The 57,671-nt window shown below is 40.8% G+C and carries 59 protein-coding genes and 1 riboswitch (2 of these 60 cut by a window edge); of the genes, 25 read left to right on the top strand and 34 right to left on the bottom strand.

Features of this window, described 5'->3' with window-relative positions; all coding sequences use genetic code 11:
* The 11 genes from BGO42_RS13670 to BGO42_RS13620 form a co-directional block, all read right to left on the bottom strand.
* A protein-coding gene (locus BGO42_RS13670; RefSeq protein ID WP_273244825.1) for a TolC family protein crosses the window boundary here: on the bottom strand, window positions 1–557 show its 5' portion. 766 nt of this gene lie to the left of the window's left edge; the window shows 557 of its 1,323 coding nt (coding positions 1–557); it begins with the start codon at window positions 555–557; its stop codon lies off the left edge, out of view.
* On the bottom strand, window positions 547–1,173 hold the full coding sequence (locus BGO42_RS13665; protein ID WP_317168370.1) for a TetR/AcrR family transcriptional regulator: 627 nt from the start codon (window positions 1,171–1,173) through the stop codon (window positions 547–549). Before BGO42_RS13665 ends, BGO42_RS13670 begins: the two co-directional genes overlap by 11 nt.
* A 382-nt stretch (window positions 1,174–1,555) precedes the next feature.
* Entirely contained in the window at window positions 1,556–2,317 is a 762-nt protein-coding gene (gene trpA, locus BGO42_RS13660) for a tryptophan synthase subunit alpha (protein WP_273244827.1), read from the bottom strand.
* A 216-nt stretch (window positions 2,318–2,533) separates the two neighbouring features.
* Window positions 2,534–2,893, bottom strand: coding sequence for a four helix bundle protein (locus BGO42_RS13655; RefSeq protein WP_273244829.1), 360 nt, complete (start codon window positions 2,891–2,893; stop codon window positions 2,534–2,536).
* A gap of 207 nt (window positions 2,894–3,100) precedes the next feature.
* On the bottom strand, window positions 3,101–4,288 hold the full coding sequence (trpB, locus tag BGO42_RS13650; RefSeq protein WP_273244831.1) for a tryptophan synthase subunit beta: 1,188 nt from the start codon (window positions 4,286–4,288) through the stop codon (window positions 3,101–3,103).
* Window positions 4,285–4,923 (bottom strand): phosphoribosylanthranilate isomerase, encoded by a 639-nt coding sequence (locus BGO42_RS13645; protein WP_273244833.1) that lies wholly within the window; start codon window positions 4,921–4,923, stop codon window positions 4,285–4,287. Before BGO42_RS13645 ends, trpB begins: the two co-directional genes overlap by 4 nt.
* Window positions 4,920–5,711, bottom strand: a complete 792-nt coding sequence (gene trpC / locus BGO42_RS13640; RefSeq protein WP_273244834.1) for an indole-3-glycerol phosphate synthase TrpC — start codon at window positions 5,709–5,711, stop codon at window positions 4,920–4,922. Before trpC ends, BGO42_RS13645 begins: the two co-directional genes overlap by 4 nt.
* A gap of 7 nt (window positions 5,712–5,718) precedes the next feature.
* A complete protein-coding gene (gene trpD, locus BGO42_RS13635; protein ID WP_273244836.1) occupies window positions 5,719–6,714 on the bottom strand; it encodes an anthranilate phosphoribosyltransferase in 996 nt (331 codons plus the stop codon).
* A gap of 82 nt (window positions 6,715–6,796) precedes the next feature.
* Window positions 6,797–7,366: an anthranilate synthase component II gene (locus BGO42_RS13630; RefSeq protein ID WP_273244837.1), complete on the bottom strand. Its 570-nt coding sequence runs from the start codon at window positions 7,364–7,366 to the stop codon at window positions 6,797–6,799.
* Window positions 7,367–7,419: 53 nt separating this feature from the next.
* Window positions 7,420–8,820: an anthranilate synthase component I family protein gene (locus tag BGO42_RS13625; RefSeq protein WP_273244839.1), complete on the bottom strand. Its 1,401-nt coding sequence runs from the start codon at window positions 8,818–8,820 to the stop codon at window positions 7,420–7,422.
* Window positions 8,821–9,078: 258 nt separating this feature from the next.
* Entirely contained in the window at window positions 9,079–10,374 is a 1,296-nt protein-coding gene (locus tag BGO42_RS13620) for a voltage-gated chloride channel family protein (RefSeq protein WP_273244841.1), read from the bottom strand.
* 37 nt (window positions 10,375–10,411) lie between these two features.
* A riboswitch (Fluoride riboswitch) is annotated at window positions 10,412–10,474 on the bottom strand.
* 39 nt (window positions 10,475–10,513) lie between these two features.
* On the opposite strand from BGO42_RS13620, the gene BGO42_RS13615 reads away from it, so the two are divergent.
* From BGO42_RS13615 to BGO42_RS13565, 11 genes are all read left to right on the top strand, one after another.
* On the top strand, window positions 10,514–10,825 hold the full coding sequence (locus BGO42_RS13615; RefSeq protein WP_273244842.1) for a hypothetical protein: 312 nt from the start codon (window positions 10,514–10,516) through the stop codon (window positions 10,823–10,825).
* Between the two features lie 551 nt (window positions 10,826–11,376).
* Window positions 11,377–12,072 (top strand): phosphoadenylyl-sulfate reductase, encoded by a 696-nt coding sequence (locus tag BGO42_RS13610; RefSeq protein WP_273244844.1) that lies wholly within the window; start codon window positions 11,377–11,379, stop codon window positions 12,070–12,072.
* Window positions 12,073–12,098: 26 nt separating this feature from the next.
* A complete protein-coding gene (cysD, locus tag BGO42_RS13605) occupies window positions 12,099–13,004 on the top strand; it encodes a sulfate adenylyltransferase subunit CysD (RefSeq protein ID WP_273244846.1) in 906 nt (301 codons plus the stop codon).
* A gap of 70 nt (window positions 13,005–13,074) precedes the next feature.
* Window positions 13,075–14,310, top strand: a complete 1,236-nt coding sequence (locus BGO42_RS13600; protein WP_273244847.1) for a sulfate adenylyltransferase subunit 1 — start codon at window positions 13,075–13,077, stop codon at window positions 14,308–14,310.
* A 3-nt stretch (window positions 14,311–14,313) separates the two neighbouring features.
* On the top strand, window positions 14,314–15,126 hold the full coding sequence (epsC, locus tag BGO42_RS13595) for a serine O-acetyltransferase EpsC (RefSeq protein WP_273244849.1): 813 nt from the start codon (window positions 14,314–14,316) through the stop codon (window positions 15,124–15,126).
* Window positions 15,127–15,163: 37 nt separating this feature from the next.
* The gene (gene cysK / locus BGO42_RS13590; protein WP_273244851.1) at window positions 15,164–16,075 is read left to right on the top strand and encodes a cysteine synthase A; all 912 of its coding nucleotides are present in this window, start codon (window positions 15,164–15,166) and stop codon (window positions 16,073–16,075) included.
* Between the two features lie 22 nt (window positions 16,076–16,097).
* The gene (gene cobA, locus BGO42_RS13585) at window positions 16,098–16,913 is read left to right on the top strand and encodes a uroporphyrinogen-III C-methyltransferase (protein WP_273244853.1); all 816 of its coding nucleotides are present in this window, start codon (window positions 16,098–16,100) and stop codon (window positions 16,911–16,913) included.
* Window positions 16,903–18,561: a diflavin oxidoreductase gene (locus BGO42_RS13580; RefSeq protein WP_273244854.1), complete on the top strand. Its 1,659-nt coding sequence runs from the start codon at window positions 16,903–16,905 to the stop codon at window positions 18,559–18,561. Before cobA ends, BGO42_RS13580 begins: the two co-directional genes overlap by 11 nt.
* A 21-nt stretch (window positions 18,562–18,582) precedes the next feature.
* The gene (locus BGO42_RS13575; protein WP_273244856.1) at window positions 18,583–20,232 is read left to right on the top strand and encodes an NADPH-dependent assimilatory sulfite reductase hemoprotein subunit; all 1,650 of its coding nucleotides are present in this window, start codon (window positions 18,583–18,585) and stop codon (window positions 20,230–20,232) included.
* On the top strand, window positions 20,183–20,971 hold the full coding sequence (locus tag BGO42_RS13570) for a DUF2490 domain-containing protein (protein ID WP_273244858.1): 789 nt from the start codon (window positions 20,183–20,185) through the stop codon (window positions 20,969–20,971). The genes BGO42_RS13575 and BGO42_RS13570 overlap by 50 nt, the downstream gene beginning before the upstream one ends.
* Window positions 20,972–20,973: 2 nt before the next feature.
* Complete coding sequence (locus tag BGO42_RS13565) at window positions 20,974–22,428, top strand: TSUP family transporter (protein ID WP_273244860.1); 1,455 nt, start codon at window positions 20,974–20,976, stop codon at window positions 22,426–22,428.
* A 79-nt stretch (window positions 22,429–22,507) separates the two neighbouring features.
* Here the strand turns inward: BGO42_RS13565 and BGO42_RS13560 are convergent, their stop codons facing one another.
* From BGO42_RS13560 to BGO42_RS13550, 3 genes are read right to left on the bottom strand one after another with little or no spacing between them, the layout of a single operon-like run.
* Entirely contained in the window at window positions 22,508–23,074 is a 567-nt protein-coding gene (locus tag BGO42_RS13560; RefSeq protein WP_177734084.1) for a YceI family protein, read from the bottom strand.
* A 29-nt stretch (window positions 23,075–23,103) separates the two neighbouring features.
* Window positions 23,104–23,736 (bottom strand): NAD(P)H-dependent oxidoreductase, encoded by a 633-nt coding sequence (locus BGO42_RS13555; RefSeq protein WP_273244863.1) that lies wholly within the window; start codon window positions 23,734–23,736, stop codon window positions 23,104–23,106.
* An 11-nt stretch (window positions 23,737–23,747) separates the two neighbouring features.
* The gene (locus tag BGO42_RS13550; protein ID WP_177734088.1) at window positions 23,748–24,209 is read right to left on the bottom strand and encodes a MarR family winged helix-turn-helix transcriptional regulator; all 462 of its coding nucleotides are present in this window, start codon (window positions 24,207–24,209) and stop codon (window positions 23,748–23,750) included.
* A gap of 135 nt (window positions 24,210–24,344) precedes the next feature.
* Here BGO42_RS13550 and BGO42_RS13545 point away from each other — a divergent pair, with 135 nt between their 5' ends.
* The 3 genes from BGO42_RS13545 to BGO42_RS13535 all read left to right on the top strand — a co-directional run bounded on the left by BGO42_RS13545 (window position 24,345) and on the right by BGO42_RS13535 (window position 25,933).
* The gene (locus BGO42_RS13545) at window positions 24,345–24,911 is read left to right on the top strand and encodes a TlpA family protein disulfide reductase (protein ID WP_273244865.1); all 567 of its coding nucleotides are present in this window, start codon (window positions 24,345–24,347) and stop codon (window positions 24,909–24,911) included.
* A gap of 22 nt (window positions 24,912–24,933) precedes the next feature.
* A complete protein-coding gene (locus tag BGO42_RS13540; protein WP_177734092.1) occupies window positions 24,934–25,545 on the top strand; it encodes a thioredoxin family protein in 612 nt (203 codons plus the stop codon).
* A 70-nt stretch (window positions 25,546–25,615) separates the two neighbouring features.
* Window positions 25,616–25,933 (top strand): rhodanese-like domain-containing protein, encoded by a 318-nt coding sequence (locus BGO42_RS13535; protein WP_177734094.1) that lies wholly within the window; start codon window positions 25,616–25,618, stop codon window positions 25,931–25,933.
* Between the two features lie 57 nt (window positions 25,934–25,990).
* Here BGO42_RS13535 and BGO42_RS13530 read toward each other — a convergent pair whose 3' ends face one another.
* The 11 genes from BGO42_RS13530 to BGO42_RS13480 all read right to left on the bottom strand — a co-directional run bounded on the left by BGO42_RS13530 (window position 25,991) and on the right by BGO42_RS13480 (window position 37,677).
* Window positions 25,991–26,713 (bottom strand): LOG family protein, encoded by a 723-nt coding sequence (locus tag BGO42_RS13530; RefSeq protein ID WP_394353044.1) that lies wholly within the window; start codon window positions 26,711–26,713, stop codon window positions 25,991–25,993.
* 432 nt (window positions 26,714–27,145) lie between these two features.
* Entirely contained in the window at window positions 27,146–27,535 is a 390-nt protein-coding gene (locus BGO42_RS13525) for a nuclear transport factor 2 family protein (protein WP_273244869.1), read from the bottom strand.
* Between the two features lie 68 nt (window positions 27,536–27,603).
* Window positions 27,604–28,023, bottom strand: coding sequence for a MoaF-related domain-containing protein (locus BGO42_RS13520; protein WP_273244871.1), 420 nt, complete (start codon window positions 28,021–28,023; stop codon window positions 27,604–27,606).
* Between the two features lie 23 nt (window positions 28,024–28,046).
* The gene (locus BGO42_RS13515; RefSeq protein WP_273244873.1) at window positions 28,047–28,886 is read right to left on the bottom strand and encodes an MBL fold metallo-hydrolase; all 840 of its coding nucleotides are present in this window, start codon (window positions 28,884–28,886) and stop codon (window positions 28,047–28,049) included.
* Window positions 28,887–29,029: 143 nt separating this feature from the next.
* Entirely contained in the window at window positions 29,030–29,608 is a 579-nt protein-coding gene (locus BGO42_RS13510; RefSeq protein ID WP_273244875.1) for a Crp/Fnr family transcriptional regulator, read from the bottom strand.
* A gap of 43 nt (window positions 29,609–29,651) precedes the next feature.
* Window positions 29,652–30,413 (bottom strand): DUF2185 domain-containing protein, encoded by a 762-nt coding sequence (locus BGO42_RS13505; protein ID WP_273244877.1) that lies wholly within the window; start codon window positions 30,411–30,413, stop codon window positions 29,652–29,654.
* A gap of 116 nt (window positions 30,414–30,529) precedes the next feature.
* A complete protein-coding gene (uvrA, locus tag BGO42_RS13500; protein ID WP_177734105.1) occupies window positions 30,530–33,364 on the bottom strand; it encodes an excinuclease ABC subunit UvrA in 2,835 nt (944 codons plus the stop codon).
* 148 nt (window positions 33,365–33,512) lie between these two features.
* Window positions 33,513–34,466, bottom strand: coding sequence for a Fic family protein (locus BGO42_RS13495; RefSeq protein WP_273244879.1), 954 nt, complete (start codon window positions 34,464–34,466; stop codon window positions 33,513–33,515).
* A 55-nt stretch (window positions 34,467–34,521) separates the two neighbouring features.
* A complete protein-coding gene (locus BGO42_RS13490; protein WP_273244880.1) occupies window positions 34,522–36,342 on the bottom strand; it encodes a chloride channel protein in 1,821 nt (606 codons plus the stop codon).
* 83 nt (window positions 36,343–36,425) lie between these two features.
* Window positions 36,426–37,091 (bottom strand): DNA alkylation repair protein, encoded by a 666-nt coding sequence (locus BGO42_RS13485; RefSeq protein ID WP_218618717.1) that lies wholly within the window; start codon window positions 37,089–37,091, stop codon window positions 36,426–36,428.
* Entirely contained in the window at window positions 37,075–37,677 is a 603-nt protein-coding gene (locus BGO42_RS13480; protein WP_273244882.1) for an acyl carrier protein phosphodiesterase, read from the bottom strand. Before BGO42_RS13480 ends, BGO42_RS13485 begins: the two co-directional genes overlap by 17 nt.
* 54 nt (window positions 37,678–37,731) lie before the next feature.
* On the opposite strand from BGO42_RS13480, the gene BGO42_RS13475 reads away from it, so the two are divergent.
* Together BGO42_RS13475 and glmM are read left to right on the top strand one after the other, a co-directional pair.
* Window positions 37,732–38,799 carry an acyltransferase family protein gene (locus BGO42_RS13475; RefSeq protein WP_273244884.1) on the top strand — a complete coding sequence of 356 codons (1,068 nt, stop codon included), beginning with the start codon at window positions 37,732–37,734 and terminating at the stop codon, window positions 38,797–38,799.
* 87 nt (window positions 38,800–38,886) lie between these two features.
* Complete coding sequence (glmM, locus tag BGO42_RS13470) at window positions 38,887–40,275, top strand: phosphoglucosamine mutase (protein ID WP_177734126.1); 1,389 nt, start codon at window positions 38,887–38,889, stop codon at window positions 40,273–40,275.
* 56 nt (window positions 40,276–40,331) lie between these two features.
* Here the strand turns inward: glmM and BGO42_RS13465 are convergent, their stop codons facing one another.
* The 8 genes from BGO42_RS13465 to BGO42_RS13430 form a co-directional block, all read right to left on the bottom strand.
* Entirely contained in the window at window positions 40,332–41,459 is a 1,128-nt protein-coding gene (locus tag BGO42_RS13465) for a hypothetical protein (RefSeq protein ID WP_273244887.1), read from the bottom strand.
* A 22-nt stretch (window positions 41,460–41,481) separates the two neighbouring features.
* Window positions 41,482–42,009 carry a GNAT family N-acetyltransferase gene (locus tag BGO42_RS13460; RefSeq protein ID WP_273244889.1) on the bottom strand — a complete coding sequence of 176 codons (528 nt, stop codon included), beginning with the start codon at window positions 42,007–42,009 and terminating at the stop codon, window positions 41,482–41,484.
* Window positions 42,010–42,105: 96 nt separating this feature from the next.
* Window positions 42,106–42,864 (bottom strand): SDR family NAD(P)-dependent oxidoreductase, encoded by a 759-nt coding sequence (locus tag BGO42_RS13455; protein ID WP_273244891.1) that lies wholly within the window; start codon window positions 42,862–42,864, stop codon window positions 42,106–42,108.
* 97 nt (window positions 42,865–42,961) lie between these two features.
* Window positions 42,962–43,480 carry a 5' nucleotidase, NT5C type gene (locus tag BGO42_RS13450; RefSeq protein WP_177734134.1) on the bottom strand — a complete coding sequence of 173 codons (519 nt, stop codon included), beginning with the start codon at window positions 43,478–43,480 and terminating at the stop codon, window positions 42,962–42,964.
* On the bottom strand, window positions 43,477–43,908 hold the full coding sequence (locus tag BGO42_RS13445) for a GNAT family N-acetyltransferase (RefSeq protein WP_273244893.1): 432 nt from the start codon (window positions 43,906–43,908) through the stop codon (window positions 43,477–43,479). The genes BGO42_RS13450 and BGO42_RS13445 overlap by 4 nt, the downstream gene beginning before the upstream one ends.
* Window positions 43,909–44,091: 183 nt before the next feature.
* Complete coding sequence (locus BGO42_RS13440) at window positions 44,092–45,342, bottom strand: agmatine deiminase family protein (RefSeq protein WP_273244895.1); 1,251 nt, start codon at window positions 45,340–45,342, stop codon at window positions 44,092–44,094.
* Between the two features lie 45 nt (window positions 45,343–45,387).
* Window positions 45,388–45,768 carry a VOC family protein gene (locus BGO42_RS13435; protein ID WP_177734140.1) on the bottom strand — a complete coding sequence of 127 codons (381 nt, stop codon included), beginning with the start codon at window positions 45,766–45,768 and terminating at the stop codon, window positions 45,388–45,390.
* Between the two features lie 76 nt (window positions 45,769–45,844).
* Complete coding sequence (locus tag BGO42_RS13430) at window positions 45,845–46,648, bottom strand: AraC family transcriptional regulator (protein ID WP_337955182.1); 804 nt, start codon at window positions 46,646–46,648, stop codon at window positions 45,845–45,847.
* 90 nt (window positions 46,649–46,738) lie between these two features.
* Between BGO42_RS13430 and def the strand changes: the two genes are divergently transcribed.
* The 7 genes from def to BGO42_RS13395 all read left to right on the top strand — a co-directional run bounded on the left by def (window position 46,739) and on the right by BGO42_RS13395 (window position 55,425).
* Window positions 46,739–47,389, top strand: coding sequence for a peptide deformylase (gene def, locus BGO42_RS13425; protein WP_273244897.1), 651 nt, complete (start codon window positions 46,739–46,741; stop codon window positions 47,387–47,389).
* 439 nt (window positions 47,390–47,828) lie between these two features.
* Window positions 47,829–48,923, top strand: coding sequence for a porin (locus tag BGO42_RS13420; RefSeq protein ID WP_246297061.1), 1,095 nt, complete (start codon window positions 47,829–47,831; stop codon window positions 48,921–48,923).
* A gap of 26 nt (window positions 48,924–48,949) precedes the next feature.
* Entirely contained in the window at window positions 48,950–50,380 is a 1,431-nt protein-coding gene (locus BGO42_RS13415) for an anion permease (protein WP_273244899.1), read from the top strand.
* A 16-nt stretch (window positions 50,381–50,396) separates the two neighbouring features.
* A complete protein-coding gene (locus BGO42_RS13410) occupies window positions 50,397–51,053 on the top strand; it encodes a succinate dehydrogenase cytochrome b subunit (RefSeq protein ID WP_273244901.1) in 657 nt (218 codons plus the stop codon).
* A gap of 37 nt (window positions 51,054–51,090) precedes the next feature.
* Window positions 51,091–53,007 carry a fumarate reductase/succinate dehydrogenase flavoprotein subunit gene (locus BGO42_RS13405; RefSeq protein ID WP_177734152.1) on the top strand — a complete coding sequence of 639 codons (1,917 nt, stop codon included), beginning with the start codon at window positions 51,091–51,093 and terminating at the stop codon, window positions 53,005–53,007.
* A 16-nt stretch (window positions 53,008–53,023) separates the two neighbouring features.
* Window positions 53,024–53,770, top strand: a complete 747-nt coding sequence (locus BGO42_RS13400; protein WP_177734154.1) for a succinate dehydrogenase/fumarate reductase iron-sulfur subunit — start codon at window positions 53,024–53,026, stop codon at window positions 53,768–53,770.
* Between the two features lie 158 nt (window positions 53,771–53,928).
* On the top strand, window positions 53,929–55,425 hold the full coding sequence (locus BGO42_RS13395; RefSeq protein WP_273244903.1) for an aminotransferase class V-fold PLP-dependent enzyme: 1,497 nt from the start codon (window positions 53,929–53,931) through the stop codon (window positions 55,423–55,425).
* A gap of 16 nt (window positions 55,426–55,441) precedes the next feature.
* Here the strand turns inward: BGO42_RS13395 and BGO42_RS13390 are convergent, their stop codons facing one another.
* Window positions 55,442–56,353, bottom strand: a complete 912-nt coding sequence (locus BGO42_RS13390) for a lysophospholipid acyltransferase family protein (RefSeq protein WP_177734158.1) — start codon at window positions 56,351–56,353, stop codon at window positions 55,442–55,444.
* A gap of 105 nt (window positions 56,354–56,458) precedes the next feature.
* Between BGO42_RS13390 and BGO42_RS13385 the strand changes: the two genes are divergently transcribed.
* Window positions 56,459–57,097, top strand: a complete 639-nt coding sequence (locus BGO42_RS13385) for a rhomboid family intramembrane serine protease (RefSeq protein ID WP_177734160.1) — start codon at window positions 56,459–56,461, stop codon at window positions 57,095–57,097.
* Between the two features lie 49 nt (window positions 57,098–57,146).
* On the top strand, window positions 57,147–57,671 hold the 5' portion of the coding sequence (locus tag BGO42_RS13380; RefSeq protein ID WP_177734162.1) for an SIMPL domain-containing protein. Its footprint extends 162 nt past the window's final position; 525 of the gene's 687 nt are visible here — the first part of the coding sequence; it begins with the start codon at window positions 57,147–57,149; its stop codon lies beyond the right edge, outside the window.

Here is a 57,671-nt window from a genome sequence, read left to right as displayed (position 1 = left end):
CCGTTTTGCTCCATTGCTGTAAAATCTTTTACACGTTGCTCGGCACTTTTAATGTTTTCGGCAATTAAAGATGTGCTTTCCTGCGCTTTAAAAAGGTTTACATACAATTTTACAACATCCAGTGCCAGCTGCTCTTTTGTATTCTTAGCGGTATATTGCTCCGCCTGATAAAGGTTTTCTGCAGCTTTGATGTTGTTCTGGATTTTAAATCCGGCAAAAAGGGGTAGGGAAGCACTAGCTTGTCCTAACATTAACTGATTCACTTTTGGTGCAGCTCCCGATTCTTCTCCGCTTCCTCCAAGTTTTAGCTTGACGTCGGCGTTCGTTAATCGTTGGTATTGACCGCTGATTTTTAAATCAGGGTACTGACGATTTTTGACCGTTTGCATTTCAAATTCCTTTGTAGCGACTTTAGTGTCGGCTAATTTTGCTTCGGTACTTTGTGTCATAGCCAGTTGTATCGCTTCATCCAATGACATTTTCTTTTTCTCCTGAGCTTCAGAAGTGAAAACGCCAAAAAGGAAGAAGGCTCCCAACCAGATGGAACTATTCTTCATAGGTTAAAAGTGCTTTAATTGTTTTCTGAATGTGTTTTGTTAAATCATTTTTGATGTAGTGGTCGTATTTATCATCGGTGTCAAGACCTAATAGTTCGGCATAAAAAGTTTTATTCATCTGGAAATGAAAATAGGCACCCATGATGGTTGGAGGAATCAGGGTAACATTAATATCCTTTTTAAACTGTCCTAAATCCTGACCTTCTCTGATAATGTCTTTTAGCGCTTCAAGATTGTATCGTTTAACCTCATTAAAGGATTCGCAGTTAATTTCCCGTTTCTTCGAGCTGATCTCAAAGTGAATGATCTGATACATCCCCTTATTTTTATTGATGCGGGTAATGTATAGCTCGATTAGCTTGTCAATCTTTTCAAAAGGGGTAAGTGCTTCTTTATACAGGTTTTCGATTTGCAGACGCAGGCCTGCTATTCTTCCAATGATTAAAGCTTCCAGTAGTTTTTCTTTGGAGCCAAAATAGTAAGATATCATGGCAACGTTAATGTTCGCTTCTTTGGCAATGTCTCTGACGGAAGTGCCGTCAAAACCATGTTCGGAAAACAACCGTTCTGCTACCGACAGAATCTCCTGTTGTTTATCGTTAAAATCAGACATCATTTACATTGTTAAAATGAGACTGCAAAATTAAACACTTGTTTAAATTAAACGTTTGTTTAGTTTTAATTTAACGTTATTTTAACTAAATTAAAAAGAGGCTGATGCTACGCTATTCCTATGATTGTAGAAAGAAATTACAGGCTATAGCCTTGAAAATAAAACAAAAAGGGCAGGACAGAATAACAGAAATAATTTGTTTTAAGTGCTGCACATATTCCAACTTTTTTATACTTTTACCCACCGCAACTGCGCTAAAAGCAAGAACAGCTTTTCAAACGAAAAACTGCTCTTTTACAACCGGATAAAAGATTATCCGGAATCATAAATAAAATCGATAGCTATTCGCTAATTTATTTTAATTCAGTATTTTGTACTGCATTAGTTAAATGATACTTTTAATAAAACTTTCAATGCCGTCTATTTTGTTGTGCTTAAGGTAATTGACGAAAGCACTGCCTATAATGGCACCTTTTTGATGCCTGACAGCCTCCGAAAACGTTTCGGAATTACTGATTCCGAAACCGACAATCTGCGGATTTTTCAACTTCATTCTGGCAATCCTTTCAAAGTAATCTTTTTGTTCCGTGCCAAAAGCATTCTGGCTTCCGGTTACACTGGCACTGCTCACCATATAAATAAATCCGTTTGAAATACTGTCGATGTATTCGATGCGCTCAACCGATGTTTGAGGTGTTATTAAAAAGATATTGATCAGTCCGTTTTTCTCGAAAATGGCTTTGTAATCCTGATCAAAAACGGTCACCGGAAGATCCGGAATGATCAAACCGTCAATGCCGATTTCGGCACATTTTTCACAGAATTTTTCAACGCCATATTGCAGAATAGGATTGAAATAGCCCATAATCAATAACGGAATTTGTACTGTTTTCCGAATGTCTTTTAGCTGTTCAAACAGTAAATTGGTTGTCATGCCGTTTTCCAGTGCCTGTGTGGAACTGGCTTGAATTGTTGGCCCGTCGGCTAAGGGATCACTAAAAGGCAATCCGATTTCAATCATGTCAACACCGCTTTTTTCCAGATTTTCAATAATGGAAACAGTGTCGTTGCGATTCGGATAACCCGCTGTAAAGTATATAGACAATATTTTTTTGTCTTCCTGAAGTTTTATATTGATGCGATTCATTGTTAGATACGGTTTTTGATTTTTGAGGTTTGAAGTTAGATATACGATGTTTGATTTTTGAGGTTTGATATGGGATATATGAGGTTTGATATATGAAGTTTGATGTGCGATATTAGAAGTGAGAAGTTTGATGTTGGATACCCCACACTTCTAAAATCATATATCTACCTCATACTTCTAATATCATATATCTAAAATCCTACTTCTAACCTAATCTCAAATGTTTTTTATTTTTTTAATGGATGCAACCATAATGGCTACAATTTCATCGGATTCCTGTATTAATGGTGTTATTTCGGCAGTGATGTTTATTTTTTGATGAATAGTAATATCCGATAATAGCTCTAAAAAATAGTGGCTTTCATCGGCTTCTTCTTCAACTATTTTTAATTTATAAATAAAATCAGCTGTAGATTTAGCTCTTTGTGATGCCCTGTAGTTAGCTCCAACCGAACTGGAGCACCGTATTAGTTGATTTACATAAGCATTGTACTCTCTGGTTTTTGGCAGCTTACTACAAAGCATCCAGCAGTCAATTGCAAATTTCTTTGTCCGTTTGATCATTATTTCTTTCATGGCGTATAAGGTTAGTAACTACAAGATAAGACAAATTTTGAGGTTAGAGGTTAGATTTTTGAGGTTAGATATATGAGGTAAGAGGTTTGATATGTGAAGTAAGAGGTTAGATATTTCTCTGTAAATCGAATTTCATACTTCTAATATCACATATCTAAAATCACACTTCTAATATCGTATATCTAAAATCCTACCTCTAAATATTCTCTAATATCCAAAATATCCTATATAGGTGTTTAAGTCCTTATCGCCGCGACCGGACAGGTTAATCACAACGATATCGTCTTCTTTAAATTGTTGCTGTTCCAAAACGGCAAGGGCGTGGGCACTTTCAATTGCCGGAATAATACCTTCCGTTTTACACAAATTCAATCCGGATTGCATGGCTTCATCATCGGTTACCGCGACAAATGCTGCGCGGCCGCTTTTAAACAAATGGGCATGCAACGGACCGACGCCGGGATAATCCAACCCGGCTGAAATAGAATAGGGTTCCGTGATTTGTCCGTCTTCAGATTGCATCAGTAACGTTTTGCTGCCGTGTATAATACCGGTTTTACCTAAAGCGGAAGTTGCAGCACTTTCTCCGGAGTTGATCCCTTTTCCGGCCGCTTCCACAGCAATTAACGTAACCTTTTCATCGGCTAAAAAGTGATAAAAAGCACCGGCTGCGTTACTGCCGCCGCCAACGCAGGCAACTACATAATCCGGGTTTTCCGTGTCTTCTTTTTCGAATAACTGCTTTTTGATTTCCTCCGAAATAATGCTCTGAAAACGGGCAACCATGTCCGGATACGGATGTGGCCCCACAACCGAACCGATGATATAATAGGTATCAACAGGATTATTGATCCAGTCACGGATCGCTTCATTAGTAGCATCTTTAAGGGTCCTGGAACCGGATTTTGCCGGACGTACTTCGGCACCGAGCATTTTCATTCGTGCCACATTCGGAGCCTGGCGTTCAATGTCGATTTCTCCCATATAAACAATACATTCCAGTCCCATTAAAGCACAAACGGTAGCGGTGGCAACACCATGCTGTCCGGCTCCGGTTTCGGCTATGATCCTGGTTTTGCCCAATCGTTTGGCTAATAAAATCTGCCCGATCGTATTGTTTATTTTATGTGCACCGGTATGGCATAAATCCTCTCTTTTCAAATATACCTTTGTTTTGTATTGCTGTGATAACCGTTCGGCAAAATACAAAGGCGTAGGACGGCCTACATAGTCACTCAGTAATTGCTGTAATTCTTCGCGAAAAGAAGATTCCTGAATAATCGACAGGTATTTTTCCCGTAATTCGGCTACATTCGGGTATAGCATTTCCGGTATGAAAGCTCCGCCAAATTCACCATAATAACCCTGTTCGTCTGCCTGATATGTTGTTTTCATGTGGTAATGTTGTTAATCGTTAAAATTGCTTCTTCACAAAGCGTTTCGTTTTTTAGTCCGGGTGCTGTTTCTAATTTACTGTTGAGATCTATCGCATAAACCGGTAATCCGGTTTCCAGTAAAAGGGAGATGTTTTCCCAATCCGCTACGCCTATACCGCCGCTAAGGAAGAATGGTTTTGAAGACGGATACTGTTGCAGGATGTTCCAGTCAAAAGCAAAGCCGTTTCCGCCGGGTAATTTTCCTTTGGTATCAAATAAATAGTAATCGCATGCCATATCATAAGCTTCGAGTATCTTGAAATCAAAAGAAGGATCCATTGAAAATGTTTTGATGATTTCAATACCCGGAAGTGCTTTTAGTGCCAGACAGAAGTCGGCGGATTCTTCCCCGTGCAATTGTACCGCCTGTAAATCATATTGCTTCACTTTTGCCGTTATTACGGCTATTGATGCATTTACAAATACACCGGTTTTTTTAACTGTACCAGCAATTTCCGGAACAACGGCATCGAAATAACGCGCTGATTTTTCATAGAAAATAAAGCCCAGATAGTCCGGTTGTAACGCTGCAATTGCCTGTATGTTTTCGGAATATTTCATGCCGCAGATCTTTACCTGAATCCTGTTTTTCATACCGTTACATTTATTTGATTTATAAAATCTTTGCAGGCTTTACCTGAATCATTACTTTTCATAAAGTTTTCACCAATCAGATAGCCTTTATAACCATACGGTTGCAGGGCGTGAACGGCTTGAACGGTACTGATCCCGCTTTCGGAAACTTTTACAAAATCATCCGGAATGAAGGCTGCCAGCTGCCTGCTGTAATCCAGGCTCACCTCAAATGTTTTCAGGTTACGGTTGTTCACCCCAATCATGTTCAGGCTCGGCATCACTGCTTTTTTCAATTCTTCCCGGTTGTGTACTTCCAGCAGTACTTCCAATCCTAAACACTGGGCAAATTCGGAGAGCTTTTTGATTTCGGCTCTGGACAAAACAGCAGCGATCAATAAAATAAGATCGGCGCCATAAGCTTTCGCTTCCAGTATCTGATATTCGTCAATAATAAACTCTTTTCGCAATAAAGGAAGGTTTACCGAAGCCCTTGCCAGTAGCAGATCCTCCAAAGAACCGCCAAAATATTTCCCGTCTGTCAAAACGGAAATACCACAGGCACCGGCATTTTCATAACCTTTAACGACTTCTTCAACACTAAAGCTGTTATTGATAACCGACTTTGAAGGCGACCGCCGCTTGTGTTCGGCAATTATCCCTGAAGTACTGTTTTTTAAATTATGGCTCAAAGAAAGGGGCGTGCGTTCAAACAAGGCGGCAGCTTCCAGTTGGGAAACCGGGATTATTGTTTTCTTTAAGGCCACTTCGCGGCGTTTGTAGCTGATAATAGCATCTAAAATGTTCATCTTTCTTTTAATTATTGCTGATACGTTGTAATTTTTTCAGGCTATCCAATGCCTTTCTGCTGTTTAAGCTTTCCTTAGCCAGTTCATAACCATCCTGTAGTGTAAGATTGTTAACCGTTGCGATGGCCAGACCGGCATTGGCGCAGACCACATTGTTCTGGGCCTCGGTTCCTTTTCCGGAAATAATATCCATAAACAGCTGAGCCGATGCTGCAATAGTCGTTCCGCCTTTAATGTCGGCAGCCTTTAACGGCTGTAAGCGGAAATCTTCCGGTTTTAAAATCTGCTCCCGCTGTTTGGAAATCACTTTGGTATTACCGGTTAACGATATTTCATCATAGCCGTCGAGGCTGTTCAGGATGGTAAAATTGATCGTGGTATTCTGGTATAAATAGGCATACATACGGGCTAATTCTAAGTTAAAAACACCAACCAGCTGATTCTTTGGAAAAGAAGGATTAACCATTGGTCCCAGCATATTAAAAAATGTTTTTACGGCCAGTTCCTTGCGAATGGGGGCTACGTTTTTCATAGCCGGATGAAACAGCGGCGCATGCAGGATGCTGATATTGGCTTCTTCCATGCAGTGCTGTAAAAAGCCGGTATCGTTACTAAAACGGATGCCAAGGCTTTCCATGACATTGCTGGAACCGGAAATGGAAGAAACCCCATAGTTTCCGTGTTTGGCGACTTTTATTCCCGTTCCGGCTACAATAAAAGAAGCCAGGGTGGAAATATTAAAAGTATCTTTTCCGTCACCGCCGGTTCCGCACAGATCAATAGTGTTGTATGCGGAGAAATCTACCGGGATGCAAAGCTCCAATAAAGCTTCCCGAAATCCGGCCAGCTCGTCAATACTGATGTTGCGCATCATATAGACCGTTAAAAAACCGGCAATCTGGCTCGGGTTGTATAAACCGTTTGAGATATTGACCAGTACGTTTTTTGCTTCTTCTTTCGAAAGCAGCTCCTGATTAATTAATCTGTTTAATATTTGTTTCATGATTTTTAGGTATAAGTTGTGCCGGGCTTCAAATTTTTCAATTTAAAACCAAATCGTTTTTGATGTAGTATGTGTTTGTTATTTAGTTATTTACCCAGTTTTTAAGGATGGTTTTTCCTTCCGGGGTAAGAACGCTTTCCGGATGGTATTGCACACCCCGGACATCGAATGTTTTATGGCGCAGCGACATGATCTGACCGCTATCGTCCACAGAGGTGATTTCCAGTACTTCCGGGAAATCATCCGGGTTAACAACCCAGGAGTGGTAACGGCCCACTTCAATATTTTCCGGTAAACCGTTAAACAGGGATTCGTCGCCAACCGTTATCGTCACCGGTGTTGCCACACCGTGATACACTTTTTCCAGGTTTATCAGACTTCCGCCAAAGACTTCTCCGATAGCCTGCTGACCGAGGCAGACACCCAAAATACTTTTGGTAGGCGCATAGGTGCGGATCACTTCTTTTAACAGTCCTGCTTCATCGGGAATTCCGGGACCGGGAGAAAGTAAGATCTTGTCAAAGTTTTTGATCTCCTCAATATGAAACGCATCGTTGCGATAAACCGTTACTTCACAGTCTAAATCTTCCAGATAATGTACCAGATTGTAGGTAAAACTATCGTAATTGTCTATAACTAATATCTTTTTCATGAGGTTGTCTTTTGATAAATGTTGCTGTTTGCCTTTTTCTATTGCTTTTTTAATTAAATCGTTTCCGCTACATCGAGCGCCTTGTTGAGTGCTCCCAGTTTGTTGTACACTTCCTGCATCTCATTTTCTGCAACGGAACCGGATACAATTCCGGCGCCGGCCTGGTAGTGTAATGTATGATTTTTGCTTAAAAAAGTACGGATCATAATTGCGTGATTAAAATTACCGTCAAAATCCATAAAACCAATAGCCCCGCCATAGAAATTTCTGGATATATTTTCAATTTCTTCAACCAGCTGCATGGCTTTGTGCTTTGGAGCGCCGCTTAACGTTCCGGCAGGAAAAGTATCGGCAACCGTTTGCATCGTTGTGGCATTGTCCTGCAGGCTGCCGGTTACTTTGGAAACCAGGTGTATCACATGGGAAAAGAACTGAATCTCTTTATATTTTTCCACTTTAACGCTGTGTCCGTTCCGGCTCAGATCGTTTCGGGCAAGATCAACCAGCATTACGTGCTCACTGTTTTCTTTCGGATCTTCCGATAATTGCTTGGCGAGCAACGCATCATGTTCGTCATTTCCGCTCCGTTTAAAGGTTCCGGCAATGGGATGAATCTCTGCCTTTCTGTTTTTAACAACCAGCTGCGCTTCCGGTGACGAACCCATGATTTTGAAATCGCCATAGTCAAAAAAGAAAAGATAAGGCGAAGGATTGATGTTTCGCAAAGCTCTGTATACATTAAATTCATCACCTTTGAAGGACTGTGAAAACCGTCGGGACAATACCAGCTGGAACACATCGCCGCGATAACAGTGTTTTTTGGCAATGGCAACGTTTTGTTGGAATGCTTCGTCGGTAAGATTGGAAATGGTTTCTCCTTCTTTGGCAAAAGAATAACTGGCAAAATTTTTAGCCTGCAACAGTTGTTCTATTTCGGGTATGTTGTTCTGGTTTTCAGTGCTGTGGCAAAAAATATAGGCTTCATTGTTAAAGTGATTGATCGCAATGATGTTCTGATATATCGCATAATAAATGTCCGGAATCTGTAAATCACCTTGCTTTTTGGTGATGTCCACGGCTTCAAAATAACGAACGGCATCATAGGCTATATAGCCAAACAAACCGTTGTTGATAAACTTAAAGGCATTTTTTTCTGTTTGAAACTGTGCGGCAAAAGCTTGAATAACTTCCGGTATACTGGTTTCTTTCTGAATGGCTTCCGTTGTAAGGCTTCCGTCCGGATAGGATTTGACAATGTTTTCCTGCTGAATTTTAATACTTGCAACAGGATTACAGCAGATATAGGAAAAACTGTTGTTATTAGCATGATAGTCACTGCTTTCCAGCAGCAGGCTGTTGGGAAACTTATCGCGTATTTTCAGGTAAACGCTCACCGGAGTTATCGTATCGGCAAGGATTTGTTTGTATGAAGTATGTAGTTTATATTTTTTCATGATTTTTGAATAAGAAATATTAGAAAACAAAAAAGGCTTGTCGTGATGACAAGCCTTATATCTATTTTGGTTTTAAAAATACAGATAGGAGGTTTCGCTCACGATATTCGACGTAAGTTACTCCACCACCAAGTATTGTTTAAAATTGTGTTCATGTTTTTTATTTGTGCTACAAAGGTATAAAAATGATTTTCATTTATGCAAGAGAATTTTAAATAAAATAACAAAAATACTGCTTAGAGTGTGTTTTATAACATTTTAAAGCTTATCCTTGACGTCAGACAAAGGTTTTCCTTTTAGCTTTTGATAGTACAAATGTTTGGGGCTGCCAATAATCTGGGAAGTGTAAATACCGGTATGACCCGAGAAAAAATAGGCCACCACACAGGCAATGGCAATATAGATACCGCTGTCAACACCAAAAAGCTCTATGCCCATGATGGTACAGGCAATAGGCGTATTGGTTGCTCCGGAAAACACTGCAACAAATCCCATTCCGGCCAATAACGCAACAGGAAGCGGTACAAACCAAAAGAGCGCATTGCCCAAAGCAGCACCGATAAAGAACAATGGCGTGACTTCACCGCCTTTAAACCCGGCACCTAATGTAAAAGAAGTAAACAGTATTTTTAATAAAAAATCATAGGAATCCAGCTGCTGGTCAAATGCGTCAACGATAGTCGGAATACCCAAACCAATGTATTTTGTGGTTCCCATGCCGTAAACTGCCAAAGCAATAACAAGACCGCCAATCAGCGGACGTAACGGCGGGAAAGGGATATTCTTTTTAAAAATTGTACCCCAAAAATGAGTAGCTTTTGAAAAAAACATTGCGGTCAGTCCGAACAAGATTCCGGCGAATAACGACCATAACAGGTTTAAAGCGGTCATTTCCGGTATGCTGGGAATACTGTAATGCGTATGATTCACATGCCATGCCATGCAGCTGTAATGTGCAATGACTGCCACCAATACACTTGGTAAAATCGCTTCATAGCGGATGCGTCCCAGAACCATTACTTCCAAAGCAAAAACAGCCCCGGCAAGCGGTGTCCCGAAAACGGAGGCAAATCCGGCACTGATCCCCATAATGAGGATGATTTTCCGGTCATCGTTATTCAGTGAAAACCAACGGGAAAACTGGTCGGCAATGGCACCGCCCATTTGTACAGCTGTTCCTTCACGGCCGGCAGAACCGCCAAAAAGATGGGTCATTAAAGTGCCGAACAAAACCAAAGGCGCCATCCGGAACGGGATGATCTTTTTAGGGGAATGAAACTCTTCCAATAGCAGGTTATTGCCCTTAACAACACTTTCACCCAGATAATGATAACTCAGCCCGATAAGCAATCCGGCTACGGGCAGCAAACAAATGATCCAGACATGATTTTCGCGGTAATTGGTAACCCGGTCTAATGAAAGCAGGAAAAAAGCCGAGACGGAACCGATGATCGTACCGATAATCGCCGCAAGCAAAAGCCAGCGAAATAAAAAAGCCAGTAAAGGAAGTTGCGGAAAATTGGCAAAGTGTCGGTTAAAAGAGTGTTTATCCATAATTGTCTTGATTACATGCATCTATAGTGGCATAAGCCATTCAATAGACGTCATCAGCTTTTTAAGGCGGTTCAAGGCAGACATCATTGCCGTATTTGTACTACAAATGTAAAAATAAAAACAAGAATGGTATTTTTTTATGGTCTGTTTTTTTATCCTGAGCAAAGGAATTCGGTATATATCCCAAAATTTTAGCCTAAGTCCAAAACGAACTACCGTTATACAAAGAAAAGATGAACATTATTGCGGTTCAGCTTTATGCCGGAAAGATGAACATTTACATGCATGCAATGACACAGCCGGAGTACTCACCGTTTATCCTTTTGCGCTCAAAAAGGATAAAGTTCAGGGTAAAATAATCGTTTCGAAACAGCCGGCTGTATTGGAAATCGATCCGGATGTAAAGAATATTGATACTTTTAATGAAGACAACCGGAAAGAAATCGATTAAAATTTTGTTAAAGGAAAATTTATGGAAATAGACGCTAAAAGCTGATTTTTATACGTTTTTCAAATGAAAAAGACTATTTTTGAGATTCCTTTTGAGAAAAATTTATTTCAAAAAATATTTTTTATTTGGAGCGTAATTAAAAAATGTTATAAGTTTGCAGTGTTCAAAACAGAATAAAAAAATGAAAAATCAGGTTTTATGTATGGCGATGTGTATGTGCTGCTCAGTTTATGAGGAGGTACCTGCTATTCGTTAATGTCAATAAAACATTTCCAATATCAGTAAAACTCCTCAGGCAATTGAGGAGTTTTTTTTTACGCTTAATTTTTCTAAAAACACAAAATAAAATAAAGATGAACACGACAACGGCTATAACAACATTACGAACAGCATCTGCAGCTTGTATGATGATGATGTGTTGTATGCGAAATTTCGCAAGAGGCCGTCTGTCATACTATTTGCTGTAAAAAATAGTATCCCGTAATAGAAGCCTCTTGAATTCAAGAGGCTTTTTTTATACCCATTTATCACGATTGCAAACAAAACAAACAATGAACGAAACGATAATTAATACGCTAAAACAAGGAAAGGATATTGCCGAAAGCCTGAAATTCCTGTCTGAAAACATCATGGGAAAGATTGTTTTTTCTACCAGTTTCGGTATTGAAGACCAGCTAATCACCGATGCTATCTTTTCACAGCAATTGCCCAACATAACGGTTTTCACGCTGGATACGGGCAGACTGTTTCAGGAAACCTATGCCACCTGGGATAAGACAATATTACAATACGGTAAAAAAATAAAAACCTATTACCCGGATGCTGCCAACCTGGAAACATTTGTAACCGAAAAAGGGATCAACCCTTTTTATGAAAGTATCGAACTCCGGAAGCAATGCTGCCACATCCGGAAAGTGGAACCCTTAAAAAGAGCCTTGAAAGATGCGGAAGTCTGGATCACCGGATTGAGAGCCGAACATTCCCCAAACCGGAACAGCCTGGAAATAGTACAGTGGGACGAACAATACCAGTTGTATAAATTCAATCCGTTACTGCACTGGACCACGGAAGAAGTAAAGGAATATGTCACCAAAAACGCCATCCCGTATAATGTGCTACACGACAAAGGATTTGTAAGCATTGGTTGCGCTCCCTGTACCAGAGCGATTAAAGAAGGAGACGATTTCAGAGCCGGAAGATGGTGGTGGGAAGATACTTCTAAAAAAGAATGCGGATTACACAGTTAAAATAAAACAGATAAAACAAATTGAATATGAGTAACTCAAAAGAATATTTAAACCAATTAGAAGACGAAGCCATTTACATTCTTCGTGAAACAGCGGCACAGTTTGAAAAACCGGCTTTATTGTTTTCCGGCGGAAAAGACTCAATCGTTTTGGTTCATTTGGCTCTGAAAGCCTTCCGTCCGGGGAAATTTCCGTTTCCGTTAGTCCATATCGATACCGGGCATAATTTTCCGGAAGCCATTGCTTTCAGAGATTATCTGGTGAATCAGATTGGTGAAAAACTGATTGTAGGCTCGGTTGAAGACAGTATCAAAAAATACAATCTGAAAGAAACTCAGGGACGTTTTCCTTCCCGGAATGCTTTACAAACCTATGCTTTGCTGGATACCATTCAGGAAAATGAATTTGATGCCTGCATTGGCGGTGCACGGCGTGATGAAGAAAAAGCCAGAGCGAAAGAGCGTATTTTTTCCGTTCGGGACGATTTCGGACAATGGGATCCCAAACTGCAGCGCCCCGAATTATGGGATATTCTCAACGGAAAAGTAGCCAAAGGACATAATGTCCGCGTGTTCCCGATTAGTAACTGGACAGAACTGGATGTCTGGAACTACATCCAGAAATACAACATCGAACTGCCGGAGCTGTATTTTGCGCATGACAGGGAATGTATCGTTCACCTAGATAAACTGGTCGCTACTTCAGCCTTTATTCAGCCGTTGCCAACGGATACCGTGGTGGTCGAAAAAGTGCGCTACAGAACGGTAGGCGACATGACCTGTACCGCAGCGGTTCCTTCTGAAGCCGCCACAGTACAGGATATTATTGAAGACATTATTCAGACAAGGATCAGCGAACGCGGGCAAACCCGACTGGACGACCAGCTTTCGGAAGCCGCGATGGAGGACCGTAAAAAACAAGGCTATTTCTAAAATGGTCTTGCAGCTAACGAACTAAAATATAAGCAATAAGGATTTGTAAATCCGCAAAAAAAGAAACAGCATGAACACCTTAAAATTTATAACAGCAGGAAATGTAGACGACGGTAAAAGTACCTTGATAGGCCGGTTGCTTTATGATTCCGACAGTATACATACCGACCAGCTGGGAGTATTGCAGCAACAGACAAAACAGGAGGGAGTCACTATCGATTTGTCGTTAATCACCGACGGACTGCGTGCCGAAAGAGAACAGGGAATCACGATAGACGTAGCCTATAAATACTTTTCCACCAGAAAAAGGAAATTCATTATAGCCGATGCGCCCGGCCACGAGCAATATACCCGGAACATGATTACCGGAGCTTCAAACTCCGATTTGATTATTATTCTGGTCGATGCCCGCAAGGGAATTACGACCCAAACCAAACGTCATGCCAGTGTGGGATCCTTAATGGGCATTAAAAAAGCTATTATTGCCATCAACAAAATTGACCTGGTGGATTATTCCGAAACGGTTTTCAATACGATTAAAGCCGGTTTCGAAAGCATAAAAGGAAACCTGAACTATGATGAAGTGGCCTATATTCCGGTTAGCGCTTTGGTTGGGGATAATATCGTCGCAAAATCGGCGAAAACCCCATGGTTTGAAGGCGATACTTTATTGAGTACGCTGGAACATATCGAAATACCGTCCAAAGAAAATTTAGCGACCCGTTTTCAGGTACAATGGGTTATTCGTCCCAAAGACGAAGAAAATCACGACTACAGAGGATATGCCGGGCAGATATTAAGCGGAAGCTACACAACCGGAGATACGGTAAAAGTACTGCCATCCGGAATTGAAACGACTATCGTAAAGATTGAAAAACACCAGCAAAGCATTGACAGCGCTAAGGCGGGTGACAATGTGGTTTTGCACCTGGCAGACAATATAGACATCAGCCGCGGGGACAGTATTGTCAAAACAACCGAATTGCCAACAACTTCCAACGAACTTAAAACCTGGGTATGCTGGCTGGATAATACGCCGCTGCAAATTGGAAAAACCTATTTGCTGCAGCATCGTTTCAGAACCGTTCGGGTAAAAATTCAGGCTGTAGACCGGAAATGGAATGTTAACGAATGGCAGTTTAACGACACAGCAGAAGTGAAACTTAACGATATCGGGCAAATTTCATTACGGGCAAACCAACCGTTATTCTTCGATGCTTTTGAAGAAAATTCCAAAAGCGGTAATGCTATTTTAGTTGATGAAACTACTTTTAATACAGTGGGCGCCCTGATGTTTTTAGCATAAAGTATGGCACATCCGATTTACAATAAGAACAGGCAGAAAATCCGGAAGTTACCGGATAAAGCCGAAACGGAAGCCTGGGTGGAACACATCTTCCAATGGCTGTTTTCGATAGGGGAAGACTATTCCGATGCCGATTTTTTTACCGCCCGCGAAGCAGTGTTAAAAACGAAACTGGAAAAAATATTGAACAGCGTTTTGACGGATCATGAAACAAAAACAGTCGTAAAAGACTTTTTTAACGCTCTGGAAACAATTCACAGCTGGCTGGAAGCCGATCTGGAAGCTGTTTTCAACTTTGATCCGGCAGCGAAATCCCGTAGTGAAGTATTGGTGGCCTATCCCGGTTTTTTTGCCATTGCCATTTACCGGTTGGCACACCAGCTCTGGAAAAGCAAGGTTCCGGTAGTACCCCGGCTGATCTCGGAATACGTACACAGCAAAACCGGAATTGACATTCATCCCGGAGCGAAAATAGGAGAGCGGTTCTTTATCGACCACGGAACCGGTATTGTTATAGGCGAAACCACGGTAATCGGGAATGATGTGAAGATCTACCAGGGGGTAACACTGGGAGCCTTACATGTCAGTAAGGCTAAAGCCGAAGAAAAAAGGCATCCCACTATTGGCAACAACGTGATTATTTATGCCAATGCCACCATTTTGGGCGGCAATACCGAAATAGGGAATGATGCCATTATAGGAGGAAATGTCTGGATAACCAATTCCATTCCTAAGCAATCACTGGTATACCATAAAAGTGAAATCGTAATTAAAAACAAAGCACCGTTTCCGGAGCCATTGAATTTTGTCATATAAAACAACAACAAAACAACAAAACAACAAAACAATAAAAATGAAAGCACATAATATTTTAGAAACGATAGGGAATACACCCGTTGTACAACTTCAGAAACTATTTGAAGGGAACAAAAATGTATGGATTAAACTGGAAAAAAACAATCCGGGAAACAGCATCAAAGACCGTATTGCCCTGGCAATGATTGAAGATGTCGAACAGAAAGGGCTGTTAAAACCGGACAGTGTGATTATCGAACCTACTTCCGGAAATACCGGTATCGGACTGGCATTGGTGGGCGCCGTAAAAGGATACCGTGTGATTTTGGTCATGCCGGAATCGATGAGTGTAGAGCGACGAAAACTAATGGAAATCTACGGAGCGGAATTTGAACTCACGCCAAGAGAAAAAGGAATGAAAGGCGCGATTGAAAAAGCGAACGAACTGGTTTCCCAAATTCCGAATGCCTGGTCGCCGCAGCAATTTGACAATCCGGCGAATGTAGCGATCCACGAAAAAACAACTGCTCAGGAAATCATCAGTGATTTTCCGGAAGGAGTGGATTACCTGATAACCGGCGTTGGAACCGGCGGACATATTACCGGGGTTGCGAAAGTTTTAAAGGCAAAATATCCGCATATAAAAGTTATCGCGGTAGAACCGGAATTGTCTCCGGTATTAAGCGGAGGAGCGCCGGGACCGCACCCGTTGCAGGGAATCGGAGCCGGATTTGTACCGGCTGTCTTCCAAAAAGAATTAATAGATGAAGTGGTTCAGATCGGTAAGGACGAAGCCTTCGAATATGCCCGTGCCATTGCTAAAAAAGAAGGAATACTGGTAGGGATTTCTACCGGAGCCTCTTTAGCTGCTGTGGCTAAAAAGCTGGATGAAATTCCCGATGGCGCGACCGTACTGACCTTTAATTATGACACCGGGGAACGTTACCTGTCCATCGAAGGATTGTATTAATCCGTAAACAAAAGAAAAACCAATGAGTATAGAAAACAAAGGGAAAGTAATATTAGCCGGAGCCGGTCCGGGCGATCCCGATTTAATAAGCGTAAAAGCACTGAAATATTTACAAACAGCCGATGTCATTCTGACCGACAGATTGGTTTCGCCGCAAATGATAGCCGATAATGCAAAGAAAGCCGCGATAATTATATATGTAGGAAAACAATGTTCGAAAGGAATACACACGCCACAAAGTGACATCAATACATTAATGGTGGAATTTGCGAAGCAAAACAAACTGGTATTGCGACTAAAAGGTGGAGATGCTTCGCTTTTTTCGAATGTTTTGGATGAACTTGAAGTGTTAAAAGCAAATCACATTCTGTATGAGATTGTTCCCGGAATATCGGCTGCTTTTGGTGCTGCTGCCTATACCGGAATCCCTTTAACAGCAAGGGAACACGCCAGGGGAGTACGCTTTTTAACCCTGTTCGACCTGAGTACGGTTACCGCGCTGCAATGGACCGATTGGGCAACGACAGACGATACCCTTGTTTTCTATATGAGTGGACAGCGGTTGCACCAGCTGGCGAACTATTTACTGACAAACAATATTGATGTAAACAAAGGAATAGCTGTTGTCCAGCAGGCGACAACCCCTTTTCAGAAAACCAGGGTTTTTTCCTTTGAAGAACTAAAAACAAAAGAATTGCCGGCATTTGAATATGTCCCTACTTTATTAATAGTAGGAAATGTGGTCAACCTGCACCGTCATTATGCCTGGTTTAAGGAACAATCCAAAGCAAGCTCTTATTTCGATAACCATATAATAAACTTACAACATGCTGGCTGAAAATAAATTAGTAGTCTTAAAAGATCTGGTAAAACAGTATTCCCGGGAAGAAATCATCTGGACAAGCGGTTATCTCGCCGGTATTCTAGCGCAGCATGAACCACAGCAGCAACCGGAAATCATAGCGGAAGTTGTGGTCAAACCAACCATTATTTATGGAACGGAAACCGGGAATTCTAAAAAACTGGCATCACAATTACAGGCGGTATTAAAGAAAAACAAAATACAGTCCAAAGTAGTGGATGCCTTTCAGTATCCGGTTGAGAAAATTGAAAAAGAAGACTTTGTGATTGTGATCATGAGTACTCAGGGAGAAGGAGATCCGCCGCAGAATGCGATCAAATTTTTTGATAACCTGAGCAATACTGCTGCAAACCTTTCCAAAACCAGATTTGCCGTTTTAGGATTAGGCGATTCTTCTTATCCGTTATTCTGTAAGGCGGGTGAAGTTATAGACGGACAGTTTGAACGGTTGGGAGCACAGCGGGTGATTGCCTTTCAGAAAGCCGATGTGGATTATGCTCCGGTTGCCGAAAGCTGGTTTGCCGAAATCCTGAAAGTGCTTCAGCATACGGGAACAGCAACAGCTTCCGAACCGAAAAAGAGTACCGCCAATGCAGCTTCCCATAAAAAAACGTATGAAGGGATTATAACGCATAAAGTTATTTTAAACGACCGGGATTCAAATAAGGAAACCTATCATATTGAGATCGTATCCGAAGCAGAAATTGCCTATGAACCCGGCGATGCCATAGGGTTTTACCCTAAAAACAACCCGAATGAAATAGCTGCAATAGCCGCTTTGTTTGGAGCTGAACAACAAAGCCGGGAGCTTACTGATAAAAATATCAGGGGATTGTCTAAAAAATCATTGGATGCTATAGGGCGGTTGTTGAATGTGGCTATTACAGAAGATAAAGCCGATTTACTGGATATCCTGGAAAAATATCCTGCTCAGGAAGCGATTTCATGGGATGCTTTGATTGCGCTGCTGCACCCGATAGCTCCGCGTTTGTATTCCATTTCTTCTGCATTGGAAGCCCATGAAGGAGAAGTACACGTTACTGTGAACCGGAATACGTTTACCGTTGACGGAATTCAGAAAACAGGCTTATGTTCCCAGTTTCTAGCCGATTATGAAAAAGACACCCCAATAAGCTTTTACATTCATAAAAACCAGAATTTCAGATTGCCGGAAGAAGACAAGGACATTATTATGATAGGACCGGGAACGGGGATTGCCCCATTCCGAAGCTTTCTGGCACACCGCGATGCTACTGGCGCGGAAGGTAAAAACTGGCTGGTTTTCGGAGAACAGCATTTTGTTTCCGATTTCTATTATCAGACGGAAATACAGGAATGGCTGGCTACCGGCGTACTGACAAAACTGGACACAGCTTTTTCCCGGGATCAGAAACATAAGATCTATGTTCAGGACCGGTTAAAGCAGCAGGCGAAAGAATTTTACGAATGGCTGTCCAACGGTGCCTATATATATGTGTGCGGACAAAAAGACCCGATGAGTACCGATGTGGAAAACACCATACTGGAAATTATAGCAACAGCAGAAAACATCAGTATTCCGGAAGCGAAGCATATATTGGATAACCTGGAAACAGAAGGACGCTATCAGAAAGATGTGTATTAGAACAACGTATAAAATAATAAAATGAGTAACGATAAATTATCCCCGATTGAAGCCATAAAAGTAAAGAGTGACGGACTTCGAGGCACATTAAAAGAGAGTTTAACAGACAACCATACCGGTAATGTCCGTCCGGACGATGAAGCACTGGTGAAATTCCACGGAATGTATGTTCAGGATGACCGGGACAGAAGAGCAGAAAGAGCAGCGAAAAAACTGGATAAGCTGTATTCTTTTATGATTCGGCTGCGTATTCCGGGAGGAGTGATCACTGCCGACCAATGGCTGGCTACCCATGAAATTTCGGAAGAATACGGAACCGGAACTTTAAAAATTACAACCCGGCAGACCATTCAGCTGCACGGATTGCTAAAACACCAGTTACAGCCTACTATCCAGGGATTTCTGTTAGCAAAACTGGATTCCATTGCTGCCTGTGGCGATGTAAACCGGAATGTGACCTGTAGCTCGCATCCGCAGGTTTCGCCTTTGTTTCAGCAGATATATGATTATGCCGATAAGATCTCGACATTGCTGCTGCCCAAAACGCAATCGTATTATGAAGTGTGGATAGACGGAGAAAAGATCTACGAACGTTCCAGCGAAGCCGATCCGCTGTATCAGGATCGCTATCTGCCGAGGAAATTTAAGATTGCGATCGCGATTCCGCCATCGAACGATGTGGATGTGTTTTCGAACGATATCGGATTGATTGCCATCATTAAAGACGGTCAGTTAAAAGGATTCAATATTGCCATTGGAGGCGGTTTGGCAACCACACACGGTAACCCGAATACCTATTCGCGCCTGGCAACCATCATTGGATTTACCGATACCGAAGCCAAAACACTGAAAGCCGTTTATGAAGTGCTGACCATTCAGCGGGATTATGGCAACCGCAGCGACCGGAAATTATCCCGTTTAAAATATACGGTCGATAAATTAGGAGTCGATAATTTTAAAAAAGAACTGGAAAAAAGAATCGGATTTGCGCTGCTTCCGGAAGAAAGTTATGCGTTTACGGAAAGAAATGACCGTTACGGATGGCAGGAAAACTATGAGAACAAATGGTTTTATACCTTGTTTGTGGAGCATGGTGTGATAAAATCGTATCAGAAACAATTTCTGTATGAACTGGCGCAATTGCAAATATCCGATTTCCGCTTTACCTGTAACCAAAACCTGATTTTGGGAGAGATTTCCGCAGCCAATAAAGAAAAGGTTACGGCACTGATCGCGAAATATAAAATTGAAGAGCAGGATAGTGCGATGCGAAAAAGCTCGATGGCCTGTGTGGCGATGCCTACCTGTCCGTTAGCTTTAGCCGAAGCACAGCGCTACTTACCAGAATTGGTCACTAAAATCGAACCGTTCCTTAAAAAATATGATCTGGAGCAGGACGAGATCAGTATCCGGATGACAGGATGCCCGAATGGCTGCGGCCGGCCTTATTTGGCCGAAATAGGCTTTGTGGGCACCGGACCGGGGCAATATAATTTAATGCTTGGCGGCGACCGTTTAGGAAACCGCCTGAATCAGGTTTATAAAAAGCAGCTTACAGAAACAGAAATATTGACGGAACTGGATGGTCTTTTTGACCAGTACACAAAAGAGCGTATACAGCATGAAACATTCGGAGATTTTACCCACAGGAAATTTTTTGCGGTTCACTAAACGATCCGGTTCGGTCATCGTCCTGTTTGTATCCTGTTCGCTATTGGCTCAAAAATCGGTTACGCATCAGCAATTGCTTTGGTATGGGTATTATAATACTTTAAAGATAAATAAAAACTGGAACGTGTTAAGCGAGGTTCAGGAAAGGCAGTTTTACAATCCCACCGCACAGCATCAGCTGGTTTTCAGGAGTAATATCCAGCGGAAGCTGATTGATAACTGGAATGCTTCGGCCGGAATGACGCTCTTTTTGCAAAGCCCGCAGGATCCGGAAGCGGAGAGCAGCCTGATCGTTCCCGAATTGCGTCCGGATATTGGTTTTGACAATAAGCAAAAGTTCTCTTTTATGACAATTTCGCACCGCTATAAAGCCGAAGCCCGTTTTTTTCACGATACGGAAAATAATGAACTGAGCGGCGGTTACCGTTTTTCAAATTTCCGGTTCCGCTATCAGCTGGGCTTTGATATTCCGGTTATCCGAAAAAAGCACACCAGAGAAGAGATGATAACGGTTAAGGTAAAAGATGAGGTGATGTTTAATGCTGGCAGTACCATTGTAAAGAATGTTTTCGACCAGAACCGTATTTATGCCGCAGTCAATTACCGGCTGAATCCTGCCTTTGCCGTGGAGGTTGGCTATATGAACTGGTACCAGCAGCGCACTTCCGGAACGGAATATTATGACCGTGATATTCTCAGAATATCCTTGTTTCACACGATATCTTTAAAAAATAAATAAACATGGAAAATACATTATTTCCAATATTTTTAAAAACCGATACCTTCCGTTTCCTGATTGTAGGCGGTGGGAAAATTGGTCTGGAAAAAGCAGAAACACTATTAAGGCAGAATCCACTGGCTGCCATCCGGATTATTGCCCGGGAAATCAGCAATGATTTATGGGAATTACTAAGAGAATATCCGCATATCGAATGGGAGGAACGTGCTTTTGCCGATGGAGATCTGGCCGCTGCCGATTTCCTGATCATTGCTACGGACAATACCGGATTGAACCGCGAAATCAAGGAACGGGCCAATGAGAAAGGGATCCTGGTAAATGCCGCCGATCAGCCCGATCTGTGCGACTTTTATCTGGGTTCGATAGTGAATAAAGGCCATTTAAAAATTGCAATTTCCACCAATGGAAAGTCACCGGTTTTAGCCCGTCGTTTGCGGGAACATTTGCAGGAAGCCATTCCGGAAAATATTCACGACAGCATTGAAAATCTGAATGCTTTCCGGGCGAGGCACAAAGGAGATATACAAACAAAGCTGGCTTCCCTGAATCAGGCAACGGCATTGCTGGTTAGCCGGGATAACAGTAAAAAAGAAGGGAAGCAGTACAAAGAGCTGACTTTTGAAATAGCGGTTGTTTTTCTGGCTGTTTTCTTTGGATACGGATTGTCCTCGGTAATTTCGGTTCATGACCTGAATGGTTATATCCGGGAAATTCCGCCGGCTTTTTACGGGATGGTACTGGTTGGTTTCTTTGCGCAGCTGGTTGATGGTGCTGTCGGACTAGGCTATGGCGTAACCTGTGCGACCAGTATGATGCTGTTTGGAATTAAGCTTCCGGCCATTAGCGGCAGTATTCACACCGCCGAAATGTTTTCCAGCGGAATCAGTGGTTTTTCCCATTATAAATTCGGGAATGTCAACAAAAAACTATTGTTATGGCTGGCTATTCCGGGTGTTGTTGGTGCCGTGAGCGGCGCTTTACTGCTCATTTATCTCGGGAACAAATACGAAACGGTTACCTATGCTATTTTAGCATCCTATACGATGATTATCGGGATACGGCTTATTATTATTGCTTTTCGCAAAAAGATTGTCCGAAAGAAAGTAAAACACACAGGATTATTAGGTTTTTCCGGCGGACTTTTTGATGCATTTGGCGGTGGCGGCTGGGGACCTATTGTGACTTCTACCTTATTGGCCAAAGGACGAAAATCCAGCTATGTGGTGGGTACCGTTAGTCTGGCAGAGTTTTTTGTAACGCTGGCGGCTTCCATTACATTTTTTGCTTCTTTGGGCGTAAGCCACTGGTATATAGTGATCGGTTTAATTGTGGGCGGTTCCATAGCCGCACCGTTAGCGGCACGATTAGCCGGTAAGTTACCGCAAAAAACAGCAATACTGGCAGTTGCCTTTTTAGTCATTATATTCAGTATCCGAATGCTGTTTAAGATTTTTTAAACGCAAAATAAATCCAATAAAAAAGAGGCTGTCATCTGACAACCTCTTTTCTTTTTCATAGCAAAGTTTTGTTCGGATATTAGAACTGTAAGCTTACAGTTAAATCAAACTCATCGTTGATCGCTTTATCTCCGATAGAACTGAAGATAGAACCAGAGTTGTACTCAATTCCGTATTTAGTTCTGTCAATTTTGAAGCTTGTTGTAGCCGTGTTTCCTTTTACAACGATATCAAAAGTTACAGGGTTTGTTTTATCTTTAATTGTTAAATCAGCAGTTACAGTATAAGTATCGTTTCCTTTTTCAGCGATAGTTTTGAAAACCAATTTAGAAGTTGGGAATTTTTCAACACCAAAGAAATCATCTGCTTTTAAGTGACCGTCTAAACCAGCTTTAGATTTTCCGGTTACGTCTGTTGCACTAATGGTAGTCATGTCTACAGTGAAGTTACCACCTTTTAATTTTTTTCCTTTGAAAACTAAAGCGCCTTCTTTTAAGTTGATTGTTCCTTCGTGCTGACCGGTTACTTTTTTACCAACCCAGTTGATAGTACTTTTAGAAGCATCTACTTTTTTTGTTTGAGCTGAAGCTGATAATGTACCTAAAGCTACTACTAATGCTAATGCAATTGATTTTAAATTTTTCATTTGATTTTAAAATGGTTTTAATTAATTGATTATAAATTGATAAATAATTCTTCGTTTGATTTTCTCACTTTTGCATAATGCTGTGTAGCATCTTCTTCATGACGGTATCCTAAAGTTGCAATAAGGGAAGCGTTTAATCCTTTTTCGGTTAGTCCAAGAATTTCGTTCACTTTTGCCGGCTCAAAACCTTCCATTGGCGTTGCATCAATTTTTAAAGAAGCAGCAGCAGTTAAAAGGTTGCCTAAAGCAAGGTAAGTTTGTTTTGAAGTCCAGATATTTCTGGCTTCTTCTGATAAAGCGGTAAGGGTGGTTTTCATAAAATCACCATAACCCTGGATGCTTTCCATAGGAATGTTTCTTGTCGCTACGATATTATCCATAAAAGCGTCGATTTGCTCGGTACCAAAATTAGTAATGTTTGCAAATACTACTAAATGAGAAGCGTCAACAATTTGTGATTGTCCCCAGGCAGCCGGTTGTATTTTGGCTCTTAATTCCAGATCTTCAACGATAAATATTTTGTATGGCTGTAAACCATAAGACGAAGCACTCAGGCGGATCGCTTCTTTGATTGTTTCTAAATCTTCGTTAGAAATTTTTTTTGCAGCATCAAATTTCTTTGTTGCATAACGCCATTTCAGCGTGTCTATTAAATTACTCATATAAGTATGTTTCAAAAATTAACGGTTCTGTATTTTTCTAATAAATCATTTAATTGTTCCAATTCGTCTGTTGTGAGATTCTCTGAAAAAGCAGCTTCATGCTGTTCCACTTTCGGATCCAGTTCTTCTAATAAATCCATTCCTTTTGGCGTAATGGTCACTTCCATTTTTCGTCGGTTATCCGGACAAACTTCGCGGGTAACCAGGTCTTTCAGTAATAGTTTGTCAACAAGACGGGTGGTGTTACTGGTTTTCGCAAGCATGCGTTCCTGTATTACACACATATTGGTTGGTTTGGCCTTCTGACCTCTCAAAATTCGCAATACATTATATTGTTCACTTGATAATTCATAAGGTTTTAATACCTCAGCGAATTTCTCTGAAACCAAGTTTTGAGTGTACAAAATATTCAGCACTGTTCTTTTGCCCAGTGATAAAGCTTTTGTAGATTTGATGATGTCTTCGATTTTCATTGCGTTATTAAATTTGTTGGTACAAATGTAGTAATGTTTTTAATTGTATATACAAATGTTTGTTTAATTTTTTGTTAAATTTATTTCGAAGGCTGTTATAATGCTTAATTTTAGTGACCTAAACCAATATTCTAAATGAAAAAAACAATCATTATGCTGGCTGTTTTCAGTTTTATTTCCTGTAAAAAAGAAGTCAAAACAGAAGTCAAAACAGAAGAAAAAGCAGTCACAGAAACAGCAGCAGCTACGCCAAAACCATTAAAAATATATGAAAAAGACGGGGTTAAAGTAAAATCGTTTGACTTTAACGGACTGGAGCCTTTATTAAAAAAAGATAACGATACTACCTATGTGGTTAACTTTTGGGCAACTTGGTGTGTACCCTGTGTAGCAGAACTGCCGCATTTTGAAAAGCTGAATGCCGATTATAAAGATAAAAAAGTAAAAGTACTGCTGGTAAGCCTTGACATGCCGCAAAAAGTGGAAAGCAACCTTTTGCCTTTTATCAAAAAAAAGAATATGCAATCGGAAATCGTGTACTTAAACGATCCGGATGCGAATGCCTGGATTTCCAAAGTTGATACCGCCTGGTCCGGAGCAATTCCGGCAACAGTGATTTATAAAGGGGATAAACGTAAGTTTTTTGAACAATCGTTTACTTATGAAGCTTTACAGAAAGAATTACAATCCATCATGAATTAATTAACCAGATTTATACATTTATATGAAAGCAATTAAATTTTTAGGATTAGCACTTGTCATCGGAGTTATGAGTGCATTTACATTAATAAAGCCGGCTGAAGGCTATAAAGTAGGGGATATCGCTACCGATTTCAGCCTGAAAAATGTAGACAACAAGAAAGTATCGTTAAAAGACTTTTCGGCTGCAAAAGGTTTTATCGTAGTGTTTACGTGTAATCATTGTCCTTATGCACAGGCCTATGAAGACCGGATTGTTGCTCTGGACAAAAAATACAAAAAACTGGGATATCCGGTAATTGCCATCAATCCGAACAACCCTGCAAAACAAAAAGACGACAGTTTCGAATTAATGCAGGTGAGAGCCAAAGAGAAAAACTTCACCTTCCCGTATTTATTGGATGAAGGACAAAAGATCTATCCGCAGTATGGCGCTACCAAAACACCTCATGTTTATATTTTACAAAAAACAAAAGCCGGAAATCAGGTAAAATACATCGGAGCAATTGATGATAATTATGGTGATGAAAAAGCAGTAAAAGTAAAATATGTTGAAAATGCTGTGGATGCGTTACTAAAAAACAAAGAAGTAGCGGTAAAAGAGACCAAAGCGATCGGATGTTCAATAAAAGCGTAATAATAGCTTTGATGATTTAATGTTAAATGTTTTTTCAATACATTTGAACTTTAAACCTCGAACAAACTATATGGACATTACACAAGAAAAATGGTGGTCTGAAGCACAACAGGATGAAAATGCAGTTATCCTGGACGTTCGCACCGTAGATGAATGGAATCAGGGAATTATTCCCGGAGCTGTTAACATCGATATTTACAAAGGACAAGGCTTTATTTATCAGGTTGATGAATTGGACAAATCCAAAAACTATTATATCTACTGCCGCTCGGGCGGACGTAGCAGCCAGGCCTGCAGTTTAATGCAGCAATTGGGTTTTACCAATACGTATAACCTTATTGGCGGTATTATGGACTGGGCCGGACCGGTAGTCATGCCGGAAGAATAACAAAAACAAAAAAGGGACTTTATATTAAAGTCCCTTTTTTTATGCTGCAGCCGCTGATTAAAAATTAGGGCTCAGGTTATATTTCTTGTAGAAGTTGTCCAATACATCAAGTACCTCATCTTCGTTGTCCACAATCTTGATAAGATCCAAATCGGCCGGATTGGCATTGGCATGTTTTTCAACAATTACATTTTTAATCCATTCGAATAAACCGGACCAGAAATCTTTACCAACCAGGATAATCGGGAATTTTCCGATCTTTTTGGTCTGGATAAGCGTGATTGCTTCAAACAGTTCGTCCAAGGTTCCAAAACCTCCCGGCATTACTACAAATCCCTGTGAGTATTTCACAAACATAACTTTACGCACAAAGAAATAATCAAACTGTAAGTTCTTATCTCTGTCAATATACGGGTTGAAATGTTGTTCAAAAGGCAGTTCAATGTTTAAACCCACAGAAGTTCCGCCGCCAAAATGAGCACCTTTATTTCCGGCTTCCATAATTCCGGGACCACCACCGGTAATAACGCCATATCCGGCTTTACTGATTTTATAGGCGATACGTTCCGCTAATAGATAATATTTGTCTTCCGGCTTTGTTCGGGCAGAACCAAAAATAGATACACAAGGTCCCATACGGCCCATTGCTTCGTATCCGTTTACAAACTCGGACATAATTTTAAAGATTGCCCAAGAGTCATTGGTTCTTATTTCGTTCCAGGTTTTTTGCTTGAATTTATCCTGTATTCTGTCGTCTTCATTTTCAAATTGATCTTTCATCATGTTCTCTTTTATCTTTTAAAAAATTATATAATCGTTTCTATAGTGTGCTAAAATGGCAATCCGATAGCGGTTCAGCTGGTATAACCATTTGAATAAATAATACCACTATTTATTGGATGTGTCAGTTACTGTAAGTAGAAGTGTTGTTGGTGTTCTATTTCTTAAAACTTTTAACAGCTTTCAGGAATAATATGCTAAAACTATTATCTTTTTGGAATGTAAACAAATTTGGAGCTTGTTTTTTTTACTATAAATTGTAAAAAAAGGATTTTGTTTTGGTAACGGATTGGTATGTAGTTGTTTGAGGCGGTATTCAAACCGGTTAGGAAACGATTGTGTTTTTCGTGTAAAACGGTAAAAACCGGAAAAACTGTTAAATGTTTTATAACAGTTTTTCCGGTTTTTGAGGAGCTTTATATGGGACTGGTATTATTCCATTGCATCGGTTACCGACTTGCTGTCGACAAATTGTTCGAATGCAATAACCTTTTTATTGTGGAGTTTCCAGATGTGTGTTACCCGTGCCGTAAAAGGTTTTCCGGTTTTTTTATTCACTCCGGAATAGGTACCGTAAGCGGCAACCCGGTCACCATCGGCAATATAATCCTCAATGGTTAGCTTGTAGTCGATCCATTCGGATGCAAGCCTGTCGAACACATTTTTTTTGACGGCTTCAAAACCGATATAGGTTCCGGCATAGGGAAAACCGGCCGCTTCTGTCCATCGGGCATCCGGAGCCAAGGCTAAGGCCGTATTTTTTCCGTTTTGTTCCGAACTTCCGCCTTCATAGGTGCTTTTTATTATTTCGAGATTTGTCATCGTATTGTGATTTTGGCAACCGGCCGTCAGCAAAAGAAGTATCAGACCGGTTTTAAAAGGGAATAACATTACTTAATAAATTCAAATTTTCCGTCCACGAAAAGGGAAGAACGTCCGGCTTTGTCACTTTTCGGATCATGGAATGACCAGAATGCCTTTACGGTTCCGTTTTGTGTATCAATAAGCTGGCTAACCGTAAAACCGTCTTTTTCAATCCAGTTCAGGAAGTGAAGGTTGTCGGTTAATTTCTGATAATGCATTTTTTCATCGCCTTCGGCTGTTTTCCCGGCCGTATCGGTCGTTTTCCAATGCAGTATCGAATCGTTTTCATAGTATACTTCGGCAGTCATTTCCGGGAAGGTAATTTTTCCTTTATGACCGATCAATGTATAATCTGCCGTTGGAATGACTGTTGTTACAGGTTCTGCCTTTTTAGTACAGGAGCAAAGCAGCAGTGTAGGGCATATAAACAGAATTAGTTTTTTCATACGATCAGCTTTAAAATTCAGGATTACCATTTCATTTCGCCTTTGTTCACTTTGGCACCAATTTGAAGGGCAATGTCAAAAGTAGCCTCAGGATAGTGTTTTTTCATGGCATTAATCAGTTCTTCCGATGATTTTGTTTGGGCAACTTCTGCTTCATAGGTTTTTAAATAGGCAATGTCATATTCTACAGAGGCTACCGAAAAAGCCGCTCCGTTTTTTGCATGGGCAGGAATCACAATTGCCGGATGAAGGGCTTCTATTTTTTCCAGAATGGAGATCCAGTTGGCACGGGCTTCTTTGGTTTGTGAATCAGCTGTCCATAGGTGAAAAGTGTTTCCAAACACATTGATTCCGCCCACAACGGCTTTAACAGAAGGAATCCAGACAAAAGTACGTTCCGGAAATGCTTCCAATCCGTATATTTCCAGTTGGTGGCCTTCCAGGGTAATGCTGTTACCTTTTAAAACCTGTGGCAGTACTATATTTGAAGTTAAAGCCGCTCCCAATCGTTCACCCCAGACATCCAGTTTTTTCTGCGCTGTTTTTTGGATATGCTCAACAGTAAGCGGTGTGGCATAAACGGTTACTTCCGGGAAGTATTTTTTGAAAACTTCCAATCCGAAATAAAAGTCCGGATCGCCGTGGCTAACATAAATAGTGGTTAGTTTTTTGCCACTGGCTTTTATCTCTTTGGCAACGATTTCTGCATCGGCAAGTGTGAATTGAGCATCAATTAAAACCGCATCGGTTTTACCGCTTATAATTACAGAGGCTACTCCAAAACTATTTTCGGAGGCATTGTACACTTTAAATTGTAACGTTTTGGCGTCAATAGTTTTAACGCTTTGTGCTTGTGTTTCCATAATATTGAAAATATTGGTTATTAAAAATAAGAATGTAAAGAGGTGTTTTGAGTTCATGTATTGGTCCTTAAAAATTACAATACAAAGCTACATTCATCCTATAACCAAAAAATTGAACAAGTTCAATAAATGAAAATACAGTATTATAATTTTGAAATCTTCTTTCGGATTTTACTGAGGAACTCATGCGAGATCCCTAAATAGGCGGCTATTTGCAAGTTAGATAATCGTTGGGCTAAGTGCGGGTATTTTTCTATAAAATCCAGATAACGTTCATCGGCGGTTTTACTCAGGTTGCTGATCATTCTGCGTTGTAATGCCACATGTGTTTTCTGTGTCATGATCCGGAACAGTTTTTCCGTTTTCGGAAATTGCTCATATAGCAGTTCTTTCTCTCTTTTTGAAATTAAGAGTACTTCGCTGTCTTCCAGTGCTTCAATAAACAGGGAAGCCGGTTTTTCATTGGTAAAGCTGTCAATATCGGTAATCCACCAGCCTTCAATGGCAAAATAAAGAACATGTTCCACACCTTCATTGTTAATATGATATACTCTGAAACAGCCTTTATTGACGAATCCTTCAAACTTGCAGACCTCACCCTGGCGTAGCAGAAATTCCTTTTTTGGAATCTTTTTTAAGTCAAACGGTTTACATAATTGTTCCAGTTCCGTATCGGAAATTGCAATATGGCTTTTAATGTTGTTTTTAAGCAGGTCGTACATAGACAGAAAGATTGTATATAAAGTTACAGAAAAATAGCATTGATTATTCCGGTTCTATCATTTTCCAGGTTTCTAATGCCCAATCGATATCTTCAGGTTCATCAAAATACAAGGCAAGTTGTATAACCTGATTATCAATTATAGAAAAACCGTAAACAACGCCATATTCTTTTTCGTCGTCTTTTTCGGAAACCAGATAGCCTGTTCTTAAAACACGATTGTCGGAAAACTCAAAAGTTTCCAGTGTCTGATCAAAATTTTGATCCCTATTTGCAATAAGCTGTTTGTGAGTATGGTAAATTTCCTCTTTACTTTTTCCCTTTTCATTCCAAATGGCAAGCCGGACAGATTTGTCACCAGTAGTATAAAATAGGTCGCCGTTATCTTCGATACTGCGCTCAAACAGGTTGTTGATTGTAAGCGTCCATTCATTGGTGAGTTTGTGCATAACGGGATAATCGTCTTCTAACTCAAAATCGGTAACCCTGTACCATTCCGAATCATCATCTGTTCTCTCATAAACAGCACCTATACCTTTTAATAAAATGGATTGTAGCGAAGGATCGACTTTGAGAATACTGGAAGGATTGTATATTCCTGTATTATTCGGATCGTTTATATAATCGTCTGTTTCAAAACCTGTAAAAATCCTCCAGCCGCTATCTTCCGGCCGGGTTCTTTTTTCCCGGTACATAAACCTTGGTTTTATATTTTGATCGGTAACCATTTTTGAAACCATTAATCCGCCTATAGGAGGGAAGCTGTCAAAGTTTTCTTCTTCCTGCCTTTTTTCAAAAAATTTCATTTGTGAGCGTTTTTTAGGGTTATGTAATTTCCTATTGACGTAAATGTACAAATTTAGCCAGCACTCCATAAAAAAAGCAGCGTATCGCGCTGCTTTAAAAATATATAGTACGGTTGTTATAGATGCAATTCCTTTTTAAGGAACTGAGCGGTATAACTCTTTTTGTTTTTAACGACTTCTTCCGGAGTGCCTTTAGCGATCAGCTGTCCACCGCCTTTTCCGCCTTCATAACCGATATCAATAATATAATCGGCCAGTTTGATAACGTCCATATTATGCTCAATAATAAGCACAGTATTGCCTTTATCGACCAGTTTGTTAATAACTTCCATTAAGACCCGGATGTCTTCAAAATGCAAACCTGTAGTGGGTTCATCCAGGATATAAAAAGTATTCCCGGTATCTTTTTTAGACAATTCCGTAGCCAGTTTGATACGTTGTGCTTCACCGCCCGAAAGGGTTGTGCTTTGCTGTCCTAAAGTGATATATCCCAAACCAACATCCTGTATGGTTTTGATCTTACGGTATATTTTCGGAATGTTCTCAAAGAAAGGCACTGCTTCATCAACGGTCATCGCTAATATATCGGAAATGGATTTTCCTTTATAGCGTATTTCAAGTGTTTCCCGATTAAAACGTTTTCCCTGACAGGTTTCACATTCCACATATACATCCGGAAGGAAACTCATTTCAATAGTTCTCACACCCGATCCTTCACAGGTTTCGCAACGCCCGCCGGACACATTAAAGCTGAAACGTCCCGGTTTGTAACCGCGGATCATTGCTTCCGGTGTTTGGGTAAACAGGGTTCTGATTTCTGAAAAAACATCGGTATAGGTTGCCGGATTCGAACGTGGTGTACGCCCGATCGGACTTTGGTCGATATCAATTACTTTATCAATATGCTCCAAACCTTCAATTTTTTTATACGGTTGTGGTTTTTTAACCGCATTAAAAAAGTGCGCATTCAAAATAGGGTAGAGCGTTTCATTAATCAAGGTCGATTTTCCGCTTCCGGAAACTCCGGTCACGCAGATCATTTTACCCAATGGCAGTTCTATGGAAACATTTTTAAGATTGTTTCCGGTTGCTCCGGTTAATTTTAAAACCTTGCCATTACCTTCACGGCGTACTTTCGGAACGGCAATTTCCATTTCGCCATTCATATACATAGCCGTTAGTGTCTTTTCTTTCAGCAATTCCTTTGGCGTGCCTTTGCTGATAATTTCACCGCCAAAGCGGCCGGCTTTCGGACCGATATCAATCACATAATCGGCACGTTCAATCATATCCTTGTCGTGCTCTACAACAATAACGGAATTTCCGATATCGCGCAATTGCTCCAGCGAACGGATTAAACGCTCATTATCCCTTTGGTGCAGTCCGATACTCGGCTCATCCAGAATATACAGGACACCGACAAGCTGTGAACCAATTTGTGTTGCTAAACGGATACGCTGTGCCTCACCGCCGGAAAGCGATTTGGAACTTCTGTTCAGCGACAGGTAATTTAAACCCACGTCGACTAAAAAGCTCAGACGGGCTTTTATTTCTTTGACAATCTCAACAGCGATTGCTTTTTGTTTTTCGTTCAGGTGAGGAGTCAGGTTTTCAAACCAGTCACTCAACTCGTCTATATCCATTGAAGAAAGCTCTCCAATGTTTTTTTCATTGATTTTAAAATAAAGGGCTTCCTTTTTAAGTCGGGTTCCCTGGCATTCCGGACAATTAACCTCATCCATGAATTCCTTTGCCCAGCGTTTTATAGAAGCCGAATCGCTTTCGTCAAACTGATTTTTGATAAAATTGGAAATACCTTCAAAATCAATCTTATAATCTTTGGTGATTCCCATCACTTTGGAAACAACGGAGAACTTTTCGTTTCCGCCGTTTAAAATCATATCCATGGCTTCCTGCGGAATTTTCTCTATCGGGTCGGTTAATTTAAAACCGTATTTTTCACCAATAACTTCGAGCTGTTTGAATATCCAGGAGTTTTTTTGCTCACCTAAAGGGGCAAAACCACCGTTTTTAATGGATAATTTCGGATTCGGGATAATCTTGTTCAGGTTTACCTCATTTACTGTTCCCAAACCGTTACAATGGTCACAGGCTCCTTTTGGAGAGTTGAATGAGAAATTGTTTGGCTCTGGATTCGGGTAGGAGATACCGGAAGTAGGACACATTAAGTTTCGGCTGAAATAGCGTACTTCCTGGCTTTCCTGCTCAATGATCATCATGACGTCTTCACCGTGATACATCGCTGTTTTGATGCTTTCGGTTAAACGTTTGTCATTGTCTTCCGTATTTTCAATGGCCATACGGTCAATCACAATTTCAATATCGTGTGTTTTGTAGCGGTCCACTTTCATACCGAACTCCAGATCGCGGATTTCACCGTCAACACGCACTTTTACAAAACCCTGTTTGGAGATCTGCTCAAACAACTCGCGATAATGTCCTTTACGGGAACGGATAATCGGTGCTAAAATATTGATGCGCTTTCCTTCGAAGTTTTCATGAATTAGCTGTTTGATCTGCTCATCGCTGTAGCTCACCATTTTTTCGCCGGTATTATAACTGTATGCCTCACCGGCACGGGCATAAAGCAGACGAAGAAAATCGTAAATTTCCGTAATTGTCCCTACCGTGGAACGCGGACTTTTACTGGTTGTTTTTTGCTCGATAGCAATTACAGGAGATAAACCGTCGATCTTATCCACATCAGGACGTTCCAGACCACCCAAAAACTGACGGGCATAGGCTGAAAAAGTTTCGATATAACGGCGTTGTCCTTCTGCATAGATCGTATCGAAAGCCAATGACGATTTTCCGGAACCGGAAAGACCGGTAACAACCACCAGTTTTTCACGGGGAATAATAACATCTATATTCTTTAAATTATGCGCTCTGGCGCCTAATACTTCAATGGTTTCTTCTGTGTTCAGCATATAAAAGTTGTGCAAAACGCAAAGGTACTGTTTTGAAATTTAATTTGATACGGAGAATAAGAAGAAATTTTGTTTAAAAAGTTAATAAATAGCATTACCTGGATTGACTTAATATTGTTATTATAAAAAGCGCTGATGGCTTATGCTGTCAGCGCTTTCTTTGCCTGTTCTCAATATAATCCTCAATAGCTTTTTTGGTCGTTAACCAGTTACGGCCTTCCTTATAAGCATCAATTTTTCCCTGACGGGCTAACAGGCTGATATATTCCTGCCCATAAGGAACATCGGGCTCCTGAACCAGGTTTGTGATTTCCTGAAAATCATAATCGTTGTCCGGCAACGAACCGATATAAATATTTAAAGTTCTTTCCACAGCCTGGCACATCAGTAAAATCAGCTTTTTATAATTGCCGTTATTGGCCTGATTGAGTGCTTCATAATATTTTTTCCGGTCGTTTTTCAGAATGATGGCAGGAGGAAAGCCCTTTCGCATCAGTAATAAATTCATTGCCAGGCGCACTGTTCTTCCGTTGCCGTCAAAAAAAGGATGGATCCAGACAAATTTATGATGAAAAATAGCCGCCAGCTCAATATCGTTGAGACCTAACGGATTTTGTATCACAAATGTTATCAGTTCTTCCAGCAAATCGGAAACTTTGTTTGCATTTGGCGGAACAAAATTTGCCCCGGAAATGCGGACACCACCATTTCGTAACCGGCCGGCATATTCATCCTCAATGGAGCGCATGACCAGCTGATGAAGTGACAGTATATCTTTACTGCTGATTGTATAATCGTTTTTGGCAATGTCATAAAGATAATGAATGGCATTCTCGTGGTTTTTGGCTTCAAAATGTTCCCGGAGTGATTTTCCCTTAATGGTGATTCCTTCCTGAAGTACCATTTGTGTTTCCCGTAGGCTTAGCGTATTGCCTTCAATACTATTGGAGTTATAGGTCCATTCTATGGATAAGGCTTCCTTGATTTTTTTCAAAGCAATTTCAGGCAATGGTCTGCTGTTTTTCAGAATTGCTTTTTTTTCATACAATCTATCGAAAGTAGCTTGAAATTCAGGCTTATATGTCACATCAATTTTCCACATACCACAAATATACAAAAATCGGATGGTAAAAAAATACACCCTATCCGATAATAAGCTATTCTATCCGCATGTCTTTTAGTTTTTCTCTGTAGCTTTCGAGTACTTCAATTTTGGAGAGATAACCCAGGTATTTTTTGTCTTTCAGTACCAAAAGTATATCGGTATGGTTACTGTCAAATTTATCCATTACGGTTTCCATGATTTCATCATAGCAGATGATTGCTTCCGTTTTCAGGATAACATCGCTTAAAGCGGTATATTTTATCTGGAAAGGTTTGAAGACAATGTTTCTGATTTTATCAAAATCCACAATACCAAGCAATTCCTCGTTTTCATTCAGGACCGGGAAGATCGTTTGTTTGGTGGTGGAAAGAAGTTCGATAACATCTTCCAGTTTGGCATGTGCGGTGATGGTTCGGAAATCATCCCGGATGTGTTTGGACAATTCTATAGAGGAAAGAATATTTTTGTCTTTATCACTTGTAAAAACCTGCCCTTTGTCGGCAAGATTTTTAATATCCATCGAGTGGATTTCCATTTTTTTGGTAATCGCAAAGCTAATGGACGAAACAATCAGCAAAGGAACCATTAAGGCATAACCGCCGGTAATTTCCGCAATAAGGAAAATAGCGGTTAACGGCGCATGAAACAAGCCGCTCAATACACCGGCCATACCAACAATTGTAAAATTGCTGATAGGCAGATTATGGGATAAACCGATAAGGTTAAACAATTTTGCAACGAAAAAGCCCAGATAGGAGCCAACAAATAAGGAAGGCGCAAAATTACCGCCATTACCGCCGCTTCCAAGCGTTAATCCCGTAGCAAAAACCTTAATCATCATGGTTGCACCAACAAAAAGTATCAAAACCCATTCGTTATCCTTAAACGGATTCAGGAGGGTATTTTCGAGTAATTTCTCCGGATTCCCGTTGGAAAGTGCTTTAATACTTTCATACCCTTCCCCGAATAGTGTCGGGAAAAAGAAGATCAGTATTGCCAATGCCGAAGCACCAACGATCGCTTTTTTATAGGTTTTGTTTTTATACCGGTCAAAAAAGTGTTCCACTTTCCGGAACGTACGGGCATGGTAAACCGAAACGAGTCCTGCAAAAATACCGATGATAATATAGTAAGGAATATTGTGATAATCAAAGCTAAGCTGTTGGTGAAACGACAGCAGAATATCCTCTTTTAAAAGCACATTGGTCACCAAAGCACCCGTTGCGGCAGAAATCATGATCGGGATAAAAGCCGTCACACTCATGTCGGCTAAAATCACCTCGATGGCAAACAAAACGCCGGCTATAGGAGCGTTAAAAGCCGCAGCAATACCGGCGGCAACACCACAGGCAAGCAATAACGTCCGGTCTTTATAGCTCAGGCGGTATTTCTGGGCATAATTGGAACCAAAAGCCGCTCCGGTAATCGTAATCGGGGATTCCAGTCCTGCCGAACCACCCATACCTACGGTAAGAGAACTTGTAATGATCTGGGCATACATTTGCTTGCGGGGCATGATTCCCGACTTTTTTGCCACAGCAATCATGATTTGTGAAGTCCCTTTTTCGATACTGCCGTCAAGGAATTTTTTAATAACAAATGCCGTCAGTAAAATCCCGGCAATGGGAAGGATACTGTTACTATACGGTAAATGTAAAATTCCGTCGATATAATTGGCAAAACGAAAAACGGAATGCGAAAAGGTCTTTAAAACAATTACCGCTAATGCCGATGAAATACCCACTAAAACACAGGATAAATAAATAAACTGACGGTTGTTTAAGATGGATTTTAAAAAGAACAAAGTGGCTTCTAAACGCTTGAAGTTTTTTCGGAAAAACAAGGTTATAGGAGAAACTTTTTTAGTTGGCATTTTAGAGAAAATTTAGGTGAATTTGTTATAAAAACTTTGAAATGCTAAAATACGCCTTTTGAATAACTCTGTTTTTAAAAACTTCATAAATTTTTCAGTGCTTCCCTTTTGCTTAATGGTTTTAGTGTGGTTGCTGCCACAAATGTTTTCACGGCTTCGGGATTCGTTTTGGCATATTCCCGCAATGCCCATCCGATCGCTTTTTGTATAAAGAACTCTTTTGATTCAGCATGTTTCCGGCACAAAGAAAAGAGTAAAGCGGCATCAGTTTTTGACTTATAACCCAATTGGAAAAGAATTGCAGAACGATTGAGCCACATGTTTTCCGAATCGGAAAAAGCGGTAGTAACTGCCGGAATCGCTTCCGGGTATTGTATAAGATAATTGCCCAGCAAATATTTGGCAAGAAAGTCAACGGTATCCCACCAGGAATTAGTTGTGATCACCTTTTCGATTAACGCAATGTCCTCTTTCAGATACTTGTTTTTAAGCTCTTTTTCCAGGATTTCGATAGCAACATAATGCAGTTCCCTTTTATCTTTATTGAATAGTTCCCAGCCGATTTCCCGTGCTTTTAAGGCTACTTCTTCCTTGTGCTGTTTCCAGATTTCTTTGGTAATGGCTTTTCTGGACGTAGCTTTTATGCCATAATAGCTAAAAAGGTTTTTCATATACGCTTCCATTGGCAGGGCAATTTCAGCAGCGGCATTCCCGGAAAATGATTTTTCTAAATCAGTTATGAAAGTCATGGTTTATCTGTGTTAATTTGGTGGCGGCAAAATGGCGTAATTCTTCAAAGAAAAGCGTAAACTCTTTTTCAAAATCAGTATAAAATTCCTGTAATTCTTTTACGGAGTTTTGCATACCGGAACGGTTTTTTGTGCGGTGGTCCATCTGGAAAAGGATAGTCCCGATACCTTCGATGGTAGCATAGCTAACCAGCCAGTTCCGGCCAATCATATAAGGCATCAGTCCTTTTGTTTTTTCCGTTAGCTCATCATAATGCACTTCAAGGGAATTATAAAAAGCCGCAACATATTTTTCCAGTTCAACATCAGCATACACTTGCCAGTTCTTAGCGAGAAAATGATCGTAAAAAACATCGATTATCACGCCCGAATAATGACCGTAAGCTTCATGAAGACGATGCTTGCTTTTTCTGAAAACGGGATGGGCATCAGTAAAAGTATCGATAGCGCGATGCAATAAGATGCCTTTCTGGATCTCCGGGTTGAAATTTTTGTATTCGTTGCCGCGAATACCATCGGCCATAAAGTTGCCAATTTTGATCAAATCGTTATTTCCGGACAAGTATATGTGCGCTAAAAAATTCATCTGTAATCGGGTTTATGTAAATGTAATAATTACTTTTGGAAAAAGATATTTTTAATGAAGGCATTGCCAAACTTAACCGCTCTTCGATTTTTTTTAGCACTATTTGTAGTCCTTTTTCATATCCCGCAATTTTGCAGAAACCAGGAAATTCCTTTTTTTGACGCTTTATCCATATTTCATAAAGGTAAAGAAGCGGTATATGTTTTCTTTTCTTTAAGCGGATTTTTGATTATCAGGCAGGTATATATCGAAAAAAAAGAAACCGGTTCCATTTCACTTCCGAAATTTTACATGAAGCGAATTTTAAGGATTTTTCCATTGTATTACCTGATCCTGTTTACAGGCTTCTTTTATTACCGTTTTTTATTGCCGCAGTTAGGCTATGATTTTGAAAGCAATTATAACCTTTTGGAAGGGATATTGCTTTCCGTATTCTTTTTGCCCAATGTATTCGGCAATTTGTATCATCCGGGTGGAATCATCGAAATACTTTGGTCTATCGGTATAGAAGAACAGTTTTACTTATTTATTGCACCGGTTATGTTATGGGTAAAAAGAAACTACATACTGCCGGTTTTAGCCGGTTTTACGATTGTTTATTTTGCGGTTTTCTTTTCGGATCTATTACCGCAGCTGTATCAGTTTAAAATGTACTTTTTTTATTTCTCGTCAAGCGGTCTGGCATCCGTTTTAATGCTGGATAAAAAGGTGAACGGAAAAGGAGTAAAGGCGGCAGCGCTGCTGTTGCTCGTGATGATGACAGCCTATTTTACCACCAGTATCTTTATCGATAATTTATCAGAAATGGGATATCACTTGTTCAGCATGATACTGTTTGCCGTATTTCTGTCTGCAATTTGTCAGGTTCCGTTTTCATTCCTGGAGCACCGCATCATGAAATATTTAGGAACCATTTCCTATGGCATTTATATGTTCCATGCCATAGCAATGCAGCTTGTCGGATTGGTGTTTATCAAGCTTATCTCTAATATGGGATTACCGGATACCATACAGATTTTACTTTTTAACACGCTGGTAATTGTGCTGACTATTTTATTTGCCGGCATATCCTATCGTTATTACGAATCGTATTTTCTCAGATTAAAAAAGAATTTTCGATAAAAACCGGAGCCGGTAACCTCGTGGCAAGCCACAACTTTTTTATATTTGTAAACATTTTAAAAATAAACATTGAAACCCTGAATTTATATGACATTAATAAAATCAATTTCCGGAATTAGAGGAACTATTGGCGGAAAAGTAGGTGATAACCTGACACCGGTTGATGCGGTTAAATTTGCATCGGCTTACGGGACTTTTCTGAAACAAAACAGTACAAAAGAAAAACTGACGGTTGTAATTGGTCGTGATGCCCGGATTTCGGGTCCGATGATTCACAACCTGGTTGTCAATACGTTAATTGGTTTGGGAATTGATGTTATCGATTTAGGCCTGTCAACAACACCTACAGTTGAAGTAGCGGTACCATTGGAAAAAGCGGATGGCGGAATTATCCTGACAGCTTCGCATAACCCGAAACAATGGAATGCCTTAAAACTATTGAATGAAAAAGGCGAATTTTTAAGCGGAGCCGATGGTGCCAAAATTTTAGAAATTGCCGAACAGGAAGCTTTCGATTTTTCCGATGTGGATAGCTTAGGTGTAATTACCGAGAACGATGCCTATATGGACATCCATATTGACGAAGTGCTGGACTTACCTTTAGTGGATGCGGAAATCGTTAAGAAAGCCGGATTTAAAGTTGTCGTAGACGGTGTGAATTCTTCAGGTGGAATCATTATTCCGAAGCTATTGGAACAAATGGGTGTAGAGGTTGTAGAACTTTACTGTGAACCAAACGGACATTTCCCGCACAATCCGGAGCCTTTAAAAGAACATTTGGGCGATATCTGCGAATTGGTGGTTAAAGAAAAAGCAGATTTCGGTATCGTAGTTGACCCGGATGTTGACCGTCTGGCATTTATTTCAAACGACGGAGAAATGTTTGGAGAAGAATACACGCTTGTAGCGGTAGCCGATTATGTATTGAGTAAAACACCCGGAAATACCGTTTCCAATATGTCTTCTTCAAGAGCATTGCGCGACATCACAAACAAACACAACGGAAACTACGAAGCGAGTGCGGTTGGTGAAGTGAATGTAGTGGAACTGATGAAAAAAAACAATGCCGTGTTGGGGGGCGAAGGTAACGGCGGAATCATTTATCCGGAATTACATTACGGGCGTGATGCTTTAGTGGGTGTTGCTTTGTTCCTGACGTATTTAGCCAACCAGGAGAAAACTGTAGCAGAATTGAGAGCCGGATATCCGCAATATTTTATGAGCAAAAACAAGATTGAATTAACACCGCAGATCGATGTTGATGCCATCTTAAAAGCAATGACGGAAAAATATAAAAATGAGAATATTTCAACTGTTGACGGTGTCAAAATAGACTTCGCAACCGATTGGGTACACTTGAGAAAATCCAATACCGAACCGATTATCCGTATTTATACAGAAGCGCCAACGCAGGAACAGGCAGACAGCCTTGCCCTGAGAATTATTGACGAGATCAAAGCGATAGCCGGAATATAAAAATAAAACCCTGAGATTTCTCAGGGTTTTTTTATACAATTTCCGAAACGAATAACTTATAGTTCCTGAAGCAGTACTGCATTCATATTTTCCGGAGTGATTCCGATTTCCCGGAGCAGTACCCGGATGTCGCTATTGTTTTTGTTTTGCAGTAATTGCAGCAATTTTTCCCGGTCGTATCGTTTTAAGGCTCTTTCACAAATTAAAGCCCCGATCATATAAGGAACGGGAGTTTCATTGTCAATATAGAACCTTTCAAACGGATTATCGATATAACGTTGAAAATCGATCGTATTGCCTTTTTGGAGGAACTTTTTAAGATTGTTTTTATGCCAGTCATAATTGTACAATCCGCTGCCGCCCAAATAGGTTGCAATACCTTCATTCAATATTGCAGGCGCATTGGGAAAGAGTTTGTTTACATAGATATGGACAATTTCATGCGTATAGCAATCGGCGTTATTGCCTGAAAAAACAGTATTGTTGGATTCTGCCAGACCGCCGGTTTCCGAAACATACATCAGCGGATTATAATCAAAACCTTTTATCCGGAACAGTTCCTGCGGACTGGTGCAGGAGTAATAATGGACCGGAATCGGGCTGCAATTAAAGAACTTGCAGATTTTTACAATATCAAGCTTTTGCTGATCGGCCTCAGCACTGTTTAATTTCTTTAAAGGCGAGATAAAATAATGAATACTTTCAATTGTCACAGGGGTATAATCCCGGGTGGCATAGTCCAGATAATGACTAAATAGGATGTCGTTGTGGATGTGATTGGCCACAATATTGTAAATACACCGTATCGTATTGTCCTTTGTTTGGGGATTATAACCGATGTAGGCAATTTTTACGATCTTACAATCGGCAGTTTTTGTATCGATGATCTCCATAAGTGTAGGCTTATAGAAGTCCGTCCCGAATTTGCTGTTTTCGATATTAACAAGGTCTGTATAAGGTGTTTTATATTTTTCAAAATCACTTTTCAGCCAGTATTTATTTTCCTGTGACGATTGATTTTTTGTAGCCAGAAATTCGATCAGCGCCGTGATGATCTTTTTGTTGATTTCTTTTTCACGGTCGATAACAGGGGATATCGTCAGATGGATCGACGGCTCCTCTTGTTTTTGGGAAAAACAACCGATATGCAGTGCGATAAAAACAAATAGCAGGATCTTTTTCATTTTAAAAACCAATCAGTGTTAATTATAGGGCATAAAAACGTTCCCGGTCCAGGATCCAGTGTATCATGTCGTGACTTCGGGACCATTCCGTAAAATTTATTTTCGTTAGTATTTTTGCAGAATCGGCATTGCTAATTAAACTTCTGGCGGTTATGGTCACCACTTTTGGATCGGAAAATGCCCGGTCTACCAGGTTTTTAGCCGCTTCAAACGCATATCCTTTTTTGCGCTGCTGCCGGATAATACCATATCCCATATCTATTTCGCCCTGGGCATTCGGTATTCCTTTAAAGCCCACATCGCCAATGATGCACATATCGTCCTGTTTAATAATCATCCAGGACTCAAATCCGGTAGGATAACCTGACAACTGCAGATTGTTGATTATTTTCGGCAGGGTTTCCATTACATCGTCATCCGGCCAGCCGTCGGCAATATGGATACCGAGATTGTGCAATTCGGTACAATTGCCTTCAAGAACATCCATCGCAACGTTGCGGGTAAAAGGAATTAAAAACAGCCGTTCTGTGGTAATTTTTTCAGTGGTCATCAAACAGTAATGATTAGTGTTTAAAAGCTGAAAAATAGTAAATAAATAAGAAACCCTGAGAATTTTCCAGGGTTTTATATATTGTTTTTCGATTGTTTACAGCATCATCCCGCCGGATACCTCAATACGCTGGGCATTGACCCATTTGGCATCATCGGTACATAAAAAGGCAACAACACTGCCAATATCGTCCGGAAGTCCCACACGGCCTAAAGCCGTTACGGAAGCAATCTGTTTGTTCAAATCGGAATTGTCACGAACAGCGCCGCCGCCAAAATCTGTTTCAATGGCTCCCGGTGCCACCACATTAACACGGATACCTCTTGAACCAAGTTCTTTTGCCAGGTATTTTGTTAAGGTCTCTATAGCCCCTTTCATCGAAGCATAAGCAGCATATCCCGGAAAAGAAAAACGGGCTAATCCGGTAGAAATATTAACGATTCCACCGCCATCGGCAAGAATTGGCAAAGCCTTCTGCGTCAGGAAAAAAGTTCCTTTAAACTGAATGTTCATTAAGGTGTCGAATTGCTCTTCGGTAGTTTCTGCAAAAGAAGCGTGAATACCAATACCGGCATTGTTAACCAGATAATCCAGGGTAGCGGTATTGAAATGTGTTTGTAACGTTTGGGCTGTTTCCTGCCAGAAAGCATCAAAGCTTTTACTTTCCGCTACATTCAGTTGGATGGCAGCCGCTTTTAAACCGTATGCTTCAACTTGTCGCACGACTTCAAGAGCTTCCTCTTTTTTACTGTTGTAGGTCAGAATAATATTGATTCCTTTTTGAGCAAGACTTAAGACCATGTTTTTACCAAGTCCGCGGCTTCCTCCTGTTACTAAAGCTATTTTTTGTGACATTGTTCTGAATTTTAATGTTTTACAAAGGCAAATTTAAAGCAGTCCTGCCGTTCCGTTATGGTGACAGCTTAAGTATTAATGGTGACAGTTTAAGTTTTTAGGTTAGTAAATGCAGTATTTCCTGCCAGTTATTAACCCTGGTATGCGGATGGTCGTGATTGTTATTATTGTGCGGCTGTGAGAACAGTAAAGCCCTGCCTTCAAAATAGTCCAGGTTTTTAAAATGATCGTCAATCATGATGTCGCCTTTAACAGCTGTTTTGGAACCGCAGAAAACAATTTGTTTCCAGGTAATGAACGGGAAGTGCTCCTCAAGCCAGTAGAACTTTTCTTCCAGGCTGTTTGGAAATTCCATGGCGGCAGAAACAATAAACAAATCGTATTTTTCATTTAAGAGTTCCAAAGCTTTAATACTGCCTTCCATAACCGGAAGTGTTCTGAAAAAACCGGCAGTGTTTATGTATTCATAGGCATTTTTAAACACGGTAGCTTCCGGTTTGCCATTTAAATTTTCAATACGCTGGGTTATACCCATTTCGACAGTTTCATACTGAATAAGTTGGGCATATATGTCGGCTAAAACACCATCCATGTCTACTAATAATCGTTGCTTCATAGTTCTTGTAATGATTTTACTAAATATTTGGGTACTTCGGTATATCCTTGTCTGTAATAGAATTTATGTGCTTCCGTTCTTCTGGAATGCGAATGCAGTTCGATACGGTCACAATTGCGCTGTTTTGCCAAAGCCACACTGTATTCTTCCAGCTGCTTTCCGATACCTTTACTCCGGGCATCGTGGTCTACGGCAAAATAGCTGATTCTTGCGAAATCGCCTTTTAAAGCCAGTTGCGGAATAAAATGAATGGAAATAAAAGCCAGTACCTGTTTGTTTTCTTCATAAACCAGTAATGCTTCATCCGGATGCTTCAGTAATAAAGCTATCTTTTCGCTGAGAAAAGCAGCAGTACCGGGATAATCCATTTGTGCCAGTAAATCGCAGATGCGGTCACTATCGGCTAAGGTAGCTTTACGTATCGACATAAGGTAAGAGTATTATACTCAAAGCTAATTTTTTATCAAGGAGTAACAATGGATCCGCCTGTTAATTTTACTATAATTTTTGATAAAGAAATACAGGCATTCAGGACTTTGCAGCAATGCAGCTTTTATCGGCTTTGTCAAAATTGTTTCCTGGATATTAAGCGCACTTTCCGGTCTGTAGAGTTAAGGCGTATGGCCTTTAGGCACATTCCGGGTATAGCAATGGATCCCGCCGCCATATAGATTTAAGGCAATGGTAGCCATTGCCACCACCTTTCTTTCCGGGAACACGCTTTGCAGGATACGCAACGCTTCCTCGTCTTTTTCCTTTACCTTATACGGCATTCCTTCCCGGTAATATTTTTGGGCAATAACCAGATTATTGGTAATTAAAAAGTTGCAGTAACTCAAAGCCGGCATCACTTTCATTTTTTCTTTCGGAAACAGACTTCCGTCGCGCAATTTCCCATGAAGCATGTCGTGTGCCTGCTGATAATCGTCAAAAACAGGATCGCCTTCCTGAATGTTTACATATATGGGTTCCGGAACCGGCATTTTTATAATGGTAAACGGATCGCCGTGATTGTCTGTTTCACCTTTTAAATGTAAATAAGCGATATCCAGACGTTCCTTATTATAAGCATGGATCGGATTACTCAGGGCTTCTTCTTCTGTAACATCGGCAATAAGGATGGTATTGCGGTTGACAAAACGGCACATCTCATCGATATGCCCGTTTGCCGATCCTGAACGATAAGCAATAAGATCACCGTTTTCGTCAGGAATAGGGCCGCTGTACATATCTTCATCGTCATAAGTGGCATACGGCAGCCAGATTATTTGGGACAGGTTGAAAACCCGTTTAAACTCCGCTTCAACCTGTTCTTTTGTCCAGCCTTTGTTGCGTTTGTTTACTTCGGTATCTTCAATGGTCATCAGGATTCCGTCGCCGTTAAACTCCCGGTTTCCGCCTTCGCTGGTTAAGCGGGTAAATATTAAATTTTCAACAGCCACGAATTTCGCGTGAACACGGTCAAATTCCTCCAGTTTTTTCGAAACAGGATGATTGTTCGGATACATACCGTAAGTATCAAAATTGAAATCGGCTACGGCACGCTCTCCCTGGTTGTTGACTAAAATTTCAGCCCCAAAATCCCTTGAAAAAATAAGCTCGGCTGGGAAGATCATAAAACGGATTTTGCTGACGTCGATCCGGTTGTTTTCCAAAGTAGTTATCACATACTCTTTCTGCGCATCGTCATAACAACTAATAATCACCGCAACATGGTCGATTAAGTACTGTAACAATTCCAGGCTTACCGCTTCAATATCAAATTCCTTCGACTGTGTCGCATATTTATTGACCGGCCAGATTATTAAAACCGATTCCTGTTCTTCAAATTCACCAACCGTTTTAAAATCATGTACTTTCATTTTTCAAACTTTAAAGGGAACCTATAAAGTTACGGAATATATCGCTTAGTTGGTAGGCGGAGCATAGGTAACAATGTCAATTCCAATACCGTTCGGGTCCACTATTGCAAAATGCCTGTCGCCCCAGGGTTCGTCGCGCAATTCGATGGCAATGGCGATGCCTTTGTTTGTTATCATTTCATATACGGCATCAACATGGTCAACTTCTATGGTGAGATACATACCCTGTCCGGCAAACGGTTTTTGGAATAAAGGCTGTTGCGAAGGATGATCGGGAAGTAAAAAACTAAGTTCACTGCTGTTGTCCGGAGCGTGCAGCAACAGGTAAAAATCATTTTCAAAAGTTACTCCAAACCCCAGGACGGATGTGTAAAAGGCTTTGCTTTCGGCTAATTTTTCGGTTACGATACCGGCATTTAGTTTCATAATTGTAGTTTTAATGGTTTATCTGTAGCAAATTTCGGGGATGTTACCGGAACCGGATTGTAAAAAACGGACAATCTTATTTGAGTACATTTCCGGGAGTAGCGCCATACATATTTTTAAACTCTTTGATAAAATGCGCCTGATCGTAATAACCTGCATCAAAAAATAACGGATTCTCCCGTAAGGAAGGCTTTTCTTTCAGGATGCTTTGAAAGCGGACGACCTTGGAAAACGTTTTAGCCGAATCGCCGATGTAAAATTCAAAAAGACGGCGCAGCTGCCTGGAGCTGATGCCGGTATCCAGATCTTTTTCGACAGCCAGTGTGCCGGAGTTTTCCAGAATAAGGGTCATTGCCTTAAAAAAGCGGTTGTCCGGCTGGAAAGCAGCGGTGCTGATATGTTTTAAATAATAATGATCCAACAGCGTTTTAATAGCCTGCGGATCCAGCTTTTCATTAAAATGCTGTGCTAAAAATGTAGCATTATCCGGCAAGACCAATGCTAAAAGTTCATACCTGTTAGCAAGTTCAGCGGCATTGATGCTAAAGAGCAGCGGAAACATGGCCGGGTAAAAACGAACACCTATATAATTAAACGTATTATCCAGCGGGAATTCGGTATACGTTTTGCTAAACCCGATAACATAGCTTTCTTCGGGATTCTGTAATTCAAAGTAAATATCAATACAGCCATCGGCTACCACCCGGTAATGAAATGGCGCGGTTAGTTCAGCCGTTGTCTGTAGCTGCCAGTAGCAATGAATGTAGTGCTGCAGGCGGCTGTCCGGCAGAAATTCCCGATAGCGAACCTGTTCTGCCGTATCCGTAATGGTAGGCTGAATCGGTTGGTATAAGTCTTTTATAGTGAGGATGCCGCTCAAATTGATATTGTTTTTTTGTTCGTTGAATATTCCGGAACAAAGCCGGACCCTACCCAAACGAATGTAAAAATAATGTCTTAATTTTAGAAAATGAAAAAGATATATCATATAACGTTGTTCATTTTAGTTAGCATGACGGTCACAGCACAAAATTTTACCAAAACAGAAAAAGAAATAATCCATTCCGGAAATACCAAAAGCAAACTGAGAGTGATTCAGATTACGGAACCGGCAGAATTAAAAATACTAAAAACCGTTTCCCGGGATATCAGCCCAAACGATAAAGACTTACCACTTTTGATTGAGAGAATGTTCAAAGCGGTTACCGATCCGTCCGAAGGCGGTGTGGGTATTGCAGCACCGCAGGTTGGCATCAATCGAAATGTGATCTGGGTACAGCGGTTTGACAAACAGAATGAACCGTTTGAAGTGTATATCAACCCGCAAATTGTATGGCGCTCCGAACTGTTGCGCAAAGGAAACGAAGGTTGCCTGTCTATTCCGGACAGTAGCGGCGACGTATATCGGAATTATACAATACGATTAAAATACCTTGACAGGGAAGGAAAGGCTCAGGAAGAAATCATTGAAGGATTTACGGCAGTTATCTTTCAGCATGAAACAGATCACCTGAACGGTATTTTGTTTACGGACCGATTACTGGAACAAAATAATGTGCAGTTTCACAGTATTAATAACGAAACAGCGCTTTTCTTGCAAACCAAACTCAGAAGACAATAATCAATCAGGACGTTTGAGGTCGCTTACGACCTGATTGTACATCGTTTTATGAAAGTCCGCATCAGCCAGCATAATGCTGCGCCGGTGCGGACTTTTTTACAATAGAGCCAAACCGGTTTAACCTTACAAAAACTGCGGGTTTGAAATGTTTGACTGAATATACAGTAAGCATTTTAAGAAATAAAAACTGACATAATAATGCCGCGTGATAAAATTAACCAATTGTTATATCTTTTAACTTTGAGATGAAATTATCGATAATTTTTATTTTGTAAAGTATTTCTTTACGAAAATTTTGTTAATTTTATAGTGATAACAATTTCCCTTAATAAGATAGATACCCAATATCTATCGAGGCCTAAAATTCTTCACTATGGAAATTACGTTTACATTATCCCCTTTAAAAAAAGTATTTCTTCTTTTGTTCGTTACTGCTGCAATGCAGGCACAAACCGGCAAAGACTCTACGGCAACGGTGGCTCCGGCCAAAGTAAAATACCCGGTATTTCAGTTTAAAGGACTTTTTCAGGCACGTTATTTAACCGGACTCACGGAGAATATAGACCTTAACGGTCTGCATCATTCCGAAGGCGATGTCACCCGGAACTCGTTCGACATTAAGAGAATGAGAACTCAGGTAAAGGCTGCCATTGGCGACCATACCGAAGTAGTGGCACTGGTAAATTTAGCCGATTTCAAATCCGATCCTAAAAATAAGGTTTTGGAGAATGCGTATATCAAATATACCTTCAACAAACATTTTGCATTCACTTTGGGACAATTCCGGCCGTGGTTCGGGATCGAGGAAACCTATCCGGTAGACATTATCAAATCGATGGATTTTTCGAACCAGTATTACGAATTCGGGAAAAACGGCTGGACCAGTTTCCAGATCGGCGCTTCGATGAGCGGAAAGTTTGACATTGGTAAACTACCCGTAACGTATGCAATTTCGGCAGTAAACGGCAACGGCAGAAACCAGGAAATGGACAAAGACAATGGTAAACAATATTTATCAAGAGTAGTATTGGAACTCTCAAAAAAGTACAATATAAACTTTGGTCTGAATGGGGGAATAGGCGAAGTGTTTAAAAAAGAAGTATATGCGGTAGGACTTGACCTGACCGCCGATTATCAAATCATGGACCGCTTGTTTTTTGAAACGCAGATGGAAGCCAAACAGGCCATTAACCATAACCTGTACTTCTCACTGCCGGTTGATGAGAGAACTCCTTATTTAAGCAACTACCAGATGAGAGGATTCTACTTCCTGCCGAATGTCCGCTACGAAATCAAATACAAAAAACTTAGTGCGATTGAGTTTTCCTGCCGCTACGAATACCTGGATTCCAATTTCAGGATCAATTCCAACCCAAGACAGTCACTGGTACCAATGTTAGGATTCGAATTCCTGAAAGATTATGGTGCCCGGATCCAGCTGGGAATGCAGATCGACCGCTACAAACACACGGTTGACAATACAACCACACACAATAACAATCTTTTGATATTACAGGTTCAGAGCCGATTATAAACGTTTATTAATATAAAACAGCACTTATGAAAGAAGTAAACATCACTAGAGTATTGATTACTTTGGCAGTGGGAATGCTATTATGGTTCATTCCCGAGCCGGAAGGCGTAAAACCCGAAGCCTGGCATCTTTTTGCCATTTTTGTGGCCACGATCCTGGGCATCATCCTCAAAGCAGCACCAATGGGTACGATGTGTATGATTGCCATCGGGATCACGGCATTTTCACAGGTATTGGCACCGGGCGAAGCCGGGAAGTCAATCACTTTAGCATTAAGAGGATTTGGCGATAAGGTTATCTGGCTCATTGGAATTTCTTTCTTTATTGCGAGAGGATTTATCAAAACCGGACTGGGAAACCGTATTGCCTTCCTGTTTATCCGTATTTTCGGGAAAAGCTCATTGGGGCTGGCGTATGGTCTTGGACTGGCCGATTTGTGCCTTGCTCCGGCTATTCCGAGTAATACCGCAAGAGGCGGCGGGATTATCTACCCGATCATGAAATCAATGGCGATCAGTTTCGGTTCCGAACCCGATAAACCGGAAACCCATCGGAAATTAGGTTCGTTCCTGACGCTAAACAGTTATAACATGAACCTGATTGCTTCATCAATGTTCTTAACCGGAACAGCGAGTAATCCGATGTGTCAAAAATTTGCAGCCGATTTAGGGATTAAAATTTCATGGATGTCCTGGGCTTTGGCGGCAATAGTTCCCGGACTGATATCCTTTTTTGTTATTCCGTTTGTACTGTATAAACTATATCCGCCGGAATTAAAGAAAACCGGCGATGCGCCACAGGTAGCCGCAAAAAAACTGAAAGAAATGGGACCGATTTCCCGTAACGAATGGTTGATGCTGTTTGCTTTCTTCCTGCTGTTGTTTTTGTGGATCACCGGCGATTTATTTTCTATTGATGCCACCACCACCGCTTTTATCGGCCTGATCATGCTGTTGCTCACATCGGTATTAACATGGGAAGACATTAAATCCGAAAAAGGAGCCTGGGACACGATTGTCTGGTTCTCTGTTTTGGTCATGATGGCAAGCTCCCTGAACGAATTGGGCTTTATCGGCTGGTTTAGTAACCTGGTAAAAGTTCAGATCGGCGATTTAAGCTGGCAGATTGCCTTTCCGGTAATCGTTCTGGTGTATTTCTTCAGCCATTACCTGTTTGCCAGTGCCACGGCTCACGTAGCCGCCATGTATGCCGCTTTATTGGGAGTAGGAGTATCTCTGGGAATTCCGGGACTGCTATTGGCATTCATGCTGGGATTCATCGGGTCTTTATATGGTACGTTAACCCATTACGGACACGGGCCGGCTCCGGTATTTTTCGGAAGCGGATATGTGGACCTGAAAAACTGGTGGCTCCGCGGTCTGGAAACCGGATTGATACTGTTGTTTATTTATATGGCAATAGGCGGACTCTGGATGAAAATCATAGGTTACTATTAATTAAAAACAATATCGCATGCAATCACTTTCAAGAAAAATATTAATGTGTCTGACAGGATTGTTTCTGTGTTTCTTTTTGGTCATTCACCTTTTAGGAAACCTGCAATTGTTTCTGCCGGCAGAAAAAGCACAGCTGCAGTTTAATGCATATTCCCATTTTTTATCGGGAAATCCGCTGATAAAGATTGTTTCGTATGTGCTGTATGCTTCCATTATTCTCCATGCCGTATATGCGCTGGTCATTACGGTAAAGAATAAAAAATCGGGTGGTAATTATAAAAAGGACAACAGGGGAAGAGCCAGTAAATGGTACAGCAGGAACATGGGCATCCTGGGAACGATCATCCTGATTTTTTTAATCATCCATTTTAAAAACTTCTGGTACGAATACAAATTCGGCAGCCTGCCTTCGGACGCTAATGGCAACCGGGATTTATACACACTGGTTGTTACGACCTATCAGGAATGGTGGTATGTGGTGATCTATGTATTGTCGATGATTGCTTTGGGCTATCATTTGCTGCACGGTTTTTTCAGTGCGGTAAGAACACTGGGTGTTTTTCATCCCAAATTCGTAAAATGGTTCCGCTATTTCGGCATAGCCTATTCGGTAGCCATTAGTTTCGGATTTGCGGTAATCCCGGTGTATGTCTATTTTATCAATAATAAATGAGTCGGTGGAATTTCCGGATTCATAAAAAAGTAGTAGTATGAAGATAGATGCTAAAATACCAGCCGGACCTTTAGAAGAAAAATGGTCCAATTATAAAAAAAATGCGAAGTTGGTAAATCCTGCCAACCGAAAAAAAATAGAGGTCATTGTTGTAGGAACCGGTTTAGCCGGAAGTTCTGTTGCAGCCTCCCTGGGAGAAATGGGCTATAATGTCAAATCTTTTTGCTTCCAGGACAGTGCCAGACGCGCGCACTCCGTTGCGGCACAGGGCGGTGTGAATGCCGCAAAGAATTATAAAAATGACGGCGATAGCGTGTACCGGATGTTTGTGGACACCCTGAAAGGCGGCGACTTCCGTTCCAGGGAAGCCAATGTGTACCGGATGGCGGAATGCTCACTGAATTTAATTGACCAGGCGGTTGCACAGGGCGTTCCGTTTGGCAGGGAATACGGCGGGTATCTGAACAACCGTTCTTTTGGCGGTGTTCAGGTGAGCAGAACGTTCTATGCCAGAGGACAAACCGGGCAGCAATTGCTTATCGGGGCGTATCAGGCCTTAATGCGGCAGGTCAGCAAAAAAACGGTACAATTGTTTACCCGGCATGAAATGCTGGATCTGGTTGTTATTGATGGAAAAGCAAGAGGCGTTATCGTCCGGAATTTGGATACAGGCGTTATCGAACGCCATGCTGCCCATGCGGTAGTGCTGGCAACGGGAGGATTTGGTAAAATTTACTACTTATCCACATTAGCGATGGGATGTAATGGTTCGGCAATTTGGAGAGCCCATAAAAAAGGCGCTTTAATGGCAAGTCCGAGCTGGACACAAATACACCCGACTTCGTTACCGCAATCCGGCGACTACCAGTCCAAACTGACATTAATGTCTGAATCCCTGCGAAATGACGGCCGTATCTGGGTGCCGTTAAAAGAAAACGAACAACGGCCGGCAAATGATATTCCGGAAGCGGAACGCGATTATTATCTGGAAAGAAAATACCCGGCTTTTGGAAATTTAGCACCCAGGGATATTTCGTCACGGGCGGCAAAAGAACGCATCGATGCCGGATTTGGTATTGGTGCCTTAAAAAATGCCGTATATCTCGATTTCTCCAAAGCGATAAAAGAACAGGGTGTTGCTAAGATCAAAGAAAAATACGGAAACCTTTTCGATATGTATCGCAAAATAACCGGGATTGATGCCTATAAGGAACCGATGATGATTTCGCCGGCAGCCCACTTTTCGATGGGAGGTTTGTGGGTAGACTATGAACTGATGACGACAATTCCGGGACTGTTTGCATTGGGTGAAGCAAACTTTGCCGATCACGGGGCAAACCGCCTGGGGGCCAATTCGCTGCTGCAGGCATCTGTGGACGGTTATTTTATAGCGCCCTATACAATGGCAAACTATCTTTCCGGAGAAATCCACACCGGGAAGATCGATACCAATCATCCGGCTTTTGAAGAAGCAGAACAAACGGTTAAAGAACAGCTGAACCTTTTGATACACTGCAAAGGCGATAAAACGGTGGATTACTACCACAAGGCATTGGGCAAAATACTGTATGACTACTGCGGACTTTCCCGCAGCGAATCCGGTTTAAAGTTTGCCATTGAAGAAATCAAAAAACTCCGGACTGCATTTTACCAGAACGTACACATTCCCGGTGAAGCCGGAGCGATGAACAATGAGCTGGAAAAAGCCGGACGTGTAGCCGATTATTTGGAAATAGGCGAGTTGATGTGTTATGATGCCTTAACCCGTAATGAATCCTGCGGCGCACATTTTAGAGAAGAATATCAGACACCGGATGGCGAAGCCTTACGAAACGATGCCGAATACCAGTTTATTTCGGCATGGGAGTGGAAAGGCAAAAATGCAATGCCGGAACTGCATAAAGAAAATCTGGTTTTTGAATATGTGAAACCAATTGTCAGAAGTTACAAATAACCTAATGAAAAAGAATATGAAGTTACATTTGAAAATTTGGAGACAGGAAAACAAAGACACCGAAGGAAAATTAGTCGATTATTCACTGGAAGATATCAATCCGCACATGTCCTTTTTGGAAATGCTGGATACCCTGAACGAAAAACTCATTTTAGCAAACGACCAGCCGGTAGAATTTGACCATGACTGCCGGGAAGGCATCTGCGGACAATGTGGTGTAATGATTAACGGACTGGCACACGGGCCGCTTAAAAATACAACCACCTGCCAGCTGCATTTACGGGAATTTAAAGACGGGGAAACAGTAGTGATCGAACCGTTCCGTTCCCAGGCATTTCCGGTAAAGAAAGATTTAAAGGTAGACAGGAGTGCGTTTGACCGGATTATCTCTTCCGGCGGATACGTATCGGTAAATACCGGTCAGGCACCGGAAGCAAACGGTATTCCGGTGAACCATAATACAGCCGAAGCGGCTTTCGACTCGGCAGCCTGCATTGGCTGCGGGGCCTGTGTGGCTACCTGCAAAAACGGAAGTGCCGCTTTGTTCACCTCGGCCAAGATTACCCATTTGGTCAAACTGCCACAGGGAAAAGAAGAAAGAGACCACCGTGTGTTGAGCATGGTACACCAAATGGATGCGGAAGCTTTCGGACATTGTTCCAATACGGAAGCCTGCGAAGTAGAATGCCCGCAAAGTATTTCGGTACTCAATATTGCCCAAATGAATTATGAATACAACCGGGCAAAAATTTTAAAACAATAAACGCACCAATTTTATATATTTTTAACAGAAGAAAAGAGGACCGCCACAGCAGTCCTCTTTTTTTATAACTATCGTTTGGAATAAATAACATTTATAAATTCTTTTTAACAGTTTTCGTGTTTATAAATTATAAATTTGCATTTCAATAGCAACAAAAAATGACAACGACCGACACGAAACCAACAACAGCATTAGAACAGTATTTCCAGCAATTCAGAAAAAATATTATTGGTATTGACCAGGAATTTGAATCTCCTTTCGGGAAGCAGAAAATTATCTATACCGACTGGACCGCGAGCGGACGTTTGTATCGCCCGATAGAAGAAAAACTGATTAACGAATTTGGTCCGTTTGTTGCCAATACCCACACGGAAACCACCGTTTCCGGAACTGCGATGACAATGGCCTATCATGAAGCCCGCCATATCATTAAAAAACATGTGAACAGCAACGAAGACGATGTATTGATCGTGGATGGTTCCGGAATGACAGGCGTAGTCAATAAATTCCAGCGTATTTTAGGTTTGAAAGTTCCTGAAAACCTGCAAAAGTATACGCAGATTCCGGAAGAGAAAAAACCGGTTGTTTTTATTTCGCACATGGAACACCATTCTAACCAGACTTCATGGCTGGAAACAATTGCTAAAGTTGAGGTAATTCCGGCTTGCGAACAGGGATTGATCTGTTTGGAAAGCTTTCGTGAATTATTGGAAAAATATAAAGACCGTACCCTAAAAATCGCTTCGGTAACGGCTTGTTCTAATGTAACCGGAATCCGTACGGCATATCACGATATCGCTAAAATAGTACATGAATACAACGGGGTTTGTTTTGTGGATTTTGCCTGTTCGGCACCTTATGTTAAAATAGACATGCACCCGGCAGATAATCCGGAAGGCTACCTGGACGCTATTTTTATGTCTCCGCATAAATTTTTAGGCGGACCCGGAACTTCAGGAGTACTGGTTTTCAATAAAAAATTATACAACAACATGATCCCGGATTGCCCGGGCGGAGGAACCGTAAGCTGGACCAACCCGTGGGGCGAACACAAATACCTGGATAATATTGAAGAAAGAGAAGACGGTGGTACACCGGGCTTTTTACAGGTTATCAAAACCGCATTGGCCGTTCAGTTAAAAGAACAGATGGGTATTGATAATATCCTGAAAAGAGAACATGAAATTACCGATTATGTTTTCGGACAATTAAAACAGGCGTCCAATATTAACATACTGGCAGGCCAGCATGAGGATCGTTTGGGGGTTATTTCTTTTTATATCAATGACCTGCATTTTAACCTGGGTGTAAAGATCCTGAACGACAGATTCGGAATTCAAACCCGTGGCGGCTGTAGTTGTGCCGGTACCTACGGGCATTACCTGCTGCATGTGGATCAGGAAACCTCCCATTATCTTACCGGAAAAATTACTTCGGGTGATTTAATCGAAAAACCGGGATGGATCAGAATGTCAATACATCCAACCACTACCAGCGAAGAAGTGGCGTATGTGTGTGACAGTATTAAAGCTCTGGCAGCCAATCACACTACATGGGCGAATGATTATGAATACAACAAAAACTCAAACGAGTTTGTACACAAAGCAGCGCTTAACCTGGAAAAAGAAATGGTAAAGAGTTGGTTTAAACTATAAAGCAAAAGCCCTGAAATTAATTCAGGGCTTTTTTTATTCTTGGCGATTTAAGCGATTGCTTGTCGCGGTGTTTCCATCGTTTATGGGTCCATAAATAATATTCCGGTGCTTCATGGATCTGCTCTTCAACCATTCGCAGGTACATGCTTGTAATTTGATAGTTGGGAACTTCTTTAGGGTTTTCTACCAAAGGCACAAAGGTAGCCTGATAATGTCCCCGTTTCACTTTTTGTACTTTTACAAAGACTAAGGATAAATCCATTTTTTTGGCCAGCATTTCGGCTCCGGTAAATACAGGAACATTAATGCCCATAAAAGTGTCGAAATAGTTGGTTCGGTGCAGCTGTGGCGATTGGTCACTTGCAAAACCGTAAAAACCTTTGATATTGTTAATCTCATTTTTGCGGATAACATCTACCGTTTCCTTGGCTTCAATTAATGTTGCGTTAAAATGCGAACGGATGTCGCGGATTAACTTGTCAAAATATTTGTTCTGGATTTTTTTATAAACGGCAAAAGTCCGGAAATCGATGTACTTGTCAAGGATGATAAGCCATTCCCAACTGGCATAATGCGCGCACATCATAATGATACTTTTGTTCTTTTTCTCCATTTCCCTTACCATTTCAATATTGGTAAAAACAAAACGCTTTTTCATCTCTGCTTCCGAAATGGTCATGGTTTTGATCATTTCCAGAAACATATCACACATGTGTTTGAAAAACTTCTTTTCAATCCGGATGCGTTCTTCTTTGGAAAGGTGTGGCAGCGTTAATGCGATATTGTCCCGAACCGTTTTTTTTCGGTAACCGACAAGGTGGTATACCACAACATAAGTACAATCAGACAGAAAGTAAAAAAGAGGAAACGGAAGAATGGAAATACACCATAAAAAAGGGTAGGCGATTATATAGAGTAAAAACTGCATTTCGATATTTTTTACAAATATAACTTTTAAAAATATTTTTACCATCCCAAATTAACATTACCTAAACAAACAATCTGTATTTTTACAGAAAGAAAACCAACCGGAATGAATTCTGTACTATTAATTATTATTGCAATAACGGTAATTGTAAGCTTTAAAGGTTTTAATGACCTTTCGTTTTTTAGAAAATATGAATTTCACGTGGGAAGCATCCGTGCAGGTGAGCAAATCAGAATGTTTTCGTCTGCTTTTCTGCATGCCGATATTGCCCATCTGGCCTTTAACATGCTGACGTTATTCTTTTTTGCACCGGTTGTTATTCAGGATCTGGGTACCGCTTCTTTTCTGATCATATATATAGGAAGTTTACTGTGCGGCAGTTTGCTGACGCTTTACTTTCACAAAGATGATTATTCCTATAGAGCTATAGGAGCTTCGGGTGCGGTAACCGGGATTTTATATGCTGCTATCCTGCTGCGTCCGGATATGACCCTGGGACTGTACTTTATCATTCCGGTTCCGGCATATCTTTTTGGCATTGGCTATTTGCTGTATTCCATTTACGGAATGAAAGCCAAAAATGACAACATCGGGCATGTGGCGCATTTTGGCGGGGCAATTGGCGGATATATTATTACAATTGCCAAAGTTCCTTCCATGTTACAGGACAATACTTTAATGGTAATACTGCTGGCAATTCCCATCGTGATCTTGTTTTTTTTAGCAAAAACAGGAAAATTATAATTTTTGGCATTGGATTTGATTTGTAGTATATAACTTAAAAAGCACAAAAATGAAAAAAGCAATTTTAATCGTAGTAACACTGTTCATGGCAACAGTTTCAAATGCACAAGAAATGAAAACACAACCACAGATAGTTGTTTCCGGCGAAGGGAAAATAAAAGTAACTCCGGATTATGTAATCATTAATGTTGGGGTGGAAAACACAGGAGAAGTGGCAGCCGATGTAAAAAAGAAAAATGATATTGCTATTGATGCCGTTATCAAATACTTAAAAAAATCAAAACTGCCGGAAGCGGATTTCCAGACCAAACAGGTTCAGTTGAATAAAACATACGATTATGAAAAGAAAAAACACTATTTCGTAGCCAATCAGACTATTTCGATCACGTTAAAAGAGCTGTCAAAATACGATACGATGATGTTAGGCCTGGTAGATGCCGGTGTAAATGTTATTAACGGTGTGGATTTCAAATCGACTAAAGTTACCGAGTATGAATCACAGGCAAGAGTAAAAGCAGTACAGGATGCTAAAACAAAAGCACAGGATTATGCTGCTGCTTTAAACCAGAAAATG

It is taken from the genome of Flavobacterium sp. 40-81, assembly GCF_001898245.1.
Classification (GTDB): domain Bacteria; phylum Bacteroidota; class Bacteroidia; order Flavobacteriales; family Flavobacteriaceae; genus Flavobacterium; species Flavobacterium inviolabile.
Note: the sequence above shows the minus strand (reverse complement) of the source record. Positions and strands in the feature narration are given on the sequence as shown.

Excerpts from the sequence above, each read along its gene's own strand:
- BGO42_RS13665 (WP_317168370.1), bottom strand. The coding sequence starts at position 1,173 with ATGATGTCTGATTTTAACGATAAACAACAGGAGATTCTGTCGGTAGCA.
- trpA (WP_273244827.1), bottom strand. The coding sequence starts at position 2,317 with ATGAATCGCATCAATATAAAACTTCAGGAAGACAAAAAAATATTGTCT.
- BGO42_RS13655 (WP_273244829.1), bottom strand. The coding sequence starts at position 2,893 with ATGAAAGAAATAATGATCAAACGGACAAAGAAATTTGCAATTGACTGC.
- trpB (WP_273244831.1), bottom strand. The coding sequence starts at position 4,288 with ATGAAAACAACATATCAGGCAGACGAACAGGGTTATTATGGTGAATTT.
- BGO42_RS13645 (WP_273244833.1), bottom strand. The coding sequence starts at position 4,923 with ATGAAAAACAGGATTCAGGTAAAGATCTGCGGCATGAAATATTCCGAA.
- trpC (WP_273244834.1), bottom strand. The coding sequence starts at position 5,711 with ATGAACATTTTAGATGCTATTATCAGCTACAAACGCCGCGAAGTGGCC.
- trpD (WP_273244836.1), bottom strand. The coding sequence starts at position 6,714 with ATGAAACAAATATTAAACAGATTAATTAATCAGGAGCTGCTTTCGAAA.
- BGO42_RS13630 (WP_273244837.1), bottom strand. The coding sequence starts at position 7,366 with ATGAAAAAGATATTAGTTATAGACAATTACGATAGTTTTACCTACAAT.
- BGO42_RS13625 (WP_273244839.1), bottom strand. The coding sequence starts at position 8,820 with ATGAAAAAATATAAACTACATACTTCATACAAACAAATCCTTGCCGAT.
- BGO42_RS13620 (WP_273244841.1), bottom strand. The coding sequence starts at position 10,374 with ATGGATAAACACTCTTTTAACCGACACTTTGCCAATTTTCCGCAACTT.
- BGO42_RS13615 (WP_273244842.1), top strand. The coding sequence starts at position 10,514 with ATGGTCTGTTTTTTTATCCTGAGCAAAGGAATTCGGTATATATCCCAA.
- BGO42_RS13610 (WP_273244844.1), top strand. The coding sequence starts at position 11,377 with ATGAACGAAACGATAATTAATACGCTAAAACAAGGAAAGGATATTGCC.
- cysD (WP_273244846.1), top strand. The coding sequence starts at position 12,099 with ATGAGTAACTCAAAAGAATATTTAAACCAATTAGAAGACGAAGCCATT.
- BGO42_RS13600 (WP_273244847.1), top strand. The coding sequence starts at position 13,075 with ATGAACACCTTAAAATTTATAACAGCAGGAAATGTAGACGACGGTAAA.
- epsC (WP_273244849.1), top strand. The coding sequence starts at position 14,314 with ATGGCACATCCGATTTACAATAAGAACAGGCAGAAAATCCGGAAGTTA.
- cysK (WP_273244851.1), top strand. The coding sequence starts at position 15,164 with ATGAAAGCACATAATATTTTAGAAACGATAGGGAATACACCCGTTGTA.
- cobA (WP_273244853.1), top strand. The coding sequence starts at position 16,098 with ATGAGTATAGAAAACAAAGGGAAAGTAATATTAGCCGGAGCCGGTCCG.
- BGO42_RS13580 (WP_273244854.1), top strand. The coding sequence starts at position 16,903 with ATGCTGGCTGAAAATAAATTAGTAGTCTTAAAAGATCTGGTAAAACAG.
- BGO42_RS13575 (WP_273244856.1), top strand. The coding sequence starts at position 18,583 with ATGAGTAACGATAAATTATCCCCGATTGAAGCCATAAAAGTAAAGAGT.
- BGO42_RS13570 (WP_273244858.1), top strand. The coding sequence starts at position 20,183 with ATGAAACATTCGGAGATTTTACCCACAGGAAATTTTTTGCGGTTCACT.
- BGO42_RS13565 (WP_273244860.1), top strand. The coding sequence starts at position 20,974 with ATGGAAAATACATTATTTCCAATATTTTTAAAAACCGATACCTTCCGT.
- BGO42_RS13560 (WP_177734084.1), bottom strand. The coding sequence starts at position 23,074 with ATGAAAAATTTAAAATCAATTGCATTAGCATTAGTAGTAGCTTTAGGT.
- BGO42_RS13555 (WP_273244863.1), bottom strand. The coding sequence starts at position 23,736 with ATGAGTAATTTAATAGACACGCTGAAATGGCGTTATGCAACAAAGAAA.
- BGO42_RS13550 (WP_177734088.1), bottom strand. The coding sequence starts at position 24,209 with ATGAAAATCGAAGACATCATCAAATCTACAAAAGCTTTATCACTGGGC.
- BGO42_RS13545 (WP_273244865.1), top strand. The coding sequence starts at position 24,345 with ATGAAAAAAACAATCATTATGCTGGCTGTTTTCAGTTTTATTTCCTGT.
- BGO42_RS13540 (WP_177734092.1), top strand. The coding sequence starts at position 24,934 with ATGAAAGCAATTAAATTTTTAGGATTAGCACTTGTCATCGGAGTTATG.
- BGO42_RS13535 (WP_177734094.1), top strand. The coding sequence starts at position 25,616 with ATGGACATTACACAAGAAAAATGGTGGTCTGAAGCACAACAGGATGAA.
- BGO42_RS13530 (WP_394353044.1), bottom strand. The coding sequence starts at position 26,713 with ATGAAAGATCAATTTGAAAATGAAGACGACAGAATACAGGATAAATTC.
- BGO42_RS13525 (WP_273244869.1), bottom strand. The coding sequence starts at position 27,535 with ATGACAAATCTCGAAATAATAAAAAGCACCTATGAAGGCGGAAGTTCG.
- BGO42_RS13520 (WP_273244871.1), bottom strand. The coding sequence starts at position 28,023 with ATGAAAAAACTAATTCTGTTTATATGCCCTACACTGCTGCTTTGCTCC.
- BGO42_RS13515 (WP_273244873.1), bottom strand. The coding sequence starts at position 28,886 with ATGGAAACACAAGCACAAAGCGTTAAAACTATTGACGCCAAAACGTTA.
- BGO42_RS13510 (WP_273244875.1), bottom strand. The coding sequence starts at position 29,608 with ATGTACGACCTGCTTAAAAACAACATTAAAAGCCATATTGCAATTTCC.
- BGO42_RS13505 (WP_273244877.1), bottom strand. The coding sequence starts at position 30,413 with ATGAAATTTTTTGAAAAAAGGCAGGAAGAAGAAAACTTTGACAGCTTC.
- uvrA (WP_177734105.1), bottom strand. The coding sequence starts at position 33,364 with ATGCTGAACACAGAAGAAACCATTGAAGTATTAGGCGCCAGAGCGCAT.
- BGO42_RS13495 (WP_273244879.1), bottom strand. The coding sequence starts at position 34,466 with ATGTGGAAAATTGATGTGACATATAAGCCTGAATTTCAAGCTACTTTC.
- BGO42_RS13490 (WP_273244880.1), bottom strand. The coding sequence starts at position 36,342 with ATGCCAACTAAAAAAGTTTCTCCTATAACCTTGTTTTTCCGAAAAAAC.
- BGO42_RS13485 (WP_218618717.1), bottom strand. The coding sequence starts at position 37,091 with ATGACTTTCATAACTGATTTAGAAAAATCATTTTCCGGGAATGCCGCT.
- BGO42_RS13480 (WP_273244882.1), bottom strand. The coding sequence starts at position 37,677 with ATGAATTTTTTAGCGCACATATACTTGTCCGGAAATAACGATTTGATC.
- BGO42_RS13475 (WP_273244884.1), top strand. The coding sequence starts at position 37,732 with ATGAAGGCATTGCCAAACTTAACCGCTCTTCGATTTTTTTTAGCACTA.
- glmM (WP_177734126.1), top strand. The coding sequence starts at position 38,887 with ATGACATTAATAAAATCAATTTCCGGAATTAGAGGAACTATTGGCGGA.
- BGO42_RS13465 (WP_273244887.1), bottom strand. The coding sequence starts at position 41,459 with ATGAAAAAGATCCTGCTATTTGTTTTTATCGCACTGCATATCGGTTGT.
- BGO42_RS13460 (WP_273244889.1), bottom strand. The coding sequence starts at position 42,009 with ATGACCACTGAAAAAATTACCACAGAACGGCTGTTTTTAATTCCTTTT.
- BGO42_RS13455 (WP_273244891.1), bottom strand. The coding sequence starts at position 42,864 with ATGTCACAAAAAATAGCTTTAGTAACAGGAGGAAGCCGCGGACTTGGT.
- BGO42_RS13450 (WP_177734134.1), bottom strand. The coding sequence starts at position 43,480 with ATGAAGCAACGATTATTAGTAGACATGGATGGTGTTTTAGCCGACATA.
- BGO42_RS13445 (WP_273244893.1), bottom strand. The coding sequence starts at position 43,908 with ATGTCGATACGTAAAGCTACCTTAGCCGATAGTGACCGCATCTGCGAT.
- BGO42_RS13440 (WP_273244895.1), bottom strand. The coding sequence starts at position 45,342 with ATGAAAGTACATGATTTTAAAACGGTTGGTGAATTTGAAGAACAGGAA.
- BGO42_RS13435 (WP_177734140.1), bottom strand. The coding sequence starts at position 45,768 with ATGAAACTAAATGCCGGTATCGTAACCGAAAAATTAGCCGAAAGCAAA.
- def (WP_273244897.1), top strand. The coding sequence starts at position 46,739 with ATGAAAAAGATATATCATATAACGTTGTTCATTTTAGTTAGCATGACG.
- BGO42_RS13420 (WP_246297061.1), top strand. The coding sequence starts at position 47,829 with ATGCAGGCACAAACCGGCAAAGACTCTACGGCAACGGTGGCTCCGGCC.
- BGO42_RS13415 (WP_273244899.1), top strand. The coding sequence starts at position 48,950 with ATGAAAGAAGTAAACATCACTAGAGTATTGATTACTTTGGCAGTGGGA.
- BGO42_RS13410 (WP_273244901.1), top strand. The coding sequence starts at position 50,397 with ATGCAATCACTTTCAAGAAAAATATTAATGTGTCTGACAGGATTGTTT.
- BGO42_RS13405 (WP_177734152.1), top strand. The coding sequence starts at position 51,091 with ATGAAGATAGATGCTAAAATACCAGCCGGACCTTTAGAAGAAAAATGG.
- BGO42_RS13400 (WP_177734154.1), top strand. The coding sequence starts at position 53,024 with ATGAAGTTACATTTGAAAATTTGGAGACAGGAAAACAAAGACACCGAA.
- BGO42_RS13395 (WP_273244903.1), top strand. The coding sequence starts at position 53,929 with ATGACAACGACCGACACGAAACCAACAACAGCATTAGAACAGTATTTC.
- BGO42_RS13390 (WP_177734158.1), bottom strand. The coding sequence starts at position 56,353 with ATGCAGTTTTTACTCTATATAATCGCCTACCCTTTTTTATGGTGTATT.
- BGO42_RS13385 (WP_177734160.1), top strand. The coding sequence starts at position 56,459 with ATGAATTCTGTACTATTAATTATTATTGCAATAACGGTAATTGTAAGC.